The sequence below is a fragment of the Blastopirellula sp. SH421 genome, assembly GCF_057808535.1.
The window spans coordinates 2,997,443-3,055,113 of the sequence record NZ_CM173712.1 but is presented as its reverse complement, the minus strand read 5'-3'; the positions used below and the strand labels follow the sequence as shown (position 1 = coordinate 3,055,113).

55 protein-coding genes and 1 tRNA gene (2 of these 56 running past the window's edge) are annotated in these 57,671 nt (G+C 55.2%); 36 read left to right on the top strand and 20 right to left on the bottom strand.

What is annotated here, in order from left to right; all coding sequences use genetic code 11:
• The 17 genes from SH421x_RS12600 to SH421x_RS12520 all read left to right on the top strand — a co-directional run.
• A protein-coding gene (locus tag SH421x_RS12600; RefSeq protein ID WP_488856024.1) for a terminase large subunit crosses the window boundary here: on the top strand, positions 1-435 show its end. The gene continues 1,236 nt to the left of window position 1, outside the view; the window shows 435 of its 1,671 coding nt (coding positions 1,237-1,671); the start codon falls outside the window, past its left edge; its stop codon occupies positions 433-435.
• On the top strand, positions 432-2,150 hold the full coding sequence (locus SH421x_RS12595; RefSeq protein ID WP_488856023.1) for a phage portal protein: 1,719 nt from the start codon (positions 432-434) through the stop codon (positions 2,148-2,150). Before SH421x_RS12600 ends, SH421x_RS12595 begins: the two co-directional genes overlap by 4 nt.
• Positions 2,134-3,081 (top strand): S49 family peptidase, encoded by a 948-nt coding sequence (locus tag SH421x_RS12590; RefSeq protein ID WP_488856022.1) that lies wholly within the window; start codon positions 2,134-2,136, stop codon positions 3,079-3,081. The genes SH421x_RS12595 and SH421x_RS12590 overlap by 17 nt, the downstream gene beginning before the upstream one ends.
• 173 nt (positions 3,082-3,254) lie before the next feature.
• Positions 3,255-4,592: a phage major capsid protein gene (locus SH421x_RS12585; protein WP_488856021.1), complete on the top strand. Its 1,338-nt coding sequence runs from the start codon at positions 3,255-3,257 to the stop codon at positions 4,590-4,592.
• A gap of 15 nt (positions 4,593-4,607) precedes the next feature.
• Positions 4,608-4,769, top strand: coding sequence for a hypothetical protein (locus SH421x_RS12580; protein WP_488856019.1), 162 nt, complete (start codon positions 4,608-4,610; stop codon positions 4,767-4,769).
• A gap of 3 nt (positions 4,770-4,772) precedes the next feature.
• Positions 4,773-5,219 (top strand): hypothetical protein, encoded by a 447-nt coding sequence (locus SH421x_RS12575; RefSeq protein WP_488856017.1) that lies wholly within the window; start codon positions 4,773-4,775, stop codon positions 5,217-5,219.
• A 4-nt stretch (positions 5,220-5,223) separates the two neighbouring features.
• Complete coding sequence (locus SH421x_RS12570) at positions 5,224-5,790, top strand: head-tail connector protein (protein ID WP_488856016.1); 567 nt, start codon at positions 5,224-5,226, stop codon at positions 5,788-5,790.
• Positions 5,791-6,117: a phage head closure protein gene (locus SH421x_RS12565; protein WP_488856015.1), complete on the top strand. Its 327-nt coding sequence runs from the start codon at positions 5,791-5,793 to the stop codon at positions 6,115-6,117. It abuts the gene before it with no gap.
• A complete protein-coding gene (locus tag SH421x_RS12560; RefSeq protein ID WP_488856014.1) occupies positions 6,110-6,562 on the top strand; it encodes an HK97-gp10 family putative phage morphogenesis protein in 453 nt (150 codons plus the stop codon). Before SH421x_RS12565 ends, SH421x_RS12560 begins: the two co-directional genes overlap by 8 nt.
• Positions 6,552-6,974 (top strand): tail completion protein gp17, encoded by a 423-nt coding sequence (gene gp17, locus SH421x_RS12555; RefSeq protein ID WP_488856013.1) that lies wholly within the window; start codon positions 6,552-6,554, stop codon positions 6,972-6,974. Before SH421x_RS12560 ends, gp17 begins: the two co-directional genes overlap by 11 nt.
• A 9-nt stretch (positions 6,975-6,983) precedes the next feature.
• Complete coding sequence (locus SH421x_RS12550; RefSeq protein ID WP_488856012.1) at positions 6,984-7,361, top strand: phage tail protein; 378 nt, start codon at positions 6,984-6,986, stop codon at positions 7,359-7,361.
• 10 nt (positions 7,362-7,371) lie between these two features.
• Positions 7,372-7,704 carry a hypothetical protein gene (locus SH421x_RS12545; protein WP_488856010.1) on the top strand — a complete coding sequence of 111 codons (333 nt, stop codon included), beginning with the start codon at positions 7,372-7,374 and terminating at the stop codon, positions 7,702-7,704.
• A gap of 77 nt (positions 7,705-7,781) precedes the next feature.
• The gene (locus SH421x_RS12540; RefSeq protein ID WP_488856008.1) at positions 7,782-8,027 is read left to right on the top strand and encodes a phage tail assembly protein T; all 246 of its coding nucleotides are present in this window, start codon (positions 7,782-7,784) and stop codon (positions 8,025-8,027) included.
• Positions 8,014-9,561 carry a hypothetical protein gene (locus tag SH421x_RS12535; protein WP_488856007.1) on the top strand — a complete coding sequence of 516 codons (1,548 nt, stop codon included), beginning with the start codon at positions 8,014-8,016 and terminating at the stop codon, positions 9,559-9,561. Before SH421x_RS12540 ends, SH421x_RS12535 begins: the two co-directional genes overlap by 14 nt.
• Before the next feature lie 201 nt (positions 9,562-9,762).
• Positions 9,763-10,653, top strand: a complete 891-nt coding sequence (locus tag SH421x_RS12530; RefSeq protein ID WP_488856006.1) for a hypothetical protein — start codon at positions 9,763-9,765, stop codon at positions 10,651-10,653.
• A gap of 2 nt (positions 10,654-10,655) precedes the next feature.
• The gene (locus SH421x_RS12525; RefSeq protein WP_488856005.1) at positions 10,656-11,021 is read left to right on the top strand and encodes a hypothetical protein; all 366 of its coding nucleotides are present in this window, start codon (positions 10,656-10,658) and stop codon (positions 11,019-11,021) included.
• Positions 11,021-11,380 carry a hypothetical protein gene (locus SH421x_RS12520; protein WP_488856004.1) on the top strand — a complete coding sequence of 120 codons (360 nt, stop codon included), beginning with the start codon at positions 11,021-11,023 and terminating at the stop codon, positions 11,378-11,380. Before SH421x_RS12525 ends, SH421x_RS12520 begins: the two co-directional genes overlap by 1 nt.
• 911 nt (positions 11,381-12,291) lie before the next feature.
• Here SH421x_RS12520 and SH421x_RS12515 read toward each other — a convergent pair.
• The 11 genes from SH421x_RS12515 to SH421x_RS12465 form a co-directional block, all read right to left on the bottom strand.
• The gene (locus tag SH421x_RS12515) at positions 12,292-12,468 is read right to left on the bottom strand and encodes a hypothetical protein (protein WP_488856003.1); all 177 of its coding nucleotides are present in this window, start codon (positions 12,466-12,468) and stop codon (positions 12,292-12,294) included.
• 246 nt (positions 12,469-12,714) lie between these two features.
• Positions 12,715-12,927, bottom strand: coding sequence for a hypothetical protein (locus SH421x_RS12510; RefSeq protein WP_488856001.1), 213 nt, complete (start codon positions 12,925-12,927; stop codon positions 12,715-12,717).
• Positions 12,928-12,967: 40 nt separating this feature from the next.
• Entirely contained in the window at positions 12,968-13,270 is a 303-nt protein-coding gene (locus SH421x_RS12505; RefSeq protein ID WP_488856000.1) for a hypothetical protein, read from the bottom strand.
• Between the two features lie 522 nt (positions 13,271-13,792).
• Positions 13,793-14,875 (bottom strand): tyrosine-type recombinase/integrase, encoded by a 1,083-nt coding sequence (locus SH421x_RS12500; RefSeq protein WP_488855998.1) that lies wholly within the window; start codon positions 14,873-14,875, stop codon positions 13,793-13,795.
• Between the two features lie 81 nt (positions 14,876-14,956).
• A tRNA-Val gene (locus tag SH421x_RS12495) sits at positions 14,957-15,030 on the bottom strand.
• 141 nt (positions 15,031-15,171) lie between these two features.
• Positions 15,172-15,525 carry a Sec-independent protein translocase subunit TatA/TatB gene (locus SH421x_RS12490; protein ID WP_488855997.1) on the bottom strand — a complete coding sequence of 118 codons (354 nt, stop codon included), beginning with the start codon at positions 15,523-15,525 and terminating at the stop codon, positions 15,172-15,174.
• 54 nt (positions 15,526-15,579) lie between these two features.
• Positions 15,580-15,762 (bottom strand): twin-arginine translocase TatA/TatE family subunit, encoded by a 183-nt coding sequence (gene tatA / locus SH421x_RS12485; protein WP_488855995.1) that lies wholly within the window; start codon positions 15,760-15,762, stop codon positions 15,580-15,582.
• Between the two features lie 226 nt (positions 15,763-15,988).
• A complete protein-coding gene (locus SH421x_RS12480) occupies positions 15,989-18,136 on the bottom strand; it encodes a prenyltransferase/squalene oxidase repeat-containing protein (RefSeq protein ID WP_488855993.1) in 2,148 nt (715 codons plus the stop codon).
• 2 nt (positions 18,137-18,138) lie between these two features.
• Positions 18,139-18,570: an ExbD/TolR family protein gene (locus SH421x_RS12475; protein WP_488855991.1), complete on the bottom strand. Its 432-nt coding sequence runs from the start codon at positions 18,568-18,570 to the stop codon at positions 18,139-18,141.
• Between the two features lie 43 nt (positions 18,571-18,613).
• Entirely contained in the window at positions 18,614-19,432 is an 819-nt protein-coding gene (locus tag SH421x_RS12470; protein WP_488855989.1) for a MotA/TolQ/ExbB proton channel family protein, read from the bottom strand.
• Positions 19,433-19,525: 93 nt separating this feature from the next.
• The gene (locus SH421x_RS12465; RefSeq protein WP_488855988.1) at positions 19,526-22,423 is read right to left on the bottom strand and encodes a tetratricopeptide repeat protein; all 2,898 of its coding nucleotides are present in this window, start codon (positions 22,421-22,423) and stop codon (positions 19,526-19,528) included.
• Between the two features lie 43 nt (positions 22,424-22,466).
• On the opposite strand from SH421x_RS12465, the gene SH421x_RS12460 reads away from it, so the two are divergent.
• Entirely contained in the window at positions 22,467-22,652 is a 186-nt protein-coding gene (locus SH421x_RS12460; RefSeq protein WP_488855987.1) for a hypothetical protein, read from the top strand.
• Between the two features lie 95 nt (positions 22,653-22,747).
• On the opposite strand, the gene SH421x_RS12455 is transcribed toward SH421x_RS12460, so the two are convergent.
• Both SH421x_RS12455 and SH421x_RS12450 read right to left on the bottom strand, forming a co-directional pair.
• The gene (locus SH421x_RS12455; protein WP_488855986.1) at positions 22,748-23,401 is read right to left on the bottom strand and encodes a 3-keto-disaccharide hydrolase; all 654 of its coding nucleotides are present in this window, start codon (positions 23,399-23,401) and stop codon (positions 22,748-22,750) included.
• Between the two features lie 472 nt (positions 23,402-23,873).
• Positions 23,874-24,506 (bottom strand): esterase/lipase family protein, encoded by a 633-nt coding sequence (locus tag SH421x_RS12450; protein WP_488855985.1) that lies wholly within the window; start codon positions 24,504-24,506, stop codon positions 23,874-23,876.
• Between the two features lie 188 nt (positions 24,507-24,694).
• Here SH421x_RS12450 and SH421x_RS12445 point away from each other — a divergent pair, with 188 nt between their 5' ends.
• The 5 genes from SH421x_RS12445 to SH421x_RS12425 all read left to right on the top strand — a co-directional run bounded on the left by SH421x_RS12445 (position 24,695) and on the right by SH421x_RS12425 (position 27,265).
• Positions 24,695-25,147: a TraR/DksA C4-type zinc finger protein gene (locus tag SH421x_RS12445; RefSeq protein ID WP_488855984.1), complete on the top strand. Its 453-nt coding sequence runs from the start codon at positions 24,695-24,697 to the stop codon at positions 25,145-25,147.
• Between the two features lie 545 nt (positions 25,148-25,692).
• Positions 25,693-25,959, top strand: a complete 267-nt coding sequence (locus SH421x_RS12440) for a hypothetical protein (protein WP_488855982.1) — start codon at positions 25,693-25,695, stop codon at positions 25,957-25,959.
• Positions 25,960-25,965: 6 nt separating this feature from the next.
• On the top strand, positions 25,966-26,166 hold the full coding sequence (locus SH421x_RS12435; protein WP_488856433.1) for a tyrosine-type recombinase/integrase: 201 nt from the start codon (positions 25,966-25,968) through the stop codon (positions 26,164-26,166).
• Between the two features lie 29 nt (positions 26,167-26,195).
• Complete coding sequence (locus SH421x_RS12430; protein WP_488855981.1) at positions 26,196-26,552, top strand: hypothetical protein; 357 nt, start codon at positions 26,196-26,198, stop codon at positions 26,550-26,552.
• A 155-nt stretch (positions 26,553-26,707) separates the two neighbouring features.
• Complete coding sequence (locus tag SH421x_RS12425) at positions 26,708-27,265, top strand: DMP19 family protein (protein ID WP_488855980.1); 558 nt, start codon at positions 26,708-26,710, stop codon at positions 27,263-27,265.
• A gap of 281 nt (positions 27,266-27,546) precedes the next feature.
• Here the strand turns inward: SH421x_RS12425 and SH421x_RS12420 are convergent, their stop codons facing one another.
• Positions 27,547-28,887 carry an IS4 family transposase gene (locus tag SH421x_RS12420; protein ID WP_488855979.1) on the bottom strand — a complete coding sequence of 447 codons (1,341 nt, stop codon included), beginning with the start codon at positions 28,885-28,887 and terminating at the stop codon, positions 27,547-27,549.
• A 110-nt stretch (positions 28,888-28,997) separates the two neighbouring features.
• On the opposite strand from SH421x_RS12420, the gene SH421x_RS12415 reads away from it, so the two are divergent.
• From SH421x_RS12415 to SH421x_RS12385, 7 genes are all read left to right on the top strand, one after another.
• Positions 28,998-30,407, top strand: a complete 1,410-nt coding sequence (locus SH421x_RS12415) for a HEAT repeat domain-containing protein (protein ID WP_488855978.1) — start codon at positions 28,998-29,000, stop codon at positions 30,405-30,407.
• A gap of 152 nt (positions 30,408-30,559) precedes the next feature.
• Positions 30,560-30,919, top strand: a complete 360-nt coding sequence (locus SH421x_RS12410; protein WP_488855977.1) for a hypothetical protein — start codon at positions 30,560-30,562, stop codon at positions 30,917-30,919.
• 671 nt (positions 30,920-31,590) lie between these two features.
• Positions 31,591-32,931: an IS4 family transposase gene (locus tag SH421x_RS12405; protein ID WP_488855952.1), complete on the top strand. Its 1,341-nt coding sequence runs from the start codon at positions 31,591-31,593 to the stop codon at positions 32,929-32,931.
• 853 nt (positions 32,932-33,784) lie between these two features.
• The gene (locus SH421x_RS12400) at positions 33,785-35,308 is read left to right on the top strand and encodes a glycoside hydrolase family 183 protein (protein ID WP_488855976.1); all 1,524 of its coding nucleotides are present in this window, start codon (positions 33,785-33,787) and stop codon (positions 35,306-35,308) included.
• An 88-nt stretch (positions 35,309-35,396) separates the two neighbouring features.
• Positions 35,397-36,506, top strand: coding sequence for an alkene reductase (locus SH421x_RS12395; RefSeq protein ID WP_488855975.1), 1,110 nt, complete (start codon positions 35,397-35,399; stop codon positions 36,504-36,506).
• Positions 36,507-37,023: 517 nt separating this feature from the next.
• Positions 37,024-39,945, top strand: a complete 2,922-nt coding sequence (locus tag SH421x_RS12390; RefSeq protein ID WP_488855974.1) for a ribonucleoside-diphosphate reductase subunit alpha — start codon at positions 37,024-37,026, stop codon at positions 39,943-39,945.
• Between the two features lie 111 nt (positions 39,946-40,056).
• Positions 40,057-41,118, top strand: a complete 1,062-nt coding sequence (locus SH421x_RS12385; protein ID WP_488855973.1) for a ribonucleotide-diphosphate reductase subunit beta — start codon at positions 40,057-40,059, stop codon at positions 41,116-41,118.
• A 119-nt stretch (positions 41,119-41,237) separates the two neighbouring features.
• Here the strand turns inward: SH421x_RS12385 and SH421x_RS12380 are convergent, their stop codons facing one another.
• Together SH421x_RS12380 and SH421x_RS12375 are read right to left on the bottom strand one after the other, a co-directional pair.
• On the bottom strand, positions 41,238-42,638 hold the full coding sequence (locus SH421x_RS12380; RefSeq protein WP_488855972.1) for a DUF1552 domain-containing protein: 1,401 nt from the start codon (positions 42,636-42,638) through the stop codon (positions 41,238-41,240).
• Complete coding sequence (locus SH421x_RS12375; RefSeq protein WP_488855970.1) at positions 42,638-45,340, bottom strand: DUF1592 domain-containing protein; 2,703 nt, start codon at positions 45,338-45,340, stop codon at positions 42,638-42,640. Before SH421x_RS12375 ends, SH421x_RS12380 begins: the two co-directional genes overlap by 1 nt.
• 540 nt (positions 45,341-45,880) lie before the next feature.
• Here SH421x_RS12375 and SH421x_RS12370 point away from each other — a divergent pair.
• Positions 45,881-47,317 carry an MFS transporter gene (locus SH421x_RS12370; RefSeq protein WP_488855969.1) on the top strand — a complete coding sequence of 479 codons (1,437 nt, stop codon included), beginning with the start codon at positions 45,881-45,883 and terminating at the stop codon, positions 47,315-47,317.
• 8 nt (positions 47,318-47,325) lie between these two features.
• Here SH421x_RS12370 and SH421x_RS12365 read toward each other — a convergent pair whose 3' ends face one another.
• Together SH421x_RS12365 and SH421x_RS12360 are read right to left on the bottom strand one after the other, a co-directional pair.
• Positions 47,326-47,976 carry a DUF642 domain-containing protein gene (locus SH421x_RS12365; protein ID WP_488855968.1) on the bottom strand — a complete coding sequence of 217 codons (651 nt, stop codon included), beginning with the start codon at positions 47,974-47,976 and terminating at the stop codon, positions 47,326-47,328.
• A 100-nt stretch (positions 47,977-48,076) separates the two neighbouring features.
• A complete protein-coding gene (locus SH421x_RS12360) occupies positions 48,077-48,937 on the bottom strand; it encodes a DMT family transporter (RefSeq protein WP_488855967.1) in 861 nt (286 codons plus the stop codon).
• A gap of 766 nt (positions 48,938-49,703) precedes the next feature.
• On the opposite strand from SH421x_RS12360, the gene SH421x_RS12355 reads away from it, so the two are divergent.
• The 3 genes from SH421x_RS12355 to SH421x_RS12345 all read left to right on the top strand — a co-directional run bounded on the left by SH421x_RS12355 (position 49,704) and on the right by SH421x_RS12345 (position 53,350).
• Entirely contained in the window at positions 49,704-51,458 is a 1,755-nt protein-coding gene (locus SH421x_RS12355) for an HDOD domain-containing protein (protein ID WP_488855966.1), read from the top strand.
• A 118-nt stretch (positions 51,459-51,576) separates the two neighbouring features.
• Positions 51,577-52,536 (top strand): sensor histidine kinase, encoded by a 960-nt coding sequence (locus SH421x_RS12350; protein WP_488855965.1) that lies wholly within the window; start codon positions 51,577-51,579, stop codon positions 52,534-52,536.
• Between the two features lie 22 nt (positions 52,537-52,558).
• Positions 52,559-53,350, top strand: a complete 792-nt coding sequence (locus SH421x_RS12345) for a response regulator transcription factor (protein WP_488856432.1) — start codon at positions 52,559-52,561, stop codon at positions 53,348-53,350.
• A gap of 107 nt (positions 53,351-53,457) precedes the next feature.
• Here SH421x_RS12345 and SH421x_RS12340 read toward each other — a convergent pair whose 3' ends face one another.
• On the bottom strand, positions 53,458-54,513 hold the full coding sequence (locus SH421x_RS12340; protein ID WP_488855964.1) for an acyl-CoA desaturase: 1,056 nt from the start codon (positions 54,511-54,513) through the stop codon (positions 53,458-53,460).
• Between the two features lie 310 nt (positions 54,514-54,823).
• A complete protein-coding gene (locus SH421x_RS12335) occupies positions 54,824-55,636 on the bottom strand; it encodes a 3-keto-disaccharide hydrolase (protein ID WP_488855963.1) in 813 nt (270 codons plus the stop codon).
• A gap of 155 nt (positions 55,637-55,791) precedes the next feature.
• On the opposite strand from SH421x_RS12335, the gene SH421x_RS12330 reads away from it, so the two are divergent.
• Together SH421x_RS12330 and SH421x_RS12325 are read left to right on the top strand one after the other, a co-directional pair.
• Entirely contained in the window at positions 55,792-56,487 is a 696-nt protein-coding gene (locus SH421x_RS12330; protein WP_488855961.1) for a DUF502 domain-containing protein, read from the top strand.
• Between the two features lie 464 nt (positions 56,488-56,951).
• Positions 56,952-57,671: the 5' portion of a flagellin N-terminal helical domain-containing protein gene (locus SH421x_RS12325; protein WP_488855960.1), read on the top strand. 2,850 nt of this gene lie beyond the right edge of the window; the window shows 720 of its 3,570 coding nt (coding positions 1-720); its start codon is at positions 56,952-56,954; its stop codon lies beyond the right edge, outside the window.

Sequence of the window (57,671 nt, the reverse complement as noted above, 5' to 3'; positions counted from 1 at the left end):
ACAGTGACGCCCGGCAAGGTTGTCAGCTATAAGCAAATCATGAGCGATATCAAGGAAGACTTGGCGGCTTACCGGATCCAGTCAGTCGGCTACGACAAGTGGAACGCCGAAATGTTTGTGCAGGATCTAGAGCAGCACGTCGATTGCGTGGCAATCTCGCAGTCTCTCCAGGGCATGACGATCGGGACCAAGGCGTATTTGACCGCGATTGAGAAAGAGTTGGTCCGCCACAACGGCAACGAAGTCTTGACCTGGTGCAACGAGAACGCGGCGGCAGATAAAAGAAGCGGCGAGGACTACATCAAGTTCTCGAAAAAGGACTCTGCTGATAAGATAGACGGTGCAGTTGCAGCTGCAATGGCGTTTCATCTGGCAGAGATGACGGAACCGGCTGGAATCTCAGTTTACAACATGGAAGGCGGGGGAATCCTATGAGCGTGTGGTCAAACATCACAGCGCCGTTTCGGTCATTGTCAAGTTCATGGGGCGGCGGCAGGCCGGGGCCGACAGCGCCATTCTGGTACAACATTGGCTGGCTCGGGTTTCCGACTCCCTCAGGCGTGAAGGTCAATGAAGAATCGGCGATGACCTACTCGGCAGCCTTTGCCTGCACTCGCCTTTTGTCAACTTCCGCGGCGTGCCTCCCATTGGCGCTCAAGCGACCGCGCGAGGACGGCGGCAACGAGGATGCGCGTCAGCATCCAGCGTACAAGCTTCTGCATCGTCGGCCAAATCCACTCATGTCGTCCGTCATGTTTCGCCTATATGGAATGGCGCAGCAGATCAACTACGGCAACTTTTACGCCGAGATTAGTCGCAGCCCACTGACCGGCGAGCCCGTGGCGATCTATCCGATTCATGCTTCGCGGGTCACTTACAAGATTCTTGAAAGCGGTTCCGTCGAATACAAGGTCTCAATGGAGAAGCAAGAGCCGTTCTATTTCTACAACCGCAACGACGAAGCGGAACCGCGGGAGATTCTGCACATCCCATCGACCTACATGCGAGAGGATGGCATCGGCGGTTATGGCGTGGTGGAGTTCGCCCGCAAGACGCTTGGCTTTGCGATTGCAACGGAGGATTATGGGGCCAGCTTATTCCGTAATGGATGCCGCCCGCAAACTGTCGTCAAAATGAACGGTACGAAGCTAGACGAAAACCAATACAAAGAGTTTCGTCGACGGTGGCAAGAAGCGTATGGTGGTGCAGAAAATGGCGGAAAAACTGTTGTGCTCGACGGAACAATGGAGCTTCAGCAATTCGGCCTTAAGAATGACGACGCCCAGTTTTTGGAAACTAGGCAGTTCAACATTGAAGACGTTGCCCGCTGGTATGGTGTCCCTCCGCATCTTATCCAGCACCTCTTGCGTTCGACCTATAGCAATATTGAAACGCAGTCGATTGAGTACGTGATTTACTCCTTGATTCCGTGGCTACGGCTGTGGGAGGAAACACTGGAGCAAACACTCGTCAGTGAGTTCGATCTCGATAACGGCTATCAGGTCAAGTACAACACCAACGGACTACTGCGCGGCGATACGGTGGCCAGAACGGCCTATTATCGCGAGATGAGAAACATTGGCGCTATGAGCGTGAACGAAATCCGCATCCTTGAAGACATGAACCCAATCGGGCCCGATGGCGATAAGTACGTGATTCAGGTCAATATGACCACGCTAGAACGAATTGGGGAAGAGCCGGCCCAGCCAGAGCCTGCACCGCCGGCGAATGGCCCTGCTCATAATGAGGCATCGCCCGACAACCAACAGTCCCGCCAAGCGGCAGCGCTTAGCGTTTTGTCGGACGCATTGAAGCGGATGTGGACCAAGGAGGCGAACGCGGCTAAGCGTGCAGCGGCCGAGCCGTCGCAATTCCTTGACTGGATGGAGAAGTTCTACGGGAATCACCTGTCAGTGATGCGCGAGGCGCTAAGTCCCTACGGCCATGTTGCAGCCGTGAACGGGTTGCCGCCGGCCTCGGCAACGCTATTTATCGCCGAATCAAAGAAGCGACTGGAGTCAATTTACGACACTACCCCAGTCGAAACATTCACAGCCAAGGTATCACAAGAAGTTGAATCTTGGACCGCGGCAAGAATCACGGAAGCCACCGAAAGCTTAAAGGAGCCCAAATATGCTGGATCAAACTAGAAGCATTCTACAGGAGTTATCGAACTGCGGGCCTCTCATGATTGCGATGCACGGCATTGACCGTTTTTTCGGCGCCGAGGTAGAGCGGCTGCAAAAAGGGCGAGTTCCCCGGGTGAATGGCGCCGTGGCTATTATTCCTGTCCAGGGTTCGATTACCTATTTCGATAGCTGGCACGGCGTTAATATCCGCCGAGCTGTCGAAGCGATTCGGGCCGCGAAGCAGGAAAAGCGGATTCGCGGGATCGTGCTGGATATCGACAGTCCCGGTGGTCTAGCCTATGGTACGCAAGAGGCGGCCAACGAGCTATTCGAGCTTCGCGACAGCAAGCCGATGATTGCTCACGCGAACCCGATGATGGCTTCCGCCGCGCTTTACTTTGGCGCGGCTGCTGACAAGGTTTACGCCACGCCGAGCGGCAATGTTGGAAGCATTGGCACGATAATGATGCACATCAGTATTGCCAAGGCTTTGGATATGGAGGGGGGCGAAGTGACATTTATCAGTGCTGGACGCAACAAAGCGGAGGGCAATCGTTTTCAGCCGCTCGGCGCCGATACGAAAGCCTACTGGCAATCCGAAGTTGACGAAATCAATAGTCACTTCGTAGGCGACTTGGCGAAGTTTCGCAGCGTTGCGAAATCCGTTTCTGGCGGTGAAAGCTGGGGGGAAGGTCGCACGCTTACGGCAGCCAGAGCCGAGGCGGTCGGTATGATCGATGGCGTAATGACCACGGCGCAGTTGTTTGCCAAGATTGGCGCCGAACAGCCTAGCTCGCGCGGCCGGAGCAACGACGCAGCCATGACTGAATATCTCCAGTCAGCCTGGAGTGATGGTGCAAAAGTCTCAATGGAAGACATGGCCAAGCAGGACGCCGATGCGGTAGCTGCCTGGGAGTGGCGAAAAAAGAGCAGAGTTAATATTGACAATTAGTCGTACCTGCATAAGAATACCACGTAACAACTAATTCAAGGGGAGAGCCGTTGCTCGAACCTTTTCTATGGTTAGCGCCGTTGCGCGACCGGCTTTGGAAAACAATTTCCTAAGCTGAGGGTCGCGCACGCGTCTTTCGCTAACAGATCCTCAGCGCTATTGAGGATCGCACGATGAAAGAAAAGCTGGAGCAGTTGAAGGCGCTGAATGCCCGACTGGAAGAGTTGGTGAAGGCCCAAAAAGAGGGCTGGTCCGACGACGAACGAACCGAGTTCCAAGAGAAAACATCCCAGGCTGATGCCCTGGAGGCCGACATCAAGGCCGCCAAAGAGCAGCAGGCTGAAGATGAAAAGCTTGCTCGTCAACAAGCGGAACGCAGTAAGCGACTCAACGGCACGCCGGCGCCGAAGACTCGCCAAGGCGGTGGTCATGACAAGCCGCATGCGATCGGAGAAGTCCACGAAAACTTCCTTGACGACCCGAAAAAGGGGTTCAAGAGTCACGCCGACTTCTTGCAGCAGGTCCAAGACTCGCACAAGCTTGGCGACTTTACGAGCGACAACCTGAAGGCGATGGCCGCTGGCTCGGATGAGCATGGAGCTTATAGCGACCCCCGCGGCGGATTCTTGATTCCCAAAGGATTAATGCGGGACGTCAAGACGATCGGCGCCGAAATGGACCCGACCAAGGGCATGGTTACGTCGATTCCGATCGAAGGCGAATCGGTCGATATCCCCTATCGAGTCGACAAGAACCACTCCTCGACCGTCACCGGCGGCATCGACGTTTACTGGACTGCGGAAACTCAGGCGCCGGCGGCGACTCGAACCGAGTTCAACAAGATGACCTTCAAGAAGCACGAGCTTGTCGGCCTGACCTACGCCACTCGCAAGTTACTGAAATACTCGATGCCTGCGTTTTCGGCGATCGTTTCCCAGAGCTTTGGCGAAGCATTCGACAGCAAGATCATTGACGCCAAAATGACTGGGTCTGGTCTAGGCAAGCCGATGGGGATTTTGAATTCTCCCTGCCTCGTTACGGTCGCGGCCGAAGGCGGTCAATCGGCTGACACGATTCTCGGCTTGAATCTCGTCAACATGCGGTCGCGATGCTGGATGTACAGCCGCGCCGTCTGGATGCTCAACGCGGACTGCTATCCGCAAGTCTCTGCTGCTCACCGTGCGATGACGAATACCGATATCCCGCTATTCACGCCCGGCAATGGCATCGACGTTCCCGACACGATCCTCGGCCGCCCGGCTTACTTCATTGAGCATTGCCAGACCATCGGCAATCTCGGTGACGTCGTACTGGGTGTCTGGCAGGAATACTACGTCGGCGGCGATGAGAGCTACCAGGAAGAAAGCTCGATTCACGTTCGCTTTGAGAACAGTGAAGAGACGTTCAAGTTCTACAAAGAAGTTGCTGGGATGCCGGCATGGGAAACCGTGTTGACGCCGAAAAACAGCAGCTTGACCCAATCCCCGTTCGTGGCGCTCGCCGCCCGTTAATAGGAGCTTTCGACCGTGAAAGTTGAATTCATTCGCGATACGACCGAGTACGAATGGGCAACGTTAATTCCGAAAGGAACCGTGCAGGACTTGCCCGAAGATCAGGTACAGCGCTGGGAACGGCGCGGAGCCATCAAGGTTTTGGAAACCAAAACTTCCCCAAAGAAGGAGGGCTAACCAATGGCCTCTGCTGTCGCTACCAATCACCTCCGCTGCAATATGGCGGTTCGCAATTACGACTTTGACCCCGACGCCACCACAGCGACCGACGTTGCGTGGGTTGACCTGCGGGACTACGAGTCCTTCATGGTCGGCTTCACTCGCACTGTCGGCACTGGCAACCTGACCGGCTTCAAGATCATCGCCAACGCGGCCTCGGATGGCAGCGGGACCGACTACGAAATCAAGGCTTATTCTGGCAGTGAGCCGAACGCCTTGATGGATCAAGTCTGGCTCGAATGCTCTGCGGCGGAAATCGCTGATATCGGCGACGCGGCCGGAGTGGAGCTTCGCTATGTTTCGGCCAACGTCCAAGCGGGCACCGGAACCGACGAAGCGGTGATTACCTACGTTCGCGCAGATCCACGATTCGCCAAGGACGGCTTGACCGCCGACATCGTCGCCTAAAGCCATGCCGCAAGCGTTCCAAGCAACCGCCGCCACGCTCGATCTGTTCACCTTCCAGGACTTGCAGGATCACTCCCGCTTCCTGGAAGAGGCAGACAAGACCGACGCTTTGAAAAAGGCGAAGGCGGCGGCGGCCTATGTGGAGAACGTGACTCGGCGTGCATTGTTAACCAGCACCTGGCGAATGAAGTACGACTACTTCCCCGGGTGCTTTCATCTCGATCGGCCGCCGTGGCAAAGCGTGACGTCAATCACCTATGTCGACACGGCCGGCGACACGCAAACGCTTGCCGCGGATCAATACCGAGTCGATACCGATATCGGGCTGATAACGCCAGCCTATGGCGTGATTTGGCCAACGACGCAAAGTGTTCAAGGCGCTGTGACGGTCACATTCGTCAGCGGTTGGACCGCAGCGGCGCTAGTCCCGGCTGATCTCAAGCAAGCAGTGTTACTGCGGTTTGGGATCGATTGGGAGGACCGCGAAGGTGGCGATCGGCAGATGCGTGATGCGAACGAGTTATCGATTGCGGCGCTGGTTGGTCCGTTTTGGTTTCCAGGATACGGGTAAATGCAAGCGGGGAAGTTGCGACATCGCGTGACGATTCAGCAAGCCACAGACGGCAGAGATGCGGTTGGCGGCGCAACGCTGACATGGTCGGCGATCAAGCAGAACTACCCTGTTGCGATCATCCCCTTGAGTGGTCGAGAGGCAGAGTTCGCCAGTCGAGTTTCAGCCAATGTCAGTCATCGAATTGAGGGGCGATATACGCCTGGAATCACGCCCAAGATGCGGATCGTGAAAGGTGATCGAACTTTCAATATCGAAGCGGTTTTGAATATTGGTGAGCGGAATCGGGAGTTGCACTTTTTTTGCAAAGAAGTGGCGGATGACTAGAGGTAAGTCACGCCCGCGTAAAGTTCGGCTCGTTATTACAGGCGTTGCGGAACTTGACCGGATGCTGGAGAAGCTTACGCCGAAAGTCGCTGGGAATGTGACTCGAAAAGCGCTGAGAGCTGCTGCGAAAGTCGTGCAAATCAAAGCAAAGGAACTGGCACCTGTTGATACCGGCGATCTTCGCGACTCGATCAAAGTTCGAGCACTAAAGCGAAGCAGGAAACGAAACAATATCGGCGTACAGGTCACAACAGACGCTCGTGGGTTTTACCAAGGACAAACCTTTTACGGCGCTTTCATTGAATTCGGAACCCGAAAGATGCCAGCACGACCATTCCTCCGGCCCGCATCACAGCAGTCGAAGGAAGAGGCCCGCTCAAAGTTTCGTGAAGTAATGAAAGAAGAACTGAGAAAAGAAATCCAAAAGGCGAAAAGTGGCGTTTGAAACTGGCTTGAAAACTTACCTCGATTCCAAGGCCCCGATTACTAATCTCGTCGGCGCGCGGATTTATTGCCAGACAGCGCCACAGGGAGTCGCCAAGCCATTTCTCACCTACCAGCTAATCAGCAGCACCACCGAGCACCACATGCGAGCTGCGGCAAACTTGCGGCGATCGACCTATCAGCTTGATTGCTACGACTCTTCACCGGCCGGCGTTAAGTCGCTGGAAGACGCCGTTCGCCAATCGCTTGATGGATACCGCGGTGCGATGGGGAGTGAAGTTGTCCAGATGTGCCACCTCGTTGGCGTTCGCGACCTCCCAGTTGGCCCGCAAGACGCAGAAGAGCAGGGCCTGAAACGCGTCAGTATAGATTTTGATATCGCCTACGTCGAAGACGTACCTACTTTTTCCTAGGAACAAATCATGGCTGACAATGGAACCGGCGCCACGATCGTCTTTACGACGTCTTCATTCGCCGCCGAAATTACCAATATCTCGTTTGATGGGATCACTCGCCCGTCCATCGACACTTCGCATATGTCGTCAACGGAAAGAACCTTCATTCCCGGCGATCTAGTCGACCACGGCACGCTGCAGGTTGATATCAATTTTGACCCTGACGAACAACCGCCAATCGGTGGAGCTGCCGAGACGGTGACAATAACCTTCTCGACTGGCGCCACCGCAGCCGGGACCGCTTTCTGCACCGACTGGAGCGCCGCAGTTCCACTAGAAGATAAGATGACCGCCAGCTTCACCTTGAAGTGGTCGGAAGATGTCACCTGGACCAACGCCGCCTAAGAAAGACACTATGAACGCTGAACAGTTACGCGATCTATTACGGCTCGCCGAGATCCCAAAAAAGACGGTTCCGATTCCTCAACTCAACGCCGAGTTTGTCGTCTACGGATTGTCGTCCGGAGAGCGGGTTGACATCTCGTCGAAATACCAAGGTGATCGAGCCAAGCTGCAAGCGATGCTGCTGGCTGCCAGTGTGCGAGACGAGAGCGGGGAGCTGGTTGATCCGACCGGAGAACTGTTTCGATCTACATGGGCTCCGATTATCGAGCCACTCGCTGAAGCAGCTTTCGCTTTAACCTATCTCGATAAAGCCGAATCCAAGGAACTGGAAAAAAACTCGTAGAGGGCAGCGACCAATGGCTGCTCTTTTTCCTCAGCGTCAATGTATTTCATCGCCCTGTGTCGGAGCTTCGACGGACCATGATGGCCAGAGAACTAGACGAATACCGGGCCTATTTCAATGTTGAAGCAATCCCAGATCCGTGGCTACACACTGGGCAAATCTGCACAGCCATCTATCGCAGCCAGGGCTCCAAGACCGCGAAGCCTTCCAATTTCCGGCCGAACATGAAAAAGCCGCAGAGGGTGCAATCGATGGAGGCGGCAGTCAAAGCGAGTATTCATGCAGTCAGGGCAAAAGCCAAGGTGAAGCATGGCCGTAATTGATCGACTTAGCGTTATCGTTGATGCAACAACTCGGCAGTTCGAAGCCGGCATGGGGCGTGTTCGTCGCGAATTGGCTTCGATCGATCGCTTTGCGTCTGGCGCTCTTGCTCGACTTGGCGATGGGACACTTTTCACCGCAGGAGTAATCGGCGCAGGTGCGTTAACAACAGGGCTGATTGCGCTCAATAACCACCTAGTAAAGACAGGTGAAGAAATCGACGCCACGGCGAAGACTGCTCGCAAGCTAGGGAGCACATTCGACGAGATCAGCAACATCCGCTTTGCCGCCGACCTAGAAGGCGTAACCGGGATCGATAAATCGCTAGAAAAGTTTACGAACAATGTCGGTGAAGCCGCGGAGGGAACTGGCGAAGCTCGCAACGCACTGGCCGAACTCGGTGTCTCTGCTGAGGGCCTAAAAAACCTAAGCCTAACTGAGCAGCTTGAGGCTATTGCGATTGGGTTTGAGAAAGTAACCGACCGAACTGATCGCGTGCGGCTTGCCTATGACTTGTTTGGCCGCTCTGGCGTCGACATGTTGCAACTTCTCGATGGCGGATCTGAAAAGATACGCATGCTGACCAATGAATCTGAATCCCTTCGTGGCACGCTAACAGACACAAGCGGAATCGAGAAATACAACGACAACCTGCGCCGAATGCAGGAAATTGTTTCTGGGATTACAAACAGTTTTGTTGAGGCCAGGGCGGCGCAAATTGATTTCTTCATCACAAATCGACAGGATGTTGTCGATTGGCTTGAAGGCCTACTTCCTGACACTTTAGTTAGTGGCATTGCCAAGGATGCCTCCTTTCTTTTCGACATGATTGACGCCACCGAAAAGATGAAGAAGACGCTAGCCCCTCTCACAACTACTAGCGACAAAGTTTTGAATGCGGTCAGCAATCCCTTGCTCGAGCAAGCGAAAGTAGCCACTAAAGATCTCGATAAGCTGATTGAGAAGCTAGATTCCGACGTCTCCAAGGTCGGAGGTATGGATCCAGACTCCCAGAGGATTCTAGAGCTTTCACAAGGAGGCGCGTCCGAAGAAGCGGTCAAGAGTGCGCAGATGCTTGTCCAGAAGCGAGAAGAGCTAATTACGCAACAGGAGCGTCTAAACAAGATGGAGGCCAAGGCGGCGCAGATTAAAGAGCAGTCGCTTACCAGTGAAGAAAAGCTGATTCGCGATGTCGAGCAACTGACAGCACTGGAAGCTGATCGGCATGTTACCGCAGTCGAGGCGAGCCGCGTTGAGCGGGAATTACTTGACGCGTTTACCAAAGAAAAAGGCAAGGATCTAGCTAAGCAGATCGACCGATTCTCGCAGCTCGCATCATCGCCGCGAGGCTCGCTATCTGCATCAACCGAGGGAAGCTCGGCTGCATTTGACGCGATTGATCGAAATCGCAATGGCCAGATTGCGGCGCGCGAGGTCAAGCAACAGACGGACCTGCAAAAGAAGATACTGGCCCAAGCGCAGCAACTGGTTATTCAAGGCAAAAACCAAGCCCAGACAAAGACAGTCAGTTTTTGATCTGGTCAACAGCCAGGACGCCGAAGGATGCAAGTCCTGCTGCTGCGGTAAACACAGATGAAGAAATCAGAATGGAGCTTAAGGAGTGATCGGAAGATCCAAGCGAGAAGAGAAATAGAACCGCAGTAACTGCGGCGCCAATTCCAAAGGCAGAAAACGCAGACAGTGTAGCAAGTAGCCACATAAAGAATTCCCCCGATAATGCCGTATTCCATCGATCTAAAGCGAGGCTCACCACAAGCCACCCGCACCAAAAAGACGCGTTCGGCTACGCGCGTATTTCAGATTGTACTCGACATCGGCACGCCATTCGACGAGATTGACGCAGTTTTTGCGGCTGGAGTACCGGCCCCGGGTGAGATCCATCCATCTGACTTTTTCCTCACCTGCAAGACCGTCTCTTCTGTGATGGAAGATGGCGACGACACCACGCGAAAGTGGGCTGTAACAGCAACTTACGACAACGAGCCAGACGACCAGGAAGAAGAAAACGAAGATGGCAACCCGCTGGAAGAACGCGCGGTTGTGCGGGGTGGATCGATTGATCGGGAAATTCCGGTTACCGAAGATGCAGAGGGTGAGCCGGTACAAAACTCCGCAGAAGATCCGATTCGCGGACTGAGCATCCCCTACGCCGATTACGCGATCAGCATTTCTAAAAATGTATCGACTCTTAATCTGGCGACGGTGGCAAGCTTTCGCAAGAAGGTCAATGACTCGACGTTTTTTGATGCCGATTCTGGGACGGCGAGACTATCGAGGTTTGATTTCGAGGTGCTCTATCATCAATCGATCGGTCGCTATTTCCACGTCACCTATGAATTTCAGATCCGTGAAGGTGGCTGGAATGCTCGTGTTTTGGATGAGGGATTCAACGAACTGAACTACCCCGACAAGACCATGATTACGCTCCCACTCAACGACGATGAGGGGAACGAAATCGGCCGCGCTCCTGTTACCGAGCCATCGCTGCTAAACGGATTTGGAACGGTGCTCGAAGCCGGCGATCCACCCGTCTATCTCGACTTTACTCTATTCAGCGAAGGCGACTTTGGGTCGCTCGGTATCCCCACAAGCTTTAGTGAGATTTAAGCATGGCGAACGAACTTACGCTCAATGTCAATTTCGCATTGGTCAACGGCGTCTTGAAGGAGACATATCAGACTGGCCGATTGCAATTCGATCAGGCGACCGCTGGAATTAGCAAATTCACCCAAGAGATCGGGACCAGTGAAGAAACGGTTTCGTTCTCGACGCTGACCACCGAAGGCTACCTATTGATGGTCAATCTCGACGCAACCAACTATGTCGAGTGGGGACCGGATTCAACTGGCATTGTCGATATCGGCAAACTAGAGCCGGGGGAGATCGCGCTATTCCGTCTCGCGCCGGCCGCCACGCTCAAGATGCAGGCGAATACGGGTGCATGTGATGTGCTGTTTATCTGCTTGGAGGACTGATGGCACAGCCGGTCTACACCTTCGACGAGGCGACGATTCGCAGAATTGCAGCCGCCGTGAAAGATTACGAGCGGAGGACGGTGCCGGCGTTGAATCAGCAGCAGCGTAGATATCCGCGTGGCGTGGCAGGCAATCAACTCTACGGCTTCACCCTAACCGAAGACATGAGCGAAACCACCGCCAAGCAAGCATCCGCCAGTATCCAGGCTCTAGATGGCGTCGACACGGCAGCACTGGAATCATCGACCCTCTACGACCCGAAAGAGGTTTTCGCCGGCGCAGAGGAAGGCTTTGAAGGTTACTGCATCAAGCAAGGTGGGAAGTATTACGCGATTCAATCTGGATGCGAGGTTCCGTAATAATGGGATGGCATGGACCACAAGGTGACTGCGGGTGCTGCCTTCGACTGTCTACATGCAACGGAGGCTGTAATGCTGACACCGCCCCCGAGTCATGGAAGGTAACTCTATCTGGAGTTTCTGGCGATTGTGCAATTTGCGATGCAATCAACGGCGCATACATACTCGACAAATTCTTCACAGTTCCCGGAGATTCCTGTACTTGGTTTTACAGTGAACCAATCGACTCACACTGCACCGAAGCCGATCTCGACCCGTTCTATGCGACTGGGTCAGAGTTGCACCCAAGGTACTGTCGATTGCAGATAACGCTAACAATCACAACAGGGAATACTCTTTCCCTTTTGATATTTCTTCAAATACCGACAACATCGCCATTTGGCGGAAAACAGGCGTCGTCCTGTGGTGCTGCGGCAGGCTATGCGAACTATAGCCGTGGAAGCGCGGAATATGATGTCGGCCAGGGAGTTGTTGATTGCGCTGGATACTATGACGGCAAGGAGCCGGTATTCTACAGTGAGCTTACATTTGACGGCAGCTGCTCATTTATTTCGACAGCATCCGCAGTGGTTGAACTTCCATGAACTGCGATTTTGAAAAACAGCGGGGGATGTGGGTATGCGCTAACCCTGGGTGCAACCGAAAAGTCGGGTTGTGTACATTCGCGCCAAAAGCAAATTGCCGAGGAGAGCCTAACCCCGAGAAGCTGCGAGAGACGCTACTCACAATCCATTACTTCTACCTCCCGCAAATCTGCGGCGCATCAAAACCACCATCCGAACGCTGCGAACACCTAGACATGCTGGTAGCCTGCAACGGCTGTGGATGCGGTAAGCCTAAGCTGATAGGCCGACCAGAGAAGGCGAGAGAGCTAGGCGTGGGCGTGCTCATGGATTGCCCGCGCTGGCACACTACCGAAACGGCGGACCCTCAATCCCCCGCGCACTCGCAGGCGAATACCCACGATCAAACAAAAACGCCTCCAACAGCGCCACCCGATCAAGCAGCAGGCTAATCTTATCCTCTGGGCTCAGATCGCTTTTCGCGACGTCGGTTAGCTTGGTGTGGTCTAGGTCAGATGGGTTCATTTGGCTTTCTCCCTGCCCCGCCACGATTCCCACCCGGCCGTTCTGGCTTACTCACCGCATGTCCATCACGCTTGAGCTGTCGCGCTAGTGGAGTGCGGATATAATCTTGCACGGTTTGACCGCGTTTCTCGGCAGCGAGCTTGATTAATTCTGGCCAATCGTCTGGCACGTCAAATGGTAGTCGCTTCATGCTTTGCTCCAAAATTAGCCACGCCGGCCAAGTGGTGCGGCGGTTTGGTGGCTGTGTTATTCAGTGACGATCAATGCGGTGCGAGCGTGAGCCGGGCCGTCCGCGAAACCTTCAAGAGATTGAATCTGTGACCACTGATCGGCGGTCAAATTTGCCGTGTTGCTCGTTCGCAGCTCTGCCGCAATTGCTGGGAACTTTCCATCCAGTTCGCCCCAAAACGCTTCGGCATTGTTTTCTTCGTCGATCGCCACAGTGATTTCAGTCGTCATCGTATTCCCCTTGTGCCAGTCACGGCGGTTAAAAAAATGATTACCACGCAGGCTGGTTAGTGTTAATTTCCCACCAGCCTTCGCCACATGAATGCGATTCCAGAAATTCCTCAGGCCCCAGATTCTCGATCTCACTAGCGTAGTCGTCAGTTACGTCGATGTAGTTCGGCTCGACTCCATCAACAATCGCCGCAGCGTGGCTATGGTGGCCATCGACCACAAAGCCTATCGACTCCCCATCGCTCATTGTCACGACTACGAACTGCACATCGTAGTCTTTCTCGACTCGCTTAGCCGTGATGATGTCTGTAACTCGTTCAATCTGGCTTGTGATGTATCGCATGCTTTGGCCCCATCGATCCCCGCGAAGTGCGTTGCTCATGCAATCATTATGTACAGCTTGATTACGATTGCAAGGGGCAATTCTGAAAAGAGAAAAGATTTTCCATCCCCAGTGACCTAACGTGTACACGCGTTCACCGATGCTATCACTTGTGACGATTGAACCCCCACCGCAGCAAGCGAATTAACCGCAACAATCAGGGTTTAACTGTAGACAGTTTTGCTATTGGCGGTAAAGTAAAACCCGCCAGCTTTTTTCGCCTAGTCTGCAAGGTCGCAGCCGGTCGCGATTGCCGCCCATTCGCCTTTTCTAGCGCTCTATCGCTTTCGCCGAGTCTGGCGAAGTCCCCTCCATTCATGTGCTTTGCAGGAGCATGTTCACGATGAACCTTCCACCACTACAGGTACAGATTACACAGCACGGAGTCTTGGTTAGGACGTCGGAAATCCAAGATCCACGCGAGAAGTATTGCGAGACTTTTAACGAGGTTTACGGCCGGCTCGGCTTTGTGGCGACCCCGTCTCAGCCTGATTCCATCGCGATTCTCTTGGCCAATTCCAGCCGCTTATCAGAATAGATTTGCGTAGCGCTCAAGCTGGCGTGGCCAAGGATGGCCTGTGCAGCTTCGACGCCGTATTCCTCGCGAATCGCATGGCCTTTCGCGTGTCGCATTTGATGCGGTGACCACTGAAGCTGCTCACCATCTGGCCGCGTTCTATTGCATCGCTCTTGCGCCCTCACAATAGCCCGTCTATACGTCCAGGTCCGATAATGGGCATCCTCTCTCGTGCTACGCCGTGGCCGAAACAGGAAGCCGCTGGATCGTTCAAGGAAGGGGAGAATGACATGCTGGCACCGCGGCCCGATCGGCACGATTAGAGTTTGTTCGCGATGCTCGTTTTTATGCCGCGGCATCCAGATCAGTAAATCACCATCGCGTGCAAACTGGTCACGACTGGCCAGAACGATTGACTGCGACCGAGCGCCGGTGTGCCATTGCATCATCACCATTGCGTGCACCGGATGAGTGAGCTGGTCGAGCGTGGCCAACACATCGGCGAACGATACCGGCTGACGCTTCGGCTTTTCCTTGGCGCCGCCCTTGCCGAACGGTAAATCCTCGACCGTCAGCAGGGCTTGATAAATCGCGACCGGGATATGCTCGTGAGAGACTGCCCAACCGAACACCTGCTTAACGCGGCCTACCTGTGAATTGACGTAGGACCGCGCATTGCCAGACGCGATGAGGTGGGCGCGAAACTCTCGCAGCGCCAGCGGCCCAAAGGACTCGACATGCAGCTCGCCGCAATGATCGTCTAGCTTGAGCAGCGCCCGCAGCATCGCCTGATAATGCGATCGCGGCCCTAGGTCAGCGAAATAGGACGTCGCCCAAAGGTTGTAGAGCCGTACCAAGTCCGTGATCTGTAGCGACCCGTTTTTAGCCGCCGGTGACGCCGCCAACACGTAATCGCGCAGGAATGCGTTATAGGCGGCCTTTGATTCGATCGACCCATACTTGCCGGCGAAGTAGTGTCTTTTCCCGCCAAAATTGATGTAACCGACATCCCGCACGTTATGCCGGCTGTACTTAGGAATCCTTGCCAAAGTGTGCACTCCTTCAACTAGTGTGCACGGCCTGTTGTTTATCCTGTCGCTCTAACTCTTTACTGTTTCACACTTTAAAAGTGGGCGATGCGGTATTCGAAACCGCGACCTCCGCCGTGTGAAGACGGCGCTCTAACCAGCTGAGCTAATCGCCCGGGGTGTTGAGTTATTCACCCAACCTGCATCCACAGAGAGAACCTGACGGCGTGAAGGTTCGCGCCGTCAGGTTCGTCAGTTTATCGGTTTTTACTCGCTACGACTAGCGGATATTAGCACGCGAGGGGGACAAAAATCGGTTAGTTGTGTTCCGACTTCTGTGGTTCGGCCGGTGGGGGCTCGAACTTGGGAGCGGTTGCTTCGGCGTAGTCGTCATAGTCATCATAACTGGAGGAGCTGGATGACTTGGACGAGTAGCTTTTGCGGTCATTGACCGTGTCTTCGACTTCTTTGGTGGCGTTGTGAAACTCGGATTGAATGTCACTGAGCCCTTTTTTGAAGTCCGAGTAGCTTCGCCCGAGCGAACGGGCGACCCCCGGCAGGTTTTTGCCGAACAACAACACGGCCAACACGGCGACAATCATCATCTCTTGCATTCCCAAGCCGCCAATGAATCCGAAGATTACCGGCATGGAAATGGGTAGGGTCATCATACGACGGGACCTTTGTTCGCGACGTGAAATGAGAAAGGAGACAAAATAGGCGATTTACGCCTTTTTCACTTCTTCTTCGTCATGCTCGTCGGCGCGAACCGGCGGTTCCTTCATCCCCGATTTGAACTCGCTGATGCCTTGACCTAAGCCACGCATCATTTGGGGAATTTTGGTAGAGCCAAACAGCAAGATAATGATGCCCAGCACGATCAGTAGTTCATTTACGCCGATACCCATGTTCTTACCTCGTTGTCAAACGAAAGACGGAGATAGAACACGCAACCAAGTAGGCGAAAGCGGGTCGGCACTCTTGATAGAGCCTGACCAGAACCAATACTCGTGCGGTCCTTTGCGCAAACCAAATGCGCGAAGGGTGCGGCTACCTGCCGCAACCATGTACCAATTTTACTCGACCCTCCCCGGCTGTAAAGGGAGCAATCTGCAGCGGACGGCTGCGAGAACCCTAGCGCGGGGCCAAATTGTCCGGTTTTGACGAGATTCGGACGCCGCTGCGGATCATCGCAGGCGCCTGGGCGATAGGAGCAGGACGGTTCTGCAGCTCATAGTAAATGGGAAGATAGCGAAAATAGACCTCTAGAGATAAGGTAGCCATCGCCGTCGAATAGACACGTCCGCCGTAGCACCCCCAAACGGTGTCGGGATCCCAGCTGCCGGATTCGATGCCGCCGCTGCGTTGGCTTTTGAGGACCTGCCGCTGCATCGCGGCGCTCCACGATTGCCAGCGTTCCCCTTGCAGTTGGTGCATGCCGATGGTGCCGTAATACCAAAAGTAAAGATTGGGCTTGCCGGGGCCTGGTTCAAAGCGAGCGACATAGTTGGCCGCTTCTTCGACGGCGGCCGGGCTATTTTCAGCATCCATAAAAATGCGGCAGACCAGCGCTTCGGCGGTCATGACCGGATTGGTTCGTTCGCCGGGACGGTAACTGGCCAACCCATTGTTGTCGCCTGACGAGACGCTCCGCAAAAAGCGGGTCATCAGATCCCGCGTCCGCTCTGGCGTTTCGATACCAGACAGTTGGGCGCTGTGCAGCGCCAGCACCTGCCAACCAAACTGACTGGTGTCTCCCAAGTCACCAGGCTGATAGCGCCAGCCGCCGGAGGTTTGATGCTGCGATTGATACGAATATTGAAGCGCCGCTTCCAGCGCCGGGCGAATGCGATCGTCGCGGGTCATCGCGTAGGCTTCGCTGAGCGCCAGCATCGAGATGCCGTGACAATACATCTGCGCAAACAGGCGAGCTTCGCCGGCCAACGAGCCGGTTTCGGCCTGCTGCGAGATCAGGAACTCGAGCCCATGCTGCACGTTGGTGCGGTGCTTTCCTTCCAGATGCGTATGTCCACGCGCCATGAACGCCAGAATCGCCAGGCCGGTAACGGCGGTATCGGCGTCTGCGCCGGAGCCGTAGCGATCGTGACCCAGGACGCGTTGTTCGTCGCCGGCGCCATGTCGGCTGGCGTCCCAGCGACCGTCATCCTCTTGATTCGCGGCTAGCCAGACTAGCGATGCGTCGACGGCGGCTTCGATCCGCGGATCGCCCCCTTGGGCCTGGATGATGTCGGCTTGGTTTTCAGCAACGCGGGCCTGCATCGCCAACGGCAACGGCGAAGCCGCCAACGTGCGGCGATTGGTCGCCGGCGCCGGGACGCCCAGCTGATTGAGCTGCGTCAGCTGCTGCTGATCGCCGGTGGCGCGGGCCGAAGCCAATTGGGCGGGGGCGCCATTTTCGGCACGCGACGACGATGCGTTGGGGCCGTCAATACGATTGTCAGCGGCGCGAAGTTGATCGGTCTCGCTTTGAATTGCATCGGCCGGTTTGGCGGTGGTGGCCATATCGGCCAACTGATGAATCTGATCGTTCATCTGGCGATCTTCTTCGGTCGGCTCTAGCTGCGGCTGTGTGATTTCAGCCATTGGCGCCGCGTCCGAATCACGCCGGGCCAACGTGGGAGCTATCAGCGCGCTGCCCACGGCTGCGGCAAGTTCAGCAGCGGCGACGGCCGGAATAGGCGCCGCGGGAATCGGCCCGATGTCGGCAGCGGCGATCATCGATCCGCGCGGAGCGACCGACGGCTCGACCGGCGCCTGATTCGCTTCGGTCAATTCGGTCGGCGTGGCGGTATCCAGAGGCGGCGGCGTGATGGTTTGACTGAGGGGCGCATCTTCGCTGGGCCAATCGTGGGCCGGATCGCTGGTTACGGCGCTGGGATCTTCGCGGCGGGCCAACGGAGCGGCTTGCGGCGAGGGCAGGGACGCTGTTTCAGACAGCTCCCATGGCTTGGCTTGCGTCGCTTCCTGCGTGGGACGATCTGCTTTTTCTTCAAACGCAACGCTAGAAAGCTTAAAGCTAAGCGGCGCCGGCGTGAGCGCAGGCCCCGGAGAGAACAGCTGCGTCATGTGAGCATAGGCGATCAACAACAGATGTGCGAAGATTGAGAGGACCACGCATTTGGAGATCGGCCTGGCTTGGCCCCAGCGGGTTTGCATCAAGACCAGCAGCGAGATCGTCAATACCGCGAGCCCCGCCCACATGATGTTCCAAATCACGTGGGACGAAAGCAAGCTTTGATTGGCGTCCGCCAGCAGGTGCATGGTTATCTGGTGCTCGTGTTAGTTTGTTGCGCCAAGCGTACAGAGATGCCCATCTCGTTGATCCCTGCACTGCGGCAAGCGTTCAATACCGATGCGACGCTTTGGAACGGGATCTCGGCGTCGCCGCGAACCAGCACGCCTAGATCCTCATACTCGCCGCGGGCGGCGACCAGCGTGAGCTGCAGTTGTTCGACCGTCAGCTCTTGTCGATCAAGCATGATGCGTCCATCCCGATAGATGTTGACCACCTTGCGTTCGGGAGCGGCGGTGAGCGCGCCGACGTCGTTGACGGCTGGGACTTCAAGCCCGATCTTGCGCTCGAGCTCGGTGAACTTAGTGCCGACCATGAAGAAGATGATCAACAGAAAGACAATGTCGATCATCGGCGTCAAGTTGAGCGTCGGCGTCTCGTCGATATGCGTTTTGAGAGGCACCTTCCTGGCTCCTAATAAAGGGCGATTCCGTTCACCCTGGTGGTTACGCGGCGCGGCGAGCAGCCTTCTTGGGGACGGTCTTCCGTTCTTTCCAACCATCCGACGCAATCGCGTTGACCAAATCCTGACCCAGCGAATCGATCTCCATCACCAGCCGATCCACTCGACCGACAAAAAAGAGATATGCAATCAACGCCGGCAGCGCGACAGTCAAGCCGGCGGCCGTGGTCAGCAGCGCTTGGCTAATGCCGGCGGCCAACAGTTCGGGACGGCCCATCGCATCCGCGGTCGCAATCGAGTTGAACGCCTGGATCATGCCGAGCACCGTACCGAGCAAACCCAACAGGGGGCTAATCGTGGAGATGCCGTTGAACAGCCGCAAGTAACGTCGCAAACGGTTGGTGACTCGCTCGCCGCTGTCGATGATCGCCTGTTCAACTTCGACCGAAGAGCGGCCCCATTTTTTGATGGCTGCCGAAAAGACCTCGGCCACGGGGCTTTGGTTTTCTTCACACAGCGCGAGCGCTTGCTCTTGATCGATCTGACCTTCGCGAACCTGCTCGATAAAGCGTTTGACGAACGGACGCGGAATGACGCGTCCCGTGCGCAAACTGATCGCACGTTCAAAGACGAAGACCAGCAGCAAAAACGAACAAAGCACAATCGGGATCATCAGCAACCCGCCATCGCGGATCGCTTGCAACATGTTTTGGGTTGGAATCGGGGATTCGGCCGCAGCCGCCAGCGCATCGGCGCCCTCTTGCGCGAAGGCAGGCGCCGTGAGGAAGATCCCCCCAAACGCTCCGACCAGCGCGAGCTGGCCTAGGCCTCGTCCGACGGTTCGTAGCTGACTGACATCCATTTCAGTTCACTCCCGATCACAAATCACCGGCCCAGGGCGCCACCGATGGATAGTAAAAGTTGTCTATGTAGTTCTGACTCCGATCGACCGCGATTAGCGCTGTTCGGTTGTCTTGAGTTTGGCCGTCTCGCGACGTTGGCGGACGACGCTCAATCGTTGTTGGGCTTCGCCAGCGAACAAGGTCTCGGGATAACCGGCCGCTACATCGTCGTAGTACTTTTGCGCCTTATCCCATTGGCGCGAAATCTCGTAGCACTTGCCGATCTGCAGCAGCGATCCAGCCTTCCAGCGCGGGAAGTCATAGAGCGCAGCGACCCGCGAGTAGGCTTGAATCGCCGATTGAAAGTTCTTTTGATGGAAGTAGGTTTCGCCGATCATCCACTGCGCCATCGCCGCGGTTTCGGTCGCTCCTCCATGATTGGAATCGATCACGCGCTGGTAGGCTTCGCGCGCTTCGGCAAAGCGAGCCTGACGCGCCAAGCAGCGACCACGCAGATAATCGAGCTCGTAACGTTGCTCAAAATCGGGGTGGCTCACCGCGGCCAGTTCGGCTAGGCGAAGCGCCTCGTCCCAGTCGCCCAGATGGGCCGCAAGTTGAGCACGACGGAGCGCGATGGTCGCGTTCCATGTCAGCTCTCGACCGCGGGCCAATCCTTCCACCTTGTCAAACAATTTCGCGGCTTCGCCAAATTTGTGTTGGTGGAACAGCGATTCAGCGTGCCAAAAGCTCGCCATCATCTGTAGCTCTTCGCCAACTTCAGCACTCTTCAGCTTCGTCATCTCGGCGGCGACTGTTTCCCAATCGGCTTGGCCGACGGCGATCTGCCCCAACAAGTAAGTTGCATGAGGCGCCACCTGAGGGTCTCCCTTGGAGACAATCTTGTTAAGCAACCGCTGGGCGTCGCTCGCCTGCTGGGCGGTCAGCAAAGTCTCGGCGCGACGATAAGCGGCGTCGCTCCAGAGTGGGCTTTCTGGATAGTTCTCGCTGATAATGCGCCATTGCTCGGCGGCTGCTTCCGGCTTCCCTTGGTCAAACAACGTCCAACCCAAGCGATAGTGGAGATCTTCTAGTTGCAGCTCTTGGCTGGGCGCCTGAATCAGGGCGCGATAAAGTTCGGCGGCGCGGCCATACTCTTTGCGTTGATTCAAGATCTGGGCGGCTGACAACATAGCCGTCGGCGCCATATCTGACTCGGGGTAGTCGCGATAGATCTGTTGATAAAGGGTGAGCGCTTCCGCCGCTTGGTCGCGCCCCAGCAAGATCTGAGCCCGAGCTGACAACACTGTCGGAATTAGCGTGCTGGTCGGATCTTGCTCGATCAGTTGATCGATCGCAGCGGTTGAGGTTTCGTCGCTAGCGGCATCCAATTGAACCCAGCTAAGCCCGGCGACACCGGCCTTGATGAACTCTGCAGGATTACCATTTTGAGTAAGCGTTTCAAACAACTGACCAGCCCACGGCTTATCGCCGGCTTTCAAGGCTGTTTCGGCCAAGCGGCGCGTGGTCAGCAGATAGAGTCGCTCGTCACACTGAGAGCGATCGACTTGGGCATAGGTGGTCTTTGCGTCGTCGAGTTGCCCGATGCGGGCCAACGCAGCCGACAGCAGCAAGCGAGAAGCGAACGCTTCTTCACCGCTGGGCGCAACTTCTAAGTATTTGGCGAAATGGCGGGCCGCATCGGCGTCTTGACCGCTGCGATCGGCGGCCAAGCCAAGAGCATAGTAGGCCGAAGCTTGTTGCTGCGGCAACTCGGTCGCAGCGATCGCCGCTTCCAATTGCAAGCTTGCCTGCTTGGCGTTGCCGGCGCCCAGCTGCGCGACGCCACGCAGGTACGGTTTTTCAAAGGACCATGTGACGGCCGCCTGTTCCATCTCGGGCGCTACATCATCGATCCCTGGAGACTCGAGCAATTCGATCGCTTGGGCGTATTCTTCTTTTTCGATCCGCTGACGCACGACCAGACGAATAGCTTGCGGCGTCGCTTCACGTTGGGGGTGTTGCTGCACCAAGCGTTGAACGCTGGTTGTAGCTTTTTCGAGATCGCCGGTCACAATGGCCGCTTCGGTCAGATAGAAGAGGGCTTCATCACACCAGGGAGACGCCGGATGATCGACGAGCAATTGTTCGAGCTGCGTCAGACCTTCGCTGGTCCCCCCTTGCTCCAAGCGGATGCGTGCCGACAGATAGTCGATCTCGTCCCGATATTGGCTTAGCTTTCCGTCTTGGACCAGCTCTTGCAGTCGCTGTTCCGCTTGCGGCCAATCGCGGACTTCGTAGTAGGCTTTGGCGATCCAGAGCTTTGCAATATCGCTGTGCCGATCATTGGTTTTGACGACTTCGGTCAAATGTTCGACGGCGGTGCGATGATCGCCCAGTCGATATTCCAGCACGCCCAGCTCAAATCGAGCATCTTGCGATTCGGTCAGTTCTGCTTTTATCGCGTCTCGATAGGCCTGACGTGCGGCGGTCAACTGACCGCTGTCTCGCAATGCCCGAGCCAAACCAAGTTCGGCTTCAGCTTGCATCGCCGGATTGGGCGCCGCCGCTTTCGCTGCGCGGAACCATCGCTCCGCCGCGTCATACTGTTGATTGGCCAGCGCGATTTCGCCCAGATAGGGAAGTGCATGAGCATACAGCGCGTGATCTTTGTGAGTCGTGGTGAAAGCTTCAAACTCGGCTTGCGCGGCTTCGTACTCGCTGGTCAGGTAGTAGCACTCAGCGACTCTGAATTCTGCCTGAATCTGATTTGCGTGCGTGGGAACACGTTTGAGAAACTCTTCATACGACTTCCGAGCGTCAGCAAAATCTTCGAGCTGAATCAGCGCCTCACCGCGATAGAAGAGCAGGGGGCCGGTCAGTGAATGCTGGGGATAGTCGTGGACGAAACGATCAAAGGCAATGATCGCCGCTTCCCAATCCTTGCGAGCATATTGGCTGGCTGCGACGGCATACAGATCGGCCGCCCCGTCGGCGCAAGCAGATCGCGTCATCACGAACGATGTCGTAATGAGAATCAGCGCCAGTAGTACCCTCGTGTTTCGCATCATTCCGTTGTGCGTACAGTCTCAATCCTTGAGAGCTGCGGCTCGTTCGCGTAAGAAGCCGTGGAATCATACCGATCGCAGTAAGACGACGACAGGGCGATTCGCCAGCATTTTTCTCGACATCAAGTTGACGCAGAGAAAAGGAAAGACCGCCAAGGTCGACTGCGATATGTAAGCAATCGACCAGGCGGTCTGCATGGATTTACCAGAACTACCGGGCGACACGTAAGCTGTGGAACCCTCCCAGATTAACAATGTGCCCGCTAGCAGTTATTTGGTGATCGGCTTGATCCGGATGTTGCGGAACGCAACTTTGGTTCCATGACCTAAAAAGCCCACGTGACCCGACTTATTCAGCAGCCCCGGGTGCTTGCTGCCATCCAGGGTTCCGTCCTTGGACGCTTCTTTGATGTCTGCGTCGACGATCACTTCACCGTTGAGAGTGATTTTGATTTGATTGCCGTCGGCGATCACCTCTTGAACGTTCCACTCGCCGGTCGGCTTCAGGAAACCGCGTTTGGCCGGGACCACGCCGTAGACCGAACCATGCGCTTGGTACGGCTTGATGTTTTTGTAGACGTCGGCTTCGGTGTCCAACACTTGCAGTTCGATGCCGTTGTAGGCCGAGTTGCCTTCGATCGGCGAACGAATCGCTACGCCGTTGTTGGCGCCTGGTTCTAGCTTGAATTCAAAACGCAGGACGAAGTTATCGAACTCTTTGTCGTAGTAAAGGTTGCCACCTTTCTTTGGATTGCAAACGATCGCCCCTTCTTCGACATCATAACCGTCGGTCGCGCCGACCCAGCCATCCAGGCTTTTGCCATCAAAGAGAGTGGTGAAACCTTCTTCAGCGGCATGCAGCGTCGAGATGCCGCTCAACGCGCCAATTAGGGTGAGAACAAGCAACGGCAAATTACGTTTCATCAGGCGGGTCCTTCACAGGAGAGAGAGATCAGGGGGAATGTGGCGTTTACGCTTCCGTATTTGAAAATAGCCCCCCAACACACGGCTGACTATACTCAAACCCAAATTTTCGCCGTTCGTGCCAACCAACAGCAATTTGGCGCGAATAGACGCGCAGAAATCGAATATTTTCTTGCCGAAAGCGATATTCGAGACCATCCAAGCTCGCGCCTTTTGAGGTTGCGCTATTTAGCAGGTTCGTAAGAAATAGAACGCGGAGGACACGGATAAATCACGGATTTACACGGCAAGAGGGGAGACTTGCAATTTCCCATCCCGTCAAATTTGTTTCCTAACCAAGACAATTTGAAAATGGCTGCTTAACGCATATGCAGCTATTTCTGACCGTGAAACTCCGTGATTTATCCGTGTCCTCCGTGTTCCATTCTTTCTTTGTCCTTAGATATCGCAATTTCAAAACGCGCGCCTTGGCCTACAATTTCTCGCTTTCTGCAAAGCGTCCATGTTCGAGATAACAGCAGACATCTTGGGCCACATCGCGGCGTAGCAGCAGCGCGGTGTGCATCGTGGGATAAATCCGGCAGTCCGCGTAGCCTTCTAGTTTGGCCGATTGTTGTGACACCAAATGATCGTGCGCTGCGACGATCACGCCAAATTCAAAATCAGGCGGCGCCAATTGATTCACATAACTGCCGAGAACATCCGACATTTGACCCACCGCACGGCAACGCATCAGACCCAGCAGTCCGCCCCAAAATCGCCCGGCGTACAATCCATGATGCGGACTCGCCAGAAAGACGACGCGGCCGAGATGCTGAGGGCGATAGATTTGCAAGGCCCGTCGCGTGACGAGGCCTCCCATGCTGTGGGCGACGATATGCAGACGTTCGACGTCTTCTTCTTCATCGATTTGGCGCAAGACCTGAGCAAATTTTTGGGCGTACGCTTCAATATCGCCGATCAGCGTGACATAACCATAGACGCGGGTGGCGAAGCCTGCGGCCTGAATCTGCCGCTCCAGCCGTTTCATCCATAAGCTGGACGACGCAAACCCATGAATGAGCAATACCTTTTCTCTACGTTGTGACATCGCCGAATCGATCATCGCTGGTCTTCCTTCTGACGTGACAAATCACATCCTCCCAGATTATGGCCGATTTGCTCGGCTGTTATAATCCGTATTTCCGATAACCGCGGTGGTCCTCAGCAGATTTCGTTCTGCGCAGGCTATTCGCCCCTCAAGCCGCAATCTTGCGGCTTTCACTACCCACCCCCCAAAACTTGCAGATCTTCATGGAACGTCTCGAAATATCCTGCCCAGACTGCCGCTGGCATCTTGTCTGCGATCATCTGGCGATGGTTCGTCAGTTGACGAAGCTGGGGATGTTCCGCCGCGAAGAAGAGCCTGACCCAAATTTGGTGGTCGAACTTTTTCGCCGCAGCGCCGGTAAATTGTCGTGCGGCGATTGCAGCCGCATCGGCCTGAAAGTGGATCTTCCCCGCGATGACGAAGAAGAATGGGATCAACGCCGCGTTTGCCAAGTTTGTCGCAAACCGATTCCGCTGGAACGGCTCGAGGTGTTCCCCAACGCCGATACCTGCGTCGGCTGTCGCGAAAAATTGGATAACGCCGACGATCATGCAACGCCCGACTATTGCCCCAAGTGCGGCGAGATCATGTCCCTTTCCACCAGCCGCGGCGGCGGCATGACTCGATATCGAATGCGGTGTCCCCGCTGCAAATAATCTGTTCGCTGACTGCTCGTTACGCATTTTTGTTCTGAGGCAACTTGCTCTACTGCCGCAACTGCGGATGGGGAGTCCGTTGATTACAGACGCGGGAATTGCCGCGCTGGCGGACAACCAGTCGCTAAGATTTTTGCATATTCTGCAAACGCCGCTGACAGACGCAGCACTGGAGCATATTGCGGAAATCGATTCGCTCGAGTTTTTTTACCTCCGATCAAACCAACATCACCGAAGACGGCCTGGCGAATTTGATCGAACAGCGACCGCAATTACACATCCACTTCGACGACGTCCATCTGCCGGGCCAGGAGCATTAATATTACAGGCAAGAAAAGGGGATGTGAGTCTTAGTTCGGGGCCACGGGATGTCGCAATCCTTTGGGCTCAGAAAACGGCCCAGCGGAGAGGCCTGGGCTATACCCATGGTCCTTGCGGTCACCCTCGAAAATCGAGGATACGAAAAAATTCCCCCGTCCCCTTTCGTTCCCGAGCGACTGGAACCAACCGTTCCCGAAGGTAAGGAAGATAAGGATCGCCGTACGATGTTTCCGAAAGCTGCGGTTTCCGATCTCCTGCGCCAGATCGAGATACCCCGGCATAACCAAGAGGACGATCTAGCCGCAGGCATCGGCAGCGTCGAACTGCCCCATGCCCTTGAGCGTAAATCTCCACAGGCGGCCTTCGATTTTCGCTGGAAGTACGTTATTCCCGCCGCTGGATTGAGCGTTGATCCTCGCAGTCGTATTCGTCGGCGTCATCATCTGCACGAATCCACCATCTCGAAGGCAATATCCGCAGCGGCCCGTTGAGCGCAGATCACGAAACGAGTGACGGCTCATCCACTGCGTCACTCGTTCGCAACCCATCGGATCAACGCGGGCGATGACATCCGCACGGTACAGGAACTCCTTGGTCACAGTGACGTTAGGACGACGATGATTTATAATCATGTTTTGAACCAGGAAGGCCGCGGAGTCCGCAGCCCGGCTGATTTCGACAGCCTGGATTCCGAATAACGTGCGCACGTTATTCGGAAAGGTTTTGAATGAACACTAGTTCTGTAGTAAAGAAGTTAATTCCCACAGACTTGGACTTTGATATCGAAATGGCTCGCAAGCGGGATCAAAAATCCAACGACGATCAGATCATCGTTTCAAGCGCCGGGGTCGAAGCCGCTTTTCGAACGGTGGTCTTGAAGATCAGTTGTCCTTACTGTGGTGAACGATTTACTGAAGGGGCAGTCGACTGGGGTAATGCAAGGTTAGAGGGTCTCGTCGACGCGATGAAAGAAATGCAAGCACAAGAACGCGATGGGCCGTACAAGATTAAATGTGAATGGTGCGACCAGCGTTCATTCATCGACTACTTTGCGGCGACGGCTTTGAAAGCAACAGAGGATTGATGACGCCGAACGATTGAGAACAACGACCGTAACGCTAGAATAACAACAGAACCAATCCATGCACACGTAGCACTCGAAAACGCGGTTAAGCAGTGGTTGCCTTACACCTCGTGCCCTGTGATGGCCGCCGTTCTGTCACTAAGGAGCCATCCACATTGACCCGCGTCATTTTATTTGCAGCGACGCTCTTGTCCCTCGTCGGGTGCAGTTCTAAGTCTTCCGACACGACATCTGACGCAACAGAGGATTCAGCAATGGCGAACATTGACCTCGCTGACGAAACGTTTAAGAGAATTTTGAAAAAGCACGGTGACAACGTTGATCCGTCAAAGATACCAAAGCCGCAGCAAACCGTGATACTTGTCTATCATTCACACGGCATACTCGGAAACGGCGGCTTTCAGTATCTCTTCGAGGGTGACTTTCCTGGCGATCCCGAATTCCTACTTACTCGGCAAGCTTATAAAGCGATTGGTGCGTCAGACGCGTCGGCCGCTTTCGAAAAAGCGTTTGCAGTCTTTCCGAATTCAACACCGCCGGCAGATATTGATCGGCGGCTCAAAATGTGGCAATCGAAATACAACTTACTCGATTCCATGAAGGACAAGAGTTCGCCGGATTCAATGTACTTTGCCGCGATGGACGGCGTGATGGAGAAACTCAACACATATATCAAGGCCAACAAAACAGACCTTTCGTCGTTGCCCGAATAGGTGACAGAACAAAAAAATGCACCGGCGGGTTGGCACTGACGAACAGGCATCTTTTCGCGTGGCACTGGCCCTTTTCAGCCAGTGTCTTCACTCCGAGAGCGACGGGTGGTCGTCGATGAATTGGAAGATAAATCAACCACGCGGAAGAGTCAAAGAATAGAAGCCGGAGTCGCTCTGTTGCTTCTGAGTTGTGCGGTGGTAGAAAGAGGGAACACTGGCTTTGGCCAGTGGCGCCCGAAAAATTAGACTTCCGACTGTGCCACCCAACGCTGGTAACGATTTCAATTTAGCATCATCTTCGCAGCCGCTATTTGTTCAGGCGTGGCGTTGATGATTGTCGGGCTTCCGCATGGTTTCGGTTTCTTTTTGCGGGGATAATTGCGGCTTTTCTTGCTGCTTGTGCGACCGCTTTCGTCGGCCTTTTGGCACTTGTGCAGGTTTAATCGCACCGCCTGACATAGGCCCAGGGCGGTTTGCTGCAGCGCCGTTGCAAAGGCGTCCATCACTTGCATCGGGCTCAGTTGTTGCAGCGGCTGGCGATGTCGCTTGGACTGAAGCTTGGCGATAAATAGCGACGCCCAGACGCCGAGCAGCGTCCAAGTCAATTCGGTCTTCACATGCGTCGGCGTTCGACAGAGTCCTTTCGCTTTTCCGCAGTTTTGCTTGACCGTGCGAAAGAAAACTTCGATGCCCCAGCGCGCCTGGTAGATCTCTTGAATCTGGCGATTCGTAAGCTCCATTTCATTGGTCAACAACCATACCTCGCCGCGTGAGCTTTTCAGATGAACCAGCCGCAACAACAACGGCGGTTGGTTCTTTTTCTGGGAGCTTTCCGGCCAGTAATGAACCAGCTCGCCGCGGCGTTTCAGTTGCGGATCGAGCTGTTTTAGCAACTTAATGTTCGAACCGATACGAACGACAAACGACCGTCCCGATTGCAAGATCGCCGACCAGAACGGATAGCCGGTGTAATGCGCGTCTCCCACGATCCGCGCATCCGCCGGCAACTCTTCCAGCATGGCGAGCGCTTCCTTGCGTTCAACGCCGTTGGAAGGCGTCTGCCGCCACGTGATCGGCATGCCTGAGCCAATGTGCCAAAAGAGCGTAACCAGCACTTGAACCGTACTCGCCTTCGAAGCGTCAGCCTCTTTCTTATATTGCTTTGGCTTCGCCGTTTCATCGTGATCGGCGGAGAAGGCCTGCTGATTGGCCGCGGTGCGCGGCGCGGCGAACTTCGTTCCATCCACGGCGTAAGTTGGTTTTCCGGCGGTCGTCCAACATCCTCTCCACTGCCGAAGTTGCTGCTGAATATGCTCGCTAACCTGCGAACTAGTCGCGTCTCCGCAGGTCGCCAACGCCTGACACAAACCTTGGCGCGAGAGCACGTCACAATCGGGATAGAGACTGCGCACCGCGCCGCAGGCCTCCTCGACGCGCTGACTCAAAGTGCGTTTGGACGACCATCCCCAGGCGGCGACGGCGACTGCCGCTAGCGTGAAAGAGTCGACGACCGCATTGCCGTGCCGAGGCGTTTGAAGCGCAGCCGGCGGCAACAAAAATTCCAATACGGCTTTCAAATTATCGAGCGATTTGCGAACATCCATGCTGTCTTGATGCGACATTCCAAGATTCCTTCTTGGGGGTATGCGACGTTTGGCGACGAAGCATTGAAGGCCCCAGGGCCTTCCGCATCAAGACGTTTTTTTGGGCTGACGGGAAATCGTTACCAGCGTTGTGTGCCACCCAGCCGTTCCGTCGGCAAAGCGTCACACCGGGCATCCAAGCATTCGTCCAACTGGTCTTGACCAACATGCACGCGTACGCCCCGACGGTCCTGCTAACAATCAGCTTGTTTTTGTGTGGCCAAGTTACCGCACAGGAAACGGAAACGGGGAATCTGCTTGCTTCGCTGATGGCCGGCAGTGCACAAGATATCGCCGCCGCAATATCGTCGTTACCCAACGACACACTCGCGCAGCCAGAGATTGCTCGGCAACTTACGCTCCTTTTGAATGATGAGCGAACTGTGGTCGAACATTTGATGGGTCGCGAAACGGTGAGTGAACGAGCTTGGTTTAAATTGCTTGACTTACCTCCGGCGGCAGCCTCGTCCATTTTGAAGGAGATGCCCAAGCTAGAGACAGACCGTACGCGAGCAAAAGCACTCGAAGCTATCTCTCGAATTGGCAATCCGGATCGTCGTGCATACGAAATGATCCTGCCATTCTGTGCCAACGACGATGTGTACCTGCGTTCGCGAGCAATTTCGGCATTGGACGCCGTGGCAGATGACAACGAAGAATCCGTGCTGAAGTTTGGAAAACTACTACAGGACCCAGATCCAATGGTGAAATGGACTGTTCTGGACGCACTGGACAAACGGTTTAAGCGTATTGACCCTGCCATACCCGAAGTCATCAAACTGCTCGACGATGATTCTGATGTTTACATCGCAGTCTCACGAGATTTCATGTTGCCCGAGAAGTTACGGGCGCGCGCGGCTCGTCTTCTGGCAAAGATCGGTCCGGATGCCTCGGACGCAATACCGAAATTGAAAACTCTAGTCGGGCCAGATCACAACAAAAACGTGCGGATTTGGTCAGCCACTGCTATTTGCAAGATATCGGAATCGCCCCCACCGGAAGCGATGGACTTGTTGGGGCAGCTATTGCTCGACGACATGGATCGCGAATTCGTCCAAAATGATGCCACAGAGGCGATTGCACAACTTGGTCCTCCTGCGGGCCGACTCATTGATTCACTGGAACGTGCAAAGAATCACGCCTCTGCACAGATACGTTGGGGGCTGGTAGATGCATTTTTTGCGATTGACCCCGATTCCGCAGTCTCGCGTTCCCTCCCTTTGCTGGAAGACGAGGATGAATTGGTGGTGGAAGTCGTGATCGAAGCATTTAGCTCACGTAGAATCTCGGAACCACGAGTGATTGCTGCTTATGCTAGCGCGTTACGCAGCCACGATGGGCTTTTTGATCAACCAGCGAGTGCCGCGGTAGATGCCCTCGCGAAACTTGGTTCCGATGCGACCGCTGCCGTCCCGGCTCTTCAATCGCTTGCACAAGATCCAGATATATCAGGTACACTGAAAGCGGATGTCGACGCTGCCTTGGAGAGTATCCGTTAGCCGTCAATTCGAACACGGAAGACGACGGAACCAAGCAATGCACCCGAGTCGCGAAGTCGGGCGTTTTGGCAATGGAAAATCTCTCGTCGCGACCGGGTGATTTTAGACGTTATCGCAGCGAAGACGATCGCCTTTTGATCGGAAACCCCACCATGTTGCGTCTTCAATCGATGCAGGACTTCCATGATGTTAGGACTATCGATGAAGTTCGTGACCTGATCGCACAGCTGGCCGATGAAGATGGAGCTGGCGCGTTCTGGTTGCACCGTGATGGCACGTGCGAACTTGCGCTATTTCTCAACGGCTCACTTGCAGCGGTCTACCGGAGCACAGACGGAGCATGGTCCCACACGCCGGGTGAATCGGATGACGAGTATTCTCAGTTCAAGCTGGAGAATGGCCAGATCGACGATTTTCCGTTGTCGCAGTGCGTTGCGGCGTCGGACGGGATCGCTGCGTTTCTTGAAACAGCGGACGCCGGCGAGCTGTCCCCTCGGATCGTCTGGGACTGACCGCCTCAAATGTTTGTAGTGACGAAGATTTGCGATAACAATGGGTTGGACGCGGAGGCCTCGAAAGCGTCTTTTTAAAATGGTTGATCTTTCGCTCGGCCCCGGTCAACCCTGCCGTTCGTCAAGAAATGAGTGATACAAGACTCGATAGCGGTGGGTATGAACTGGGCGTGTTTCGTCGGGAGACTGGCAAGCTCGTCATAGCTTTGCCTGTATCGTCTTCGTTTGTAACATCCTCTTTTGAGTTCGAGATTTCTGAGAATATTGCTGATGCATTGATTAATGACCCCGATTTGAGAACACGCTTAGACAAGAAGCTCCACTCGATGCTTCAGGGGAGAATTACACGAGGTTGTCAAGGAGCGACGGATGAAGAGTGCCTCAAGGTGATCCATGAGATGGTCGCGTAACCTATATGTTTTTCGTGCCCCATGAACCCAATCAAAAAAAACGGCGAACAAGACGCTCCATCCAACGGCGGGGCTGGGTGGCACTGTCCAACGGTGTTTTTCTTCACCAGGTTGGCACTAACGAACAGGCATCTTTTCACGTGCCACTCAACGCTGGTAACGATTTCCCGTCAGCCCAAAAAAACGTCTTGATGCGGAAGGCCCTGGGGCCTTCAATGCTTCGTCGCCAAACGTCGCATACCCCCAAGAAGGAATCTTGGAATGTCGCATCAAGACAGCATGGATGTTCGCAAATCGCTCGATAATTTGAAAGCCGTATTGGAATTTTTGTTGCCGCCGGCTGCGCTTCAAACGCCTCGGCACGGCAATGCGGTCGTCGACTCTTTCACGCTAGCGGCAGTCGCCGTCGCCACCTGGGGATGGTCGTCCAAACGCACTTTGAGTCAGCGCGTCGAGGAGGCCTGCGGCGCGGTGCGCAGCCTCTATCCCGATTGTGACGTGCTCTCGCGCCAAGGTTTGTGTCAGGCGTTGGCGACCTGCGGAGACGCGACTAGTTCGCAGGTTAGCGAGCATATTCAGCAGCAACTTCGGCAGTGGAGAGGATGTTGGACGACCGCCGGAAAACCAACTTACGCCGTGGATGGAACGAAGTTCGCCGCGCCGCGCACCGCGGCCAATCAGCAGGCCTTCTCCGCCGATCACGATGAAACGGCGAAGCCAAAGCAATATAAGAAAGAGGCTGACGCTTCGAAGGCGAGTACGGTTCAAGTGCTGGTTACGCTCTTTTGGCACATTGGCTCAGGCATGCCGATCACGTGGCGGCAGACGCCTTCCAACGGCGTTGAACGCAAGGAAGCGCTCGCCATGCTGGAAGAGTTGCCGGCGGATGCGCGGATCGTGGGAGACGCGCATTACACCGGCTATCCGTTCTGGTCGGCGATCTTGCAATCGGGACGGTCGTTTGTCGTTCGTATCGGTTCGAACATTAAGTTGCTAAAACAGCTCGATCCGCAACTGAAACGCCGCGGCGAGCTGGTTCATTACTGGCCGGAAAGCTCCCAGAAAAAGAACCAACCGCCGTTGTTGTTGCGGCTGGTTCATCTGAAAAGCTCACGCGGCGAGGTATGGTTGTTGACCAATGAAATGGAGCTGACAAATCGTCAGATTCAAGAGATCTACCAGGCGCGCTGGGGCATCGAAGTCTTCTTTCGCACGGTCAAGCAAAACTGCGGAAAAGCGAAAGGACTCTGTCGAACGCCGACGCATGTGAAGACCGAATTGACTTGGACGCTGCTCGGCGTCTGGGCGTCGCTATTTATCGCCAAGCTTCAGTCCAAGCGACATCGCCAGCCGCTGCAACAACTGAGCCCGATGCAAGTGATGGATGCCTTTGCAAAGGCGCTGCAGCAAACGGCCCTGGGCCTATGTCAGGCGGTGCAATTGAACCTGCACAAGTGCCAAAAGGCCGACGAAAGCGGTCGCACAAGCAGCAAGAAAAGCCGCAATTATCCCCGCAAAAAGAAACCGAAACCATGCGGAAGCCCGACAATCATCAACGCCACGCCTGAACAAATAGCGGCTGCGAAGATGATGCTAAATTGAAATCGTTACCGGCGTTGCGTGGCACTGGCCCTTTTCAGCCAGTGTCTTCTCTTCCCTTCTGCTGACTTGCACCCAGCACCAGCCGAGCACGTCGATTCTATTCTTTGACTCTCTCCCATCGCTACTCTATTTTGATGCTCAGCGATCGAAGCGGCGATCGACTACCTTCATGAGAATCCAGTTCGTCGCGGGCTCTGCCGACGAGCGATCGATTGGAAGTGGTCGTGTGCCCGTTTCTACCTAGAAGGAATCGTCGATCCGCGTCTGCCGAAACAATCGCCTCCGCTGCTGGAACTGTTTGAGAACGTTGGGGTAAAATACCGTACTTGGAGTTAGGCAGTGGCTGATAATGGCCAGTTGCACCCTGATCAAGACGAAGTTCGCCATCGCCACCCCGCAAAATGATTAACGAACGAAACGCGATCGAGATAAGCAGACGATATGCCGAATCACAAGGCTGGTCATTAGAGCGGCTATTGAAGGTACGGCACTTTTCAGCGGAGCATTTGGAAATGGCTCTGAGTTCACCTCGCTCCTATGGCGAATTTCTAGTTGCCTTTTGCGATGGAGATGGACAAATTATCCATCTCGTCGTCAAGGATCATGACGGCACAGTGTTTAGAATGGAAGACTTGTAGTCATAGCCCCAGGTCTGCGTCGCCTTCGGCGGACTGACCCCAGGCAAGTTTAGGCCGGTCCTCCAGGCCTAGCAAACTGACGTTCGCGCATGTTTTTCTCGCCGAGTTCCCCCGGATTCATCCACGGCTTTGCCGTGTTCCAATCGTCTTTTGGTTGACGTTCTCCATTCAACTATACTAGCGCGGTTACTTTCTTCGCTCTCAGGTCTGCCATCATGCAATGCTTTCGCTCATTCGCCGGCGTGCTGCTTACGTTGGTAGCGATGATTTCGCTACTGCCGACGTCGGCCCAGTGCGACGAAAAATTCAAAGTTCGCGAGCCGTTCTTCGGCATTCAAATCGTCGACGCAACGTGTCACGGCATTCCGCTTGTCGAACTGAAAACGACGAGCGGCGTTTCTTATTGGACCGACTCCAACGGTTGGGCGGCGATCGCTGAACCGGGGTTGATGGGGCGAGAGACTTATTTTCATGTCGCTAGTCCCGGTTATGAATTGACCGCGGATGGCTTCGGATTTCACGGGCTTCGCGTGACTCCCGAACCAGGCGTTGCGGTGACGCTGTTGCTTCCGCGCACGAATATCGCTGATCGCCTTGTACGCCTGACAGGCGAAGGGATCTATCGCGATAGTGAACTGCTGGGTCTGCCGCTGCCGGCCGACATGAAAAACTTGAACGCCGGCGTGACCGGGCAAGACTCCGTTCAAGTCGTTCCATACCAGGGAAAACTCTTCTGGCTATGGGGCGACACCAACATCGCGAGTTACCCGCTCGGCAATTTTCAAACCACCTGCGCCACCTCGCCGCTGCCGGTCGATGGCAAACCTTCACCAGAGCGCGGCGTACCGTTTGAGTACTTCACGCAAGAAAACGGCCAGCTTCGTCACATGGCGCCGCTCGACGGTCCTGGCGCCGTTTGGCTATTTGGTTTGTTCAACTTGGAAGCGGAAGACGGCAGCGAGAAGATGTTCGCCCATTTCACGCGTCACAAATCGCTTTCGGAAGTGGTCGAGCACGGCGTGATGCAGTTTGACGACGAAGCTGGCGTCTTTAAGAAGGTCGCCAACTTTGATCTCGCCGAACTTTGGCGCGGCCCCCGCGGCAACGCGTTCCAAGCGCAGGACGAAACAGACGGCAAGCAATATGTCTACTTCACCGATCCATTCGCCTACTCGCGCGTCGAAGCCAAGGAAGCGAGCATCCTCGATCCTCACGCGTATGAGTCGTTTGTCTTTGATCGACAAGCCAAGAAATACGTCTGGAAACGCGATGTGCAGCCAACTCGGCAGCAGGAAGAGCGGAAACTGGTCGATTCGGGCCAAATGCCGGCCGCTGCCGCACATTATCGTGTGGCCGACGTGGAGAGTGGTCAACCAGTCACGCTTCACGGCGGGTCGATCGCCTGGAACGATTATCGCCAGAAGTGGGTGATGATCGGCAATCAGGCAGGCGACAAGGACGCGCCGTCCTATCTGGGAGAGGTTTGGTACGCCGAAGCCGACTCACCCACCGGCCCCTGGTACGACGCGATCAAAATCGCGACCCATCCCAACTATTCGTTCTACAACCCGCGGCAACATCCGTTCTATGCGACCGACGGCGGCCGCGTGATCTATTTTGAAGGCACCTACACCGCAACCTTCTCCGCCGCCAAAACGCCGACGCCCCGGTATGACTACAATCAGCTGCTTTATCGGTTGGATCTGAGCGACGCCAAGCTAAAACCGGCGCAAAAATAGCCATATTCCCGCAGTAACGCCGCCGCGACTTGCTTCATCAGAGAGGGAAACGCTGAACGTTTCCTTCCTTTTCTCTGGGGATCAAGATATGTCGCAATCGCCGTTGATGCAGCCGATGTCGCTGGGGAACATTCCGCTTAAAAACCGCGTCGTGATGGCGCCGTTGACCCGCGCCAGGGCCGGCAAAGATCGCGTTCCAACGGCGATGATGGCCGAATATTACACGCAGCGGGCCTCGGCCGGTTTGATCATTTCAGAAGCGACGGTGATCTCTGAGCAAGCGATCGGCTGGATCAATACGCCGGGCATCTATAACGACCAACAGGTCGCAGGCTGGGCCCAAGTGGTCGACTCGGTGCATCAGGCCGGGGGGAAGATGTTCCTGCAGCTCTGGCACATGGGGCGGTCTTCGCACAGTAGCTTTCATAACGGCGAGCCGCCGGTTTCGGCCTCGGCGATCAAGATCTCGGACGGGGAAGCTCATACCTATCAAGGAAAACTGCCGTATGAGACGCCGCGGGCACTGACAACCGAAGAAGTGGTCGCGGTGGTCGCCGATTATCGCGCGGCGGCGGTCAACGCCCAGGCAGCCGGTTTTGATGGCGTCGAGATTCACGCCGCCAACGGTTATCTGATCGATCAATTTCTGCAATCGAAAACCAACCACCGCAGCGATCAGTACGGCGGCTCGGTCGAGAACCGCACTCGCTTCCTACGCGAAGTGGTCGCAGCGGTGACCGAAGTATGGGAGCCATCACGCGTCGGCGTCCGGTTATCTCCTAACGGCGTTTATAACGACATGGGCTCGCCAGACTTCCATGAGCAGTTCACCTACGCTGCTCAGCAACTCTCGCCGTTTGGACTGGCTTATCTGCATGTGGTCGACGGTCTGGGGTTTGGATTTCATGAAAAGGGAGCACCGATGACGCTGGCCGAGTTTCGCCAAGTCTTTGGCGGCCCGCTGATGGGCAATTGCGGCTACGACCAAGCAGCAGCGGAAGCGGCCATCGAAACAGGAGACGCCGACCTGATTGCCTTTGGGCGACCATTCATCAGTAATCCGGACCTGGCGGAGCGATTCGCGCACCAATGGCCGCTGGCGCCCATCGCCGACACCAAGCAGTGGTATGGCTCGGGTCCCGACGCCGCCGGCTATACCGACTTTCCGAGCTTCGCGGTAGCGTCCGCAGCGCGTTAAGTTTGTGTTTGGAAATCACCAAAACGCTGGCAACGCTAGCAATTCAAATCCTTGAACTTACGACGATCTCCGATGACGCTACTCACTGGCGCGTCGTATGTTAGGAAAAGGTGAAGAGATTGTGGTTGACGCAAAGTGCTACCACGATATATTGGGCCTCCGGCTGATAAATTGATGTTGTCAGGACACACGACTTGGCGATGTTTAAATTTATTAGCCACAGCATCTTGTGCTTTGGCGGAAGCCTTGGCACAATATCCTGTGGGCAATGAATGCTGCCCTCGACATCAAAACGCTGGCGTCGCTAGCGTTTTGGGCCGTAAAACTCCGCTCGATTGGGGGGATACGGATTAGGAGTCTGGCAGTCCTCTCTGGAGGACCTCGCGTCAAGGAAGACGGTGCGTTATTACGCGCGCTTCTATTTTGAATGCGGCGCCAATCCCTATCCGTTGTTCATGGGTACGAACTTTGATGTTCGACCATGAGATCCTCGAAATACGCATCGGAGGCACCACTCATGAAATCTCAATCTCGCGCCTTATCCGGCCGTCAGCCGGTTCAGGAAGAACCCCTCGAAGGAGTCGATGTCATGACGACTGTCACCTCCCCCGCCGTCGCCCTGGAAGTTCGTAAACGGGACGGCCGCATCATTACGTTCGACGTCGCTCGCATTCACTATGCGATCGGCAAGGCTTTCCGCGCCGAAATCGGCATTGCGGATGGCCAGGAACTAGAAAATTCGCTCGAAGCGCAAGTCAAAAGCATTTCGGAAGCGGTGATCGATCAAATCGAAAGCCGCCCGTTCAGCCGTGACGGGATCGATGTCGAGTCGATCCAGGACGCTGTCGAAATCCAACTGATGCGTCATGGCCACTTCTCGGTCGCGCGCCGCTACATCCTGTACAGAGAAGAGCATGCCAAGTTGCGTGCTTTGCGTGCCGCGGACAGCGACGGCAATCTGATCCCGCCGCGGATCAACGTCAAGCAAGAAGATGGCACGAAAGAACCGTTTGACGCGACTCGTCTGCGTCGTCGGGTTTACTCGGCAGTTCGCGGCCTAGAGCAAAACTGCTCGGCCGAAGAACTGGTCGAAGAGACCTATCGTTCGCTCTACGACGGCATTACGCCGCAAGAGATCTATCGAGCGATGATTCTCGCTTCCCGCTCGCGGATCGAACGTGACCCCGACTACGACAAGGTCGCCGCCCGCTTGATGCTGATGGTGATCTACAACGAAGCGATCGGTCGTCTCCATCCCAAAGAAGATATCGCCGAAGTCACACGTCGCGAGTTCAGCACTTACATTTCGACCGGGATCGAAGCAGGTCGTCTGGCCGAACGTCTGCGCGACTATGACCTAGATCGGATCTCGGCCGCATTGCGTCCCGAACGTGACGCCGCGTTCCCCTACTTGGGTCTGCAGACGATCTATGATCGTTACCTGCTGCACATCGACGGTCGCCGCATCGAAACTCCCCAGTACTTCTGGATGCGAGTGGCGATGGGTCTGGCCTGGAACGAAGCGGACAAAGAAGCTCGCGCGATCGAGTTCTACAACATCCTCTCGACGTTCCGCTTCACCTCGGCCACGCCGACGCTGTTCAACTCGGGCACGCTGCACCCGCAGCTCAGCTCGTGCTACCTAAGCACGGTGGATGACGACCTAGAGCACATCTTTAAGGTGGTCTCTGACAACGCGATGCTATCGAAATGGGCCGGCGGATTGGGCAACGACTGGACCAACATCCGGGCGACCAACGCGCACATCAAGGGAACCAACGGCCAAAGCCAGGGCGTGATTCCGTTCCTAAAGGTCGTCAACGACACCGCGATCGCCGTCAATCAAGGTGGCAAACGCAAGGGCGCCGTCTGCTCGTACCTAGAATCGTGGCACTTGGACGTCGAAGAATTCCTCGACCTCCGCAAGAATACCGGAGATGATCGCCGTCGTACGCATGATATGCACACGGCCAACTGGATTCCGGACTTGTTCATGAAACGAGTGCGTGAAAACGCCGAGTGGACCTTGTTCAGCCCCGATGAGACCCCTGACTTGCACGACCTGTGCGGCTCGGCCTTCCAAGCTCGTTACGAGGAGTACGAGAAGCTGGCCGACGAAGGCAAAATGCGTCTGTTCCGTCGCGTGTCGGCCAGCGACCTGTGGCGGAAGATGCTAACTCGATTGTTCGAGACGGGTCACCCGTGGATCACCTGGAAAGATCCGTCGAACGTTCGTTCGCCGCAGGATCATGTCGGCGTCGTGCATAGCAGCAATCTCTGCACCGAGATTCTACTGAACACGTCGAAAGACGAAATCGCCGTCTGCAATCTGGGCAGCATCAACCTGGTCGCCCACATCAAGAATGGCGAGCTCGATCTCGACAAACTGCGTGAAACGGTCACCACCGCAGCTCGCATGCTCGATAACGTGATCGACATCAACTACTATCCGACTCCGGAAGCGAAGACCTCGAACGGACGTCATCGTCCGGTCGGCATGGGCTTGATGGGTTTCCAAGACGCGTTGTCGGCGCTCGGCGTCAGCTACGCCAGCCAGGAAGCGGTCGAGTTTGCCGATCGCAGCATGGAAGCAATTTCGTACTTTGCAATCCTCGCCTCGTCGCAATTGGCGGCCGAACGCGGCACGTACGAAACGTACGCCGGATCGAAGTGGGATCGCGGCATTTTGCCGATCGACTCGCTTGACATCCTGGAACAAGAACGCGGTCTGCCGATCGAAGTCGATCGCAGCTCGACCTTGGATTGGCAAGTTGTTCGTGACTCGGTTCGTGAACATGGCATGCGTAACAGCAACGTCATGGCGATCGCACCGACGGCGACGATCTCGACCATCGTCGGCGTTTCGCAATCGATCGAACCGACCTACAAGAACTTGTTCGTCAAGAGCAACCTGTCCGGCGAGTTCCCGCAACTCAACCTGCGAATGGTCCAAGACCTGAAGGCGCACGGCTTGTGGGACAGCGACATGGTCGAAGCGATCAAGTACTACGACGGCGAACTGACCGAAATCGATCGCATTCCGGATGACCTGAAACTGCGTTATCTGACCGCGTTCGAGGTCGACAGCAAGTGGTTGATCGAGTGCGGCGCCCGACGCCAAAAATGGATCGACATGGGTCAGTCACTCAACTTGTACATGGCCCAACCAAGCGGCCGCAAGTTGCACGACATGTACATGTTGGCCTGGAATGTCGGTCTCAAGACGACTTACTACCTGCGAACGCTCAGTGCGACCCAGGTCGAAAAGTCGACGATCGACGTCAATCGTTTTGGCATTCAGCCCCGCTGGATGAAGAACGCCAGCGCGTCGGCCGATATCCGCGTCGATCGCGGCGAAGTCGCCGAAATCCTAGACGAATTGCCGCCGGAACAACCGAAGGCCTGCAATCTGGACGGCGACTGCGAATCTTGCCAGTAGATCGGTCGATGCGGAAGAAAACATGCGGCTCGGGCGATTGAATCGCCCTGGCCGCGTCGCAAAATTATTCCTCTAATCTTTATCAGCAGCTAATCGCAAGGGAGCGATACGATGACCATTCCCAGCATTGAAAACCAACTCGAAACCGGTGACGGCCAACGAGTCCGGGCCAACGACAAACGCCTGGTCAACTGCTCGCAGGTCGACGTCAATCAATTGATGCCGCTGAAATACAATTGGGCTTGGGAGCACTACATTAACGGGTGCGCCAACCATTGGATGCCGACCGAAGTGCCGATGACCAAAGACATCGAAACTTGGCGCAGCGACAAGCTGACAGACGATGAGCGTCTGGTCATCATGCGTAACCTGGGCTTCTTTTCGACCGCCGAAAGCCTGGTTGGCAACAACCTGGTGTTGGCGATCTTCAAGCATGTCACCAACGCTGAATGCCGTCAGTACTTGCTGCGTCAAGCGTTTGAAGAAGCGGTTCACTCGCACACCTTCCTGTACGTGGTCGAAAGTCTCGGCTTGAACGAAGGGGAAATCTTCAACATGTATCACGAGGTCCCGGCGATCACTCGCAAGGATCAGTTTGAGATGCGGTTGACGGCCGAAGTCCTGAGCCCCGATTTCAGCACCGATACCTACGAGGGTCTCCAGGCGTTCCTGAAGAACCTGATCGGCTACTACATCATCATGGAAGGGATCTTCTTCTACACAGGGTTTGTGATGGTGCTGTCGTTCCATCGCCGGAACTTGATGACCGGCATCGGCGAACAGTTCCAGTACATCCTGCGTGACGAGACGGTCCACCTGAACTTTGGCATCGATCTGATCAACGGCATCAAAGCCGAAAATCCCGATCTGTGGACAGCAGAGTTCCAAGCCGAGATCATCGATCTGATCAAACAAGCGGTCGAGCTAGAAATCGAATACGCCGGCGACTGCCTACCGAACGGCATCCTCGGACTGAACCGCGACCTGTTCCGCGACTATGTCCACTACGTCGCCGATCGCCGCGTCGAACGTATTGGTCTACCAAAGCAGTTTGACTCCAAGACCAACCCGTTCCCTTGGATGAGCGAAACCATGGACCTGGCGAAGGAAAAGAACTTCTTCGAAACCCGGGTCACCGAGTATCAAAGCTCCGGGGCGCTGAACTGGGACTAACCTCCGTTCGGCAGCACAAGAAACAGCAGAGGCTGGTCCAGTGGGGACCAGCCTTTTTTTGTACACTCGAGAAAACCGCAATCCTATTCCCAGGCGAGAGCTAAAGCCTCGTTTTACGCTTACACCTCGGCCAGCGTCCCCGTGCTATTGGCAAACGAGTCGGCCTCTACCCCCAATCGCTGCAACATGGTGACAAACAAATTCCCCAGCGGCTGATCTTCTTTGGTCGCTTCGATCTGCCAAGGTTCGCGTCCCCCCAACCAAGCGCCCCCGGCAGGCTGCGCCGGGCCGTAGTTCAGATACTGACCATGCTGGAAGCCCATGTTCTTGCCGCCGGTCAGGATTAGCGGATAGTTGCGCGACAGATGGAAGGCGCTTGACGCCGATCCGAATAGCAACAGCGTATTATCAAGCATATTGCCGGGGCCGTCCGGCTCAGGCGTCGCTTTTAGCTTGGCGGCGAAGCGGCCATATTCTTCGCTGATAAACTGGCAGTAGGTGCCAAATCTTTCCCAACCGCCTGGTTCTTTGGTGTCGTGCGTCAATTGATGCGTCAGATTGAATCCGACCGCTCGCGCTAGATAGTCGCTGGCGCCGATGCCGTTTTCTCGCCCCAGTTGATAGGTCGCGACACGGGTCGAATCGGTCTTGAACGCCAGATAGATCAGTTCAAACATCGTCTGCAAGTAAACGCGGGGATCCTCCGGCGTGATATCAAGCTGCAAATGATCAACACCCACTTGCGGCAGCGGAATATTGACCCAACGCTTTGCTTTCTCGACTTTGATCTCGGTCTCGCGCACCGACTGCAAGTATTCATCCAGCGTCTGCTGATCATGGGCCGAAAGCATCTGACGCAGCGAGCGGGCGTCGATCAACAGTTCGTCAAGCGTGCTTTGCGATAGCGCAAGCCGCCGCGCCGCATCGGCGTCGTTTTTGACAAACAACATATCGAAGATCCGCTTTGGCTTGTGCTCGGCAGGAATCGCCCGACCGCTGCGGTTAAAAGAGATCGTATGCGCGCCGCGCGGAGTGCCGGTTCCGCCATCGGTCGAGAGAACCAGCGACGAGAATCGGGTCTGGTCTCCCACATGCGCCGCAAACTCTTGATCAAGCGAGATCGAATTGGCGTAGTCGCCTGACTGCCCTGTCGCTGCCCCGGTCAAAAACTGATCAGCATTTGCATGACCATGGATACTACGCGCCGCCGGATGCGAAAAGCCGGCCAAGACGGTTAAGTCATCGCGCAGCGGCGCGAGCGGCTCCAAACATTTGGTGAAGGTAAAATCCTTACCGCTGCCATGCGGAAACCAGGCCCAGTCTTGGTGCGCCGGATCATCGTTGAGCGGCATCGGCACGCCGTCAGGCATGTAAAAGCAGGCCAAGCGTTTCCGGTCGCTCGGCTGTTTGGCGACAGCGCCAGACAGGTGCGAGAACGACTCTAACCAGGGAAGCGCCAAGGCGAATCCAGCGCCACGCAAAAAGCGCCGCCGATCAAGAGATGCAATCTTTTGAATCATTACCGGGTCTCCTTGTCTGGTGGGTTGGCTGCAGTCACTGCATTCGCCTGAAACAGATCGCTGGTGACGATCAACGTGATCATCGTCGCGAGTCCGTCTCCTTGCTTCCGTACATCGGCCGTAATCTGATCAAGACTCGCATGATCGCCAAAAGTCAGCGCTCGCCCCAAGGCGTAGGTCGTCAACTTGTGAACCATTGCGCGGACAAATTGATCCTGTCGACTTTCAAGTAGATACCGCTTCAACCCATCCACGCCGTCAAGACGCTGATTGTTGAAGAGTACGCTCGACGCATCGACCGGTTGTCCTTGAACTTCGGTTCGCCAACTGCCGATGGCGTCAAAGTTTTCAAACGCGATCCCCCACGGATCAATCTTGGCGTGACACGATTTGCATGCTGGTTGATCGCGATGGTTTTCGATTCGCTGCTTTAACGTCAACTTGGCGATCTCTGGATCGGCAAGATCGATCACCGGCACCGCGGCCGGCGGTGGTGGCGGAGGATCGTTCAACATACTTTCCAGTAACCAGATTCCCCGCTTCAGCGGATGCGAATCTTTGCCGTCCGAGTTCATCGCCAACAAACCGGCTTGCGTCAACAATCCGCCGCGGCGGTCCTGTGGTTGAAGATCAACTTTGCGAAATTCATTTCCCGAGACCCCTTTCAGCCCATAGTGCAGCGCAAGTCGTTCGTTCACCCAGGTGTAATCGGCGTGGATAAAATCCAAGACGCTCTGATTTTCGCGCAGCACCGCGTCAAACAAGGCGATCGGCTCTGCTTGCATCGCCTCTTTCAGCGGGGGGTTAAATCGCGGATACGCTTTTTTGTCAACTTGCAGATAATCGAGCAATTGCAGATCCAACCACTGACGAACGTACTGCTGCGAGAAGCGGCGCGAACGGGGATCGTCCAACATCCGCTTCACCTGTTCGGCCAATACTTTGGGGCTCCTAAGTTCGCCCTGGGCAGCCAGCGCTAACAGCTGATCGTCAGGCGTACTACACCACAGGAACATCGACAGCCGCGTCGCCAGTTGGTAGTCGGCCGTTAGTTCGGCCGCACTCTGATCGTCTGCATTCTGAACATCTGCCAGGGAGCGATGATCGGACTGCACGAGGAACAAAAACTGTGGCGACGCAAGAACCGTCGCCAACACTTCTACCATCGCCGTCTGAAAATCGTCACACTGGGGGCGAATCTTGGCGAACAACGCCAGCTTTTGATCGACCTCGGCAGTCGACACGCTGCGTCGCCAGGCGCGCGGCATAAACCGCGTCAAGATTTCTTTCGCATAGGGCGATTCGTCACGCGAATTCTCGCTTTCCAGAAAAATGCGCGAGTGGGATTCGGGCGGCCATTGCTCGTAAACCGGCGCCGTCACTTCGACATAGTCGATTTGGATCTCGCCCGCCGAAACCGAAGCGTTCACCAACTTCAGGTACTCGGACGGACTGGGCAGATCTCCCATCTTAGAGATGTGACGGACCGAATTACGCGGATAAACCTCACTGAGAGGAACTTCCCACTGATAGAATTTTGGTTCATCCGGCCCCGCATCAATCGCAAGATCGCCGCCGCCGATAGGGACCGACGCCTGAGAGTCGTTACTGGCCTGCCAACCAAATTCGAGCCGTAGACTTGGTATGTATGATGCTGCGGCCGAAGTTCGAGACGCTCGGACGCGCACACGCATGGCGCCTTCATCCGGTATGGTGTCGCCAAGCTCGACGATCAGTTTTTGACCGCGCGGGAGAATCGCGACCACCTCTGAAGTGGCTGGAACCTCTGGTCGGGTAGCGGTCGGTTTCCAAGCGTAGCGGGCGCCGGGATAACTCCAATTGATGTCGGCAGTTTCCCCGGTCTGCAAATTTTTGTAGTGATCGGCTTGCGAGCTTGCTTGAAACTTTGCCGTCAACTGCGCTAGTTCTTGCTTTAGCTTTTCTGGATCCTCTTTGTGCTGCGTGCGAAGCTTGTTGCGCTGCGCTGCTTGACTAGCCCACTCTTGGACGGCTGCCGCCTGCATCGAGACGCCCCAATAAGAAGCTGCCGGCTGCTCGCCTGAGACGGTGGCGCGCTGCAGCGCGCTGCGCGCCAGATCTCGAAAATACCCGAACTGAATTGCCGACATCCCCAGCATTTCAGAACTGTTTTGAAAACCATCTTCGGAAGTTGCCTCTGGCGGTAAGTCGCGGGCAAAATCATACGGCAAACCCAAGAGATCTTGCAGCGCATAGCTGAATTCGTAGCGAGTCAGACGACGAAACGAAGAATGCTCCTGAGTCGCGCGGCGGACCGTCGATGCGGTTTGTATCTCGTTCGAGAGCCAATCCACCAGTTTGGCCCGATCGCTATCGGCGAGTTCCCCTTCGCCCGGCGGCGGCATCTCTCCCTTGCTCAATGCAGCGCGAACTTCCAACCACCAAGCGGTATCAGCGCCGTTTAAAAGATCGGGATTCAACGTATCGATCCGGACATTTCCCTCTTGGGCGTCCGGACCATGACAATCCACGCATGCCTTGGTGAGAATCGGACCGATCTCGCGGCGAAACGTTTCAAGTTGCGGCTGCGGGACTTCGGCGCCAGGCGAACGCGTCGCTTGATTTTGATAGCTTGTGCGAAGAGCGCCAGCAGCTTTCAACTCGGCGAAAGTCGGCTGCGCCGCAGGCAGTTTCAAGCTGCTTGCCTCTTGAGCACTTGCCATTTGCCCCACAGCCTTGCCAGCGATGGCAAAGAGCAGCGCAAGTAGGCAAACGAGGGACCGATATTGGCTTGATTCGATCATCCAGCTTCTCGGGTAGGACGCGTGAGCAACTCAGCTGGGGCGCCAAGGAGTGCAAGAGTTGCTCAGGAGGGGGGGAACCGCTATTGTATACCAAGTTCAGCGTAAGATACACGCGGATTTTTCTACCGTCGGTGCGAAACGCAGCTGCGAATAGCAAGAGATGACAAAGCGGCATCATCTCGATATTACTTTTCAATCCGCCCAGGGGATTCGCATGGGCGCCGCCCCAATTTTTGCTGGATCGGCGACGCATCCTTGGTAGACTAAGCTCGCCGCGTCACCCACGGCAGCCAGCCCAATCCCATCCGCGGGAGCAGCCAACTGCACTCCGCAGATCCAGGTCAGCGAAGCCCCCCTCGTTGTTTCAAGCTGTATTCATCGACCGACCCATTCGCCGTGCGCTGCTCGTGCTCTCAAGCCGCGGCTGCACGGTTCGCGGTCATTGTCAGGATTCGAGAGATGATCGATCGAGATGGGGACGCAACGCAGCCAAGTTTGGTGCAACGTGCGGCAGGCGAAGAATCGCCGCGCGACATCGCGGCCCAGTTTGCACCATCTGGTAATCGTCCCACCGTGATCCGCTACCGCGTGATCGCCTGGCTGACGGCGGCGGCGGCCTTGGCGTATGTCTGCCGAAATTCGATCGGCATCGCCGAGAGCCAGATTCGCGAAGACCTGGGTCTGACATTAATTCAGTCGGGTCATATCATGGGTGCGTTCTTCTGGAGCTACGCCTTAATGCAAGTTCCGACCGGCGCGTTCTCGCATCGCTTCGGCACGCGATTGGCGCTCACCATTTTTGCGATCGCGTGGTCGATCACCACCCTGGCGACAGGGCTCTCGCCGGGATTTTGGTTACTGATCACGGCCCAACTATTGATGGGGGTCGCCCAGGCGGGAATCTTTCCGGCGTCGACCAATACGATCAACTATTGGATGCCGATGTCGCAACGCTCGGTTGGCTGTGGAGTACTATCGGGCGGAATGCAGGTAGGCGCGATCATCGCTAGCCTTGTTACGGGATACTTGTTGAGCGTGATGAGCTGGCGCTGGAGCTTTGTGCTAATTTCCATCCCAGGCATCTTGTGGGCGCTCACGTTTTACTGGCGGTTTCGCGATCGGCCCGAGCTGTCGCCAGAAACGAATGCAGCCGAGCGAACGTTGATTCAGGGACACCGAACGCGTCAGCAAATCGCCGCCGCCGAAAATGACACCGGCCCCACCGACTGGATCGCGGTGCTGCGTCACCAGGGACTTTGGCTGATTTACGGGCAGCAAATCTGCCGCGCGGCAGGCTACATGTTCTTTGTCAGTTGGTTCCCCACTTTTCTGCAACAGACCCGCGGCGTATCAATCCAAGAATCAGGCTACCTGCAAGGCGTCGTCCTCGTCGGAGCATTGCTGGGCAGTCTGTTGGGCGGGATCCTCACCGATTGGATCTGGCGAAGGACCGGCAGCTTGTGGCTTAGTCGCAGCGGCGTAGGAGCGACTGCGCTTGGCCTGTGCTCGGTTTTAATTCTGTGCAGTTGGTATGTTGAAAACATTAATGTGGCGATCGGACTGTTAGCGTTCGGCGTATTGTTTGCGCAGTTGGCCAGTCCTGCAATGTTCGCCGCGGTGATCGACATCAGCGGTTCACGCGGCGCACAAGTTTTAGGCGCCGTCAACATGACCGGCAACCTGGCCGTGGCTGCTTGTCCCATTTTGGTCGGCATTCTGTTTGATCAAACGGCAAACTGGAATTTGGTGCTGATCCTTTTTGCTGGGCTGTATCTCATCGGCGCCATCTGCTGGGCGCTGGTCGATTCGCGTAACGGAATTTTTGACACGACGGACCAGCAAACAAACGCCGCGCTAGTCCTAAAATCGGTACACGCAGCAACGGCCGACGAATAGCAAAGTCGTCACTCTTTTGGCGGAGAAATCGAAGTCAGCGAAACGTCATCCAAGATCGGACCGCACATCGTTTCGGTCAGACTCTGAAATTTCAAGCGGCCAACATCGCCGCTCGCTTGCACTTTGTATTTGTGATAGCACCAGTTCACGTGTCCAAAGTCGTCTCCGGCGACGTCAAACTGCAGTTCATCGAGCAGGACGCCATCAAAAAAGACTCGCAGCTTTTTGATGGTTGGCTGATCGTCCGGCTCTGGGTTGCCGGTCGCGGCGAAGCGTAACAAATACCAAGCGCCTTGTTCGGTTCGCACATCTTGATAGATCGTCCCGGGCGCGGCATGCGCGCCGCTGAGGTCGAGCGATTGTTTTCCTTTACGCGCCTCCCAATAGCTACCGACAAGGTCGACCGTTCCGCTTTCGATCATCCAGCCTGTCGGCATCACCCCCTGAGTTGAAAAAACTTGGTAAGGGGACCTGATCGCTGGCTCTTCAAAGCTGCCGCCGATTACTTCTCCCACTTTACCAAGCGAAGCAACAGGGACGATGGCCGCCGAAGAGGCTAATTCATCGCTGGCGAATGATTTTGCAGTCGAGTCTGGTTGAGCCCAGGCCAATGAAACAAGCTTGCCCAAGATCAGAACGGTGAGAAATGTGCGAAACATGGTCGTCCTTTAGTCAGAAATTGAAGAACTCCTCCTACTGAAGACGATGCCCAGCGACACAGCGTTTCGAAGCCGCCGAACACTTTACGAGGAACGCAAACTAGTACCGCCGCACCAGCAAAAAGGTGCCGCCGATCACCAGCGACATCCCGCCGATCATCAGCGGCGTGATCGTTTCGCCCAAGAAGATTGCTCCCCACAGCACGCCAAAGACCGGCACCACATAAGTGACCGAGAGCGCTTTGGTAGGACCGCAATCGGCCAGCAATTGGTAATACAGCACAAAGCCAACCGCACTGCAAAGCAGCGCTAGGGTGATGGTGCAGGCGATCACCAGCGGCGTGATCAATGCCGGCGTTGGATGGTAGAACGCCAGGCCGGGAAGCAAGATCGTGCCGGCGATCAACTGCGCAGCGCTGGCGACGCCCATCGGTTTTAAACGTCCCGTATGGGTTTTGATATAGACGCCGGCTGCCGAATAGCAAACCGCCGCCGTCAGACAGGCGCAGATGCCGCCCAATAGTTCCCATGATGGCTCGACCGGTCCTAGTCCGGCGATGACTCCGACGCCCAACAAGCCAAGCAGCGCCCCGACGATCATCATCCAGGTCGGCCGCTCGTGAAAAACGAAGGCGCTCCAGATGACTCCAAAGATTGGTGTCGTCGCGTTGATCACGGCTGAGTATCCAGCCGGAATATAGAGGGCCGCAAAGCCGAACATCGTAAACGGGATCGCCGCATTCAGCAGGGCGATCACCGTATATTGCCGCCAGTTGCGACGCCACTCGATATCAAGACCCCGGGCAGTAAAGAAGCTCACCAATACGATCCCGGCGATCAGCAAACGGCTAGAAGCCAAACCAAACGGCCCCAATGCCGGCGCCATCACGCGCATCAGCAAAAACGACGCGCCCCAAATGGCGGCCAAAACCGTGAGCTTGACGTAATCAGTCGGTCGCATGCAGCAAGATTTCAGGTTGTAAAGGTTGCTTTCCCAGCAGACGCACAATCCAGCGAGAAAGTTCGCGTCCTGAGGGAGGAAGCGTATCAACCTAGCAGAAACCGCCCTGGACAACAGGAACGTTGACTCACAAACAGGGGCCAGCGGCAGCGGCCTGGCGACAACAGCCTCTTCAATTCCTAGACACCCGTTTTTGTCGCACGAACGGAAGAGTTCAAACGGTAGAAAACGTAGAAACGCCCGCTTTAGGGCGATCATCGTGCAAGATCCGTCAGCGTGAATCCGTACGGATTTAACGCAACAACGATCTGCACAACCACGGTGGTATTTGCAAGTGATCCATTGCGTCAATCATCGGCAAACACTGATGCATCAGAAATGCTTCGCCTAGCAAGATTAAGATTACCCACAAAATCGGAAATATAATTCTTGCAGTTACCGCAAGATTTGCTGGCTTTGCAGAAAGACAAAACTCCCCCGCCGGAATAAGCGAATAGTTCTCACAGCGACAGACATCTGTAGGGATGAAAGACGAACGTTTTTTTCAACTTCCACAGACACTGTATAAGTCTGCCAGCTAAGCGAAATCATCGCTCGTAGAGCGGAACTTTGTGAATGATACCGGTACACTATTTTTTCATGATTCCCAAGATTTGTGAACTAATTTCTATCTTGTAGTTCTTCATGAATCACCTCCGACTGCGCGCATATCGTTTCTAGCAAACGAAATGTTGCCAAGCTAAACCGCAATGCGAAGGTGTCAAGAATGAAAAAGAATATCGCTGTCCTGTACACTCGCGCGGAAAAAGATTCGTCCCGCTTATCGAAAGCATTTGAAGAAGCTGGCTTTGAAGTTCTGGCGATTCATGAGTTGGATGCGCTGTATCGAATCGTCAACCGCCAGCAAATCGACGCTATCGTTATCGAGAACAAGCTCAATAGTTTTCTGACGGGTCTCGAAACGCTTTCGCGGCTTGAAGAAGCGCTCGTTCGCCCGACCACGGTTTTGTTGGGAACCTTGTCAGAGCGAGAAAAATCGCAAGCGAAAGCCAACAAAGTCGGCTACCTGTTTAGCTGGAATGATTCTCCGACTGTGATCGCAGAAGCTTGCGCCCGGTCCTGCCATTGGGAAGCGACACGCGGCTTGGTCATTCCGGAGACCGCACGCAATCTTGTTCGCGACGCCGATTTTTTACAACCGCTTCCGCAACTAGCGGTGAAGATCTCGAAATATTTCAATGACGAATCAGCGACGATCGTCGACTTGGCCAACGACATTTCGATGGACGCGCAGGCAACCGCCGAAATCTTTCGCAAGTTGAACTCTTCATCCTCTGGCCTACCGAACAAGGTTCATCGCCTGCAAGACGCGGTGTCGCTGTTGGGAATCAAGCAAACGGTGACGATCGTCCTCCGTTTTTGTATCAACCGTTGCCAAACCAATCTGTTAACTCGCCTTGATGCCGATTTAATCGCTTGGTTCGGCGCACGGAGCACCATGATCGCGAGCACGGCCTCGGTCTTCGCCAAGCGATCTTTTGATACGTGCCCTGATATGGCCTATCTATTGGGACTATTTCAAGACCTCGGCATGCTCGCCCTAGCGCATGAGTATGAGAGCTATTACAAGCTTGTCCGACGATATCGCAGCGTCCCTCAAGTGCGTCTAGAATTGCTAGAGGCCGAAGATTACGAAATCACGCATGCGGATGTTTCGGCGGCGATTTTGCAACAGTGGCAATTGCCCGCATCTTTCATTCGGCTGATCCTGCATCACCACGATCCAGCCGAAAAATCGGTCGATTTATCGGAAATGGAACGCGGCGTGATTCATGCGATGCAGATCGGCGAAGCGCTGGCGAACATGCAAGAACTTCCGTCCTCAAGTCGATTCCTACGCTTCCAGGACTTGGTGATGAGTCATCCCAATTCGCACGCCCTCGACGTGAAACATTGCCTCGGCGAGGCGATCGCCAAAGCGACAGAATCGGCGATCTTATACAAGACTCCGGTTCCTGATTCCAAGCAATGGTTGGGCTTCGTCGTCGGAATTCTCGATCAATTTGCAGGACGTGAGCCGAGGCGTGGTTTTATTCAGGAAACGCCGAGCCGAGAAAGCTCACACCCTACGAGCACCTCCGGTTCTCGCCGTTTGATTGTCCTGGATGAAGATCCCCAGATCGTTCGACTTGTGGAGAAAGCGGTTCTCGGTACTGACATCCAGGTCGAGCAATGGATTTCGATCCCAATCGAGGAAGAAATTCCGAGCGATATCTGCGGAATCTTGTGCGAAGCTCGCTTCAGCAACGGAAATGGGGTCGTGTTTGTTCAGCAGCTCCGTGAGTTAGGTTTTCAAGAGCCGATTATCATGATCAGCAAAGATCGCAATCGCATGATGATCATCAAATCGATTCAAGCCGGAATTAACGAGTTCCTGTCCAAGCCCTTCGGGAAAGAACAATTGCTGGAGAAGTTGCAGCTACATGGAATATCCTGCCAAGAGGCGGTGCAGCAGCAATAATTTGCCAACTTAAAGTCAATCGCTTCCGAATTTGGCAGCCAGGGTGAACTTCGCTTTACGCGGAGACCGGTTATAATCGTAGAAATCGGCCTGATTGCTTCTCGCTTTACGATTGCCTATGTCCACCTCTCGACGCCCTATTGGCTTGCCTGTCACGATCGCGGTCATCATGATCGTGCTGCTGGTCATGCTGCTGGTTGGCTGGGTGCTGTTGACGGTCTGGGGCGCCTATAACGACGAGGATTCGGCGATCCTCTACTGGACCATCTTGCCGATCGGCGCCATCTTTTTGGCGGCCGTGTTGGGAGGCGTTATTTTCTATATGGTCCTGTCGATCAAGTCGATCAACCTGAATATTCGCCAGGGCAATTTTATTGACAGCGTCACGCACGAACTCAAAAGCCCCATCGCTTCGCTCAAACTCTATTTGCAAACGCTAAACCGGCTGAAAGTTTCAGAAGCGGAGGCGGGCGAGTTCTACAGCACAATGCTCAAAGATGTCGAACGGCTCGATCACCTGATCAACCACCTGCTGGAAGCCGGCCGACTCGATCGAAGTCGGGACGTGATCGAAGCCGAAGAGATCCGGCTAGACAAGCTTTTGATCGGTTGCACCGAATCGACTCTGCTGCTGTATCGAGCGCCGCGCGAGATGATCCAACTTCACCTGCAACCGTGCATTATGCACAGCTATCAGGGCGATCTTGACATCATCTTTCGCAACCTGATTGACAATGCGATGAAATACTCGGGTAACGATGCGTTGATCGAGGTTCATCTGCGCCTCGAACCGAACCAAAAAGCAGTGGTCGAGGTCTCAGACAATGGGCCCGGCATCCCCAAAGGAATGCGACGTAAGATCTTCGGTCGCTTTGTTCGCTTGGGGCTAGAATTGCAGCGTGAAAAGCCCGGCACCGGACTTGGTTTGTACATTGTCAGAACGCTGGTGCGGCGACTGCGAGGATCGGTTAAAGTATCAGATGGTCGAGACGGGCAGGGGACTCGATTTATTGTCACTTTGCCTGGCGCGCGACCGCTGGACGAGAGTCCGCAGTCCAAGGAACAAAACGCTGCGTAGTTGGGGGGAGGACGTCGTGCCGATGCACGGGGGAAAAACAAATCAACAGACGAGAATTTTGGTTGTCGAGGATGAAGCCCATCTTGCAATCGGGATTCGCTATAACCTAGAAGCGGAAGGGTTTGATGTCACCGTCGTCGAAGATGGCCGCAGCGCACTGGAAGTGGTCGAAAATAATCCACGCCAGATCGATATCGTAATCCTTGATCTCATGCTCCCCGGCATGAGCGGTTACGCCGTCTGCGAAACGCTGCGCGCCAACGGCGAAGACATGCCGATCTTGATCCTTAGTGCTCGTACGCTTTCTGAGGACCGTAAACGGGGTTTTGACGTCGGCGCCGATCAATACATGATGAAACCGTTCGATCTGGACGAGTTTATCAGCCGTGTCAAGAATCTATTGGCGGCCCGCAATCGCCGCGAACAAGCACGTCAACGCGAAGAGCCCGAGTCGCTGAAAAACTTTCAGTTCCGAGATGTAACGATCGACTTTGAAGCCTTTCAAGTGCTCTGCGGCGACAAGGCGATTCGCTTGACGCAGCTAGAAGCCAAGTTGCTCCGCTATTTCTGCGAAAACGAAGGACGCATCATTCCGCGCAACGAACTGTTGACGGAAGTCTGGGAGATGTCACCCAACATCAACACGCGAGCTCCGGACCAGTTTATCCTGCGGATGCGCAAGCTGTTTGAACGCGATCCTTCAAAACCGCAGCACTTTATCACGATCCGTGACGCTGGGTATCAATTTTTGGCCAAAGCCGATGCAGCCGACATGGAAACAGCAGCGGCGGAAGAATCATCGCCCGAGTCGTAGGGGAGCCCCTGCATTTCGTGGGATGGCGCTGTTGGCAGGCACGGATGGCGCAAAAAAAGAGGGTCGCTAGCGACCCTCTTTTTCTATTATCTAGCGACTTCGCGCGATTAGTGGATCGCCGAGCCGTCTTTGCTTCGCTTCTTGTAATCAACCACGTTCCAGGCCAGACCGGTCATCCTCATTACGCGGATGATGTTGTAGGTCAGGTCAAATTCCCACCACTTGTGACCATGGTTGGCCATGCGGGGATAAGCGTGGTGATTGTTGTGCCAGCCTTCGCCGAAGGCGGTCAGCGCGACCCACCACAGGTTCTTGCTTTTGTCGGTCGTCTCATAGTTGGTATAGCCCCAGATGTGCGACGCCGAATTGACGAACCAAGTGACGTGCAGCACGACCACCAAGCGGGCGAACATCCCCCACAACACCCACGACGTCGCATAGTACGAACCACCGTACTGGGCGTCGCCAAAGTACGATCCATAGTAGTAACCGGCGATCGCCATCAACGAGCCAAGTAGCAAGTGCGACGGGATGAACGCGTAGTTGAGGAAACGCATTCCCGGCTCTTTCAACAAGTCAGGCGCCCAACGTTCGTGGATCGAGCGTTGTTCTTCGCTGTTACGGAACGGGAAGAGCCACCACATGTGGGCCCATAAACCGCCGTGCTCTGGTGAGTGCGGATCTTCTGCTTGATCACTGTGCGCATGATGCTTGCGATGCATCGCGACCCAGTCGAGGGCCGAACCTTCGCCCGCCAATCCGCCGATGAAGGCCAAGATCATGCGAGTCGGGTAATGGACCTGGTAGCTGGTATGCGTCAGCAAACGATGAAAGCACAGGGTGATGCCAACACAACCTGTCAGGTAATAAAAGGCGATGAAGATCGCAAATCCGCTCCACGAAAAGTAGAACGGCGCGGCCAAAGCGACCACATGAATGCCGGCGAGCCAGCCAAAGATGATCCAGGCAAATCCGGTCTTGTAGCGATCGGTAAGTTTTTCAGCAATCGGCGGTTCGACGCGACGCTTTTTACGCGTAGGCGTTACTTTCGCCGTTGGCTTGGTTTCGGTCGTGAGGTTGGATGCATTCCAATCCTCTGCGGAGACAGCGTCATCTTCGAAGTCGTCGCCCGCTAGTTTGGTATCGTCGGAGACTATCGACATGGGAGCTCATCATTTTCAGGGGAGAGATTCGGTCGCCAAGGTGAAATCCGTCTTTCAACCTTCGCGACTCCATGTTGCTTCGTTGTGATTGTAAAGAGTGTCGAGTCAAAGTGAGTAAACAGAAGGTCCCGAGATCGTAATAGTTGTGTAACAATCACCGCAACACCTGTTTCAACCCCCATTTACGATGCAAAACCGCTCATTTAACCCCAAGCCCTTCACTACACCGGGGGGGTAAGCGATCCGCCGCTGCGGATGATCGCAAGCGGCGCACCTAAATGGCAGGTTTCGACAGCACTATCAGCGCCGCCTATTTGGCCTTCTCAGCCGCCGACTCCGTTTCGACCGGCTTTTCCTTCTTTTCGTCCTTCTTTTTCGGCTCTGGCGGCTTGCCGACCAGCGGCTTCAGTTCACGCAGCCAGATGTTGCGATAGCGGACCGGGTTGCCGTGAAACTGCAGCTGAATTTTGCCGGTTGGACCATGCTTTTCGAACTTTGGCGGGCTATCCCACGCAGTAGTTCCTTGCAACTCGTAGTGATTTTGCACCAGAACTCCGTTGTGCAGCACAGTAAAGTAGCCCGACTTGGCCACCGAACCATCGTCGTTAAACTGCGGCGCATTGAAGATGATGTCGTAGGATTGCCACTCGCCTGGTTTGCGTGACGCATTGACCATCGGCGGCGATTGCTTGTAGATCGCCGCAGCCTGGCCATCAAAATAGGTCGGATTGTCGTACGAATCGAGAATCTGGCACTCGTATTTTCCAAAGAAATAGACGCCGCTGTTTCCACGTCCTTGCCCCTTGCCAGAGACTTTCTCCGGCGTTGCAAACTCAATATGCAGCTGCATGTCGCCAAAACTATCTTTGGTGGTGATTCCACCTTTCGCTGCTTGGGCGTAACCATCTTTGACAATCCATTTGTCGCCGCCGTCCCATTTGGACAAGTCTGACCCGTCAAACAGGATGATTGCATCCGAAGGGGCGTCCCCTGGCTTTGCACCCGGCTCAACCACCGGCGGCTCAGGCCACTCGATGCCGCTTTTCCATTCGTCGGCGACGGCCAAAGAAGCAACCGACAGCACAGCAGCGCCAAGGACTGCGTAGAAACTTAGACTTTTCATCGGGGTTTTTCTCCAAGGGCAGGAGCCGCACGTAAATAAGCAAAAATTGCGGCTACAGGGGGCGGGAAGAACCGCTATTCTAGTTGCTACCCTGCTACAAGTCACCTTGGCGGCGCCAATCTTCCGCCGCCGTAGTCTTTTCAACCCGGGATTTGATGATGCGAAGACTTACCTCCGCACTTTGGCAACGATTTTTGCGCTACTTTTTGGCCGGAATCCTGGCCGTGATGCCGCTGGTTTTGACCGGCATGATCGTGATTTGGCTGGTCGGCTTTCTCAACGACTTTGTCGGCCGCGAGACGTTTATCGGAAAACGACTTAGCGACATCGGCATGAACAACAACCTAGAAGATGGCTACATCGCCTACATCTTTGGCTGGATCACCGTGCTGGGAGTCGTCTTTTTGATCGGAATGCTGTTTGAAATGGGGCTGAAAAACAGCTTCAATTCGTTGGCTGACTCCATCATTATCCGTGTGCCGCTGATCGGCAAACTGTATGGAACCGCTCGGCAACTGGTCGGAATGCTCGACAAACAAGAGGACGGAGAACTCAGCGGCATGCGGGCAGTCTTTGTCTTATTTGGTAAAGAACATGGCGCCGGCGTCCTGGCCCTGATGCCGACTGCGGATCGCTACGACATCAACGGCGTCGACTACCACGGCGTCTATCTGCCGACCTCGCCGCTACCGATGACCGGCGGCATCGTCTTTGTCCCTTGCGACGCGGTCCAACCGGTCGAGATGTCAGTCGATGGTTTGATGAGCATCTATCTGTCGATGGGCGTGACAGCGCCGCAGTTTTTGCAAACAGCGGGGAAGGGGCTGAAGAAGGGGACTAAGCCAGAGTAGATTGTGCAAACGCAGTCCGCCCCCGCTCGCCCAGCAGCACCGGGGGCAGGCTCTTCTTCCACTGCTTTTCAAAGGAAAAGCGCTCCTTCTGCTTCTAGGGCCAGACGCCGACGCCTGATTCAAACGCTTAACTGACCCAGCTAGCTTGCCTGCCCGGCTAGCGATGCGAGCGTGGTCGCTACGTTTCGGTCCAGCCGCAGTGCCTCTCTTCTGTTGGGGCATCTCTCTCAACGACCGCCGCTATATGAGGGGGGTCTAAGTCGCAAAATCCGCAGAGTTAACGCATTTTCATTAACGCGTAAATTCCTTCATGTCGATTCTCCAAGATAGAACCATCGGAAAAATCGGATTTACCGAAAAAATCAGTTTGCGGCCGTTAGCCCAGGTGCAATCCCAAGCGACCTCGGTTCACGCCAACTCTTAAGCAACAACTCAAGTAACCTGCTACACATCAGGTCCTCCAAATGACTCGCATCAATACCAACGTCAGCTCGCTTGTCGCCCAAAAGAACTTGGGGCGTTCGAACGCCGACTTGAACACGACGCTCACTCGCTTGAGCACCGGTTTGCGGATCAACAGCGGCAAGGACGATCCGGCAGGTTTGATCGCCAGCGAATCGCTCCGCAGCGACATTACCAGCGTCGAAAAAGCGATCACCAATAGCGAGCGGGCCAATCAATTGATCGCGACGGCCGACAGCGCCTTGGGGCAGGTCAGCTCGTTGCTGAACGACATTCGCGGGTTGATCTCTGAAGCGGCCAATACCGGTGCGCTCAGTGACGAACAGGTTGCCGCCAATCAGTTGCAAATTGACTCTTCGCTTGAAGCAATCGACCGCATCGCTCAGGTAACCTCCTTCCAAGGCAAACGTCTGCTCGATGGCAATCTCGATTTTATCACGCAAGATGTCAATCGAACGGCGATTGCCGGGCTGCAAATAGATCAAGCCAATTTTGGCACGCTCAGTTCGATCGGCGTTGCAGTCAATGTCGTGCATCAAGCGACCCGCGCCACGCTCAACTATGGTTTTGGCGCCGTCGCCGATGACGTCATTCTAGAAGTGGGCGGCGCCAACGGCACCGAAGCGTTTAACTTCGCCAAGGGATCGACGATTGAAGAAATCGCATCGGCGGTCAATCTGGTCTCGGACGCTACCGGCGTCGAGGCGGTCCTAGAAAAAGCG

Excerpts from the sequence above, each read along its gene's own strand:
- SH421x_RS12595 (WP_488856023.1), top strand. The coding sequence starts at position 432 with ATGAGCGTGTGGTCAAACATCACAGCGCCGTTTCGGTCATTGTCAAGT.
- SH421x_RS12590 (WP_488856022.1), top strand. The coding sequence starts at position 2,134 with ATGCTGGATCAAACTAGAAGCATTCTACAGGAGTTATCGAACTGCGGG.
- SH421x_RS12585 (WP_488856021.1), top strand. The coding sequence starts at position 3,255 with ATGAAAGAAAAGCTGGAGCAGTTGAAGGCGCTGAATGCCCGACTGGAA.
- SH421x_RS12575 (WP_488856017.1), top strand. The coding sequence starts at position 4,773 with ATGGCCTCTGCTGTCGCTACCAATCACCTCCGCTGCAATATGGCGGTT.
- SH421x_RS12570 (WP_488856016.1), top strand. The coding sequence starts at position 5,224 with ATGCCGCAAGCGTTCCAAGCAACCGCCGCCACGCTCGATCTGTTCACC.
- SH421x_RS12565 (WP_488856015.1), top strand. The coding sequence starts at position 5,791 with ATGCAAGCGGGGAAGTTGCGACATCGCGTGACGATTCAGCAAGCCACA.
- SH421x_RS12560 (WP_488856014.1), top strand. The coding sequence starts at position 6,110 with ATGACTAGAGGTAAGTCACGCCCGCGTAAAGTTCGGCTCGTTATTACA.
- SH421x_RS12550 (WP_488856012.1), top strand. The coding sequence starts at position 6,984 with ATGGCTGACAATGGAACCGGCGCCACGATCGTCTTTACGACGTCTTCA.
- SH421x_RS12545 (WP_488856010.1), top strand. The coding sequence starts at position 7,372 with ATGAACGCTGAACAGTTACGCGATCTATTACGGCTCGCCGAGATCCCA.
- SH421x_RS12540 (WP_488856008.1), top strand. The coding sequence starts at position 7,782 with ATGATGGCCAGAGAACTAGACGAATACCGGGCCTATTTCAATGTTGAA.
- SH421x_RS12535 (WP_488856007.1), top strand. The coding sequence starts at position 8,014 with ATGGCCGTAATTGATCGACTTAGCGTTATCGTTGATGCAACAACTCGG.
- SH421x_RS12530 (WP_488856006.1), top strand. The coding sequence starts at position 9,763 with ATGCCGTATTCCATCGATCTAAAGCGAGGCTCACCACAAGCCACCCGC.
- SH421x_RS12525 (WP_488856005.1), top strand. The coding sequence starts at position 10,656 with ATGGCGAACGAACTTACGCTCAATGTCAATTTCGCATTGGTCAACGGC.
- SH421x_RS12520 (WP_488856004.1), top strand. The coding sequence starts at position 11,021 with ATGGCACAGCCGGTCTACACCTTCGACGAGGCGACGATTCGCAGAATT.
- SH421x_RS12515 (WP_488856003.1), bottom strand. The coding sequence starts at position 12,468 with ATGAACCCATCTGACCTAGACCACACCAAGCTAACCGACGTCGCGAAA.
- SH421x_RS12510 (WP_488856001.1), bottom strand. The coding sequence starts at position 12,927 with ATGACGACTGAAATCACTGTGGCGATCGACGAAGAAAACAATGCCGAA.
- SH421x_RS12505 (WP_488856000.1), bottom strand. The coding sequence starts at position 13,270 with ATGCGATACATCACAAGCCAGATTGAACGAGTTACAGACATCATCACG.
- SH421x_RS12490 (WP_488855997.1), bottom strand. The coding sequence starts at position 15,525 with ATGATGACCCTACCCATTTCCATGCCGGTAATCTTCGGATTCATTGGC.
- tatA (WP_488855995.1), bottom strand. The coding sequence starts at position 15,762 with ATGGGTATCGGCGTAAATGAACTACTGATCGTGCTGGGCATCATTATC.
- SH421x_RS12480 (WP_488855993.1), bottom strand. The coding sequence starts at position 18,136 with ATGCACCTGCTGGCGGACGCCAATCAAAGCTTGCTTTCGTCCCACGTG.
- SH421x_RS12470 (WP_488855989.1), bottom strand. The coding sequence starts at position 19,432 with ATGGATGTCAGTCAGCTACGAACCGTCGGACGAGGCCTAGGCCAGCTC.
- SH421x_RS12465 (WP_488855988.1), bottom strand. The coding sequence starts at position 22,423 with ATGACGCGATCTGCTTGCGCCGACGGGGCGGCCGATCTGTATGCCGTC.
- SH421x_RS12455 (WP_488855986.1), bottom strand. The coding sequence starts at position 23,401 with ATGAAACGTAATTTGCCGTTGCTTGTTCTCACCCTAATTGGCGCGTTG.
- SH421x_RS12450 (WP_488855985.1), bottom strand. The coding sequence starts at position 24,506 with ATGATCGATTCGGCGATGTCACAACGTAGAGAAAAGGTATTGCTCATT.
- SH421x_RS12445 (WP_488855984.1), top strand. The coding sequence starts at position 24,695 with ATGGAACGTCTCGAAATATCCTGCCCAGACTGCCGCTGGCATCTTGTC.
- SH421x_RS12440 (WP_488855982.1), top strand. The coding sequence starts at position 25,693 with ATGTTTCCGAAAGCTGCGGTTTCCGATCTCCTGCGCCAGATCGAGATA.
- SH421x_RS12430 (WP_488855981.1), top strand. The coding sequence starts at position 26,196 with ATGAACACTAGTTCTGTAGTAAAGAAGTTAATTCCCACAGACTTGGAC.
- SH421x_RS12420 (WP_488855979.1), bottom strand. The coding sequence starts at position 28,887 with ATGTCGCATCAAGACAGCATGGATGTTCGCAAATCGCTCGATAATTTG.
- SH421x_RS12410 (WP_488855977.1), top strand. The coding sequence starts at position 30,560 with ATGTTGCGTCTTCAATCGATGCAGGACTTCCATGATGTTAGGACTATC.
- SH421x_RS12405 (WP_488855952.1), top strand. The coding sequence starts at position 31,591 with ATGTCGCATCAAGACAGCATGGATGTTCGCAAATCGCTCGATAATTTG.
- SH421x_RS12400 (WP_488855976.1), top strand. The coding sequence starts at position 33,785 with ATGCAATGCTTTCGCTCATTCGCCGGCGTGCTGCTTACGTTGGTAGCG.
- SH421x_RS12395 (WP_488855975.1), top strand. The coding sequence starts at position 35,397 with ATGTCGCAATCGCCGTTGATGCAGCCGATGTCGCTGGGGAACATTCCG.
- SH421x_RS12390 (WP_488855974.1), top strand. The coding sequence starts at position 37,024 with ATGAAATCTCAATCTCGCGCCTTATCCGGCCGTCAGCCGGTTCAGGAA.
- SH421x_RS12385 (WP_488855973.1), top strand. The coding sequence starts at position 40,057 with ATGACCATTCCCAGCATTGAAAACCAACTCGAAACCGGTGACGGCCAA.
- SH421x_RS12380 (WP_488855972.1), bottom strand. The coding sequence starts at position 42,638 with ATGATTCAAAAGATTGCATCTCTTGATCGGCGGCGCTTTTTGCGTGGC.
- SH421x_RS12375 (WP_488855970.1), bottom strand. The coding sequence starts at position 45,340 with ATGGCAAGTGCTCAAGAGGCAAGCAGCTTGAAACTGCCTGCGGCGCAG.
- SH421x_RS12370 (WP_488855969.1), top strand. The coding sequence starts at position 45,881 with ATGATCGATCGAGATGGGGACGCAACGCAGCCAAGTTTGGTGCAACGT.
- SH421x_RS12365 (WP_488855968.1), bottom strand. The coding sequence starts at position 47,976 with ATGTTTCGCACATTTCTCACCGTTCTGATCTTGGGCAAGCTTGTTTCA.
- SH421x_RS12360 (WP_488855967.1), bottom strand. The coding sequence starts at position 48,937 with ATGCGACCGACTGATTACGTCAAGCTCACGGTTTTGGCCGCCATTTGG.
- SH421x_RS12355 (WP_488855966.1), top strand. The coding sequence starts at position 49,704 with ATGAAAAAGAATATCGCTGTCCTGTACACTCGCGCGGAAAAAGATTCG.
- SH421x_RS12350 (WP_488855965.1), top strand. The coding sequence starts at position 51,577 with ATGTCCACCTCTCGACGCCCTATTGGCTTGCCTGTCACGATCGCGGTC.
- SH421x_RS12345 (WP_488856432.1), top strand. The coding sequence starts at position 52,559 with ATGCACGGGGGAAAAACAAATCAACAGACGAGAATTTTGGTTGTCGAG.
- SH421x_RS12340 (WP_488855964.1), bottom strand. The coding sequence starts at position 54,513 with ATGTCGATAGTCTCCGACGATACCAAACTAGCGGGCGACGACTTCGAA.
- SH421x_RS12335 (WP_488855963.1), bottom strand. The coding sequence starts at position 55,636 with ATGAAAAGTCTAAGTTTCTACGCAGTCCTTGGCGCTGCTGTGCTGTCG.
- SH421x_RS12330 (WP_488855961.1), top strand. The coding sequence starts at position 55,792 with ATGATGCGAAGACTTACCTCCGCACTTTGGCAACGATTTTTGCGCTAC.